The following is a 57,671-nucleotide window of genomic DNA, read 5'->3' as shown; positions in this document are numbered from 1 at the left end:
GCAACGACCGGGCCCCAGCAGCGTGTTGCGGAGCAGACGGCCCATATCCCGCAGCAGGCGCGACCGGCGGACCACGCTCCCGGCGGCAACGGCCCGGGGCGCACCAACGGCCCCGCCGTCTTCACCGGCGAGGACACCGGCGGGCCGGGCGACACCTCCCCGGAGGGGGAGCCGCACGAGGAACGCGACTACCGCACCGAGCAGTTCGCCTTCGTCGAGGAGCCCGACGGCGACTCCGAGGACGTCATCGACTGGCTGACGTTCACCGAGAACCGCACCGAGCGCCGCGAGGAGGCCAAGCGCCGTGCCCGCAGCCGGGTCATCGCCCTCGCCGTGGTCCTCGCCCTGGTGGCCGTGGGCGGCGTCGGCTACCTCTGGTTCGCGGGCAAACTGCCCGGCACCTCGGACGGCGGCGGGACCACCGGCACGACGACCGCGGGCGCCCAGAACCGCGATGTCATCGTCGTCCATCTGCACAACACCAAGGGCGGCGGCACCTCGACCGCGCTGCTCGTCGACAACACCACCACCAAGCGGGGCGCCACCGTCCTGGTGCCCAACTCCCTCGCCCTGAACTCCGACGACGGCACCGCGACCACCCTTGCCAAGTCGGTCTCCGACGACGGCTCCTCCGACACCGGTGAAGCCATCGACTCCGTTCTGGGCACCAAGATCGAGGGCACCTGGCGTCTCGACACCCCCTACCTCTCCAACCTCGTGGAGCTGGTCGGCAACATCGAGGTCACCACCGACACCGATGTACCCGACCCCGCGGCCAAGAAGAAGGACAGCGCCCCCCTCGTGCATCAGGGGAAGGACCAGACCCTCAGCGGCAAGATGGCCGTCGCGTACGCCACCTACCGCGCCGCCGAGGAGTCCCCGGACGCCCAGCTGGAGCGGTTCGGCCAGGTGCTCCAGGGCGTGCTGCGCAAGCTGTCCTCGGACCCGCAGGCCGCCACGGTCACCGTGCAGACGCTGGCCCAGATCCTCGACCCCCCGCTGACCGACAAGGACCTCGGAGTCTTCCTCGCCAAGCTCGCCGACCACGCCAAGGAGGGCGCCTACACCACCGAACTGCTGCCGGTCGAGACCGACGGCACCATCGGTGAGCAGGCCACCGACACCGTGGTGAAGAAGCTGCTCGGCGGCACGGTGAAGGCCCCGGAGGCCGGGGACGCCGTCCGGGTCGGCATCAAGAACGCCACCGGCTCCAAGGAGGCCGCGGAGAAGGCCCGCGTCGTCCTCGTCAACGGCGGCTACACCTACATCGACGCCGGCTCCACTGGTGCCCTGTTCACATCCGAGGTCATCTACGCCGAGGACAGCGACAAGGAGAACGCGATCGAGGTCGCCAAGACCCTGGACCTGCCCACCACGGCCGTGAAGAAGGGCAAGGCCCTGACCAACGCCACCGTCTCGGTCGTCCTCGGACAGGACTACAAGACATCGTCCTGACCGGTCGTGACCGGGGGCCCCGCCCGGGCCCCCGCGCGTGATCCGTTTATCCCGTGGGGTGCCGTCGGCGGTCCGTGAGACCCTTGAGGTGACACGACCGCCGACGGAAAGCCTTGTAGTGACCGCAACGGACCGCTCTCTCCAGCTCATCAACACCGCCGCTCAGGCGGCCGCCGACAAGCTCGCGCACGACATCATCGCGTATGACGTCAGCGATGTGCTGTCGATCACGGATGCCTTCCTGCTGGCCTCCGCGCCCAACGACCGCCAGGTCAAGTCGATCGTCGACGAGATCGAGGAGCGGCTGAACAAGGAACTCGACGCCAAGCCGGTCCGCCGCGAGGGCGACCGCGAGGCCCGCTGGGTGCTGCTGGACTACGTCGACATCGTGGTGCATGTCCAGCACAGCGAGGAGCGCGTCTTCTACGCCCTGGAGCGGCTGTGGAAGGACTGCCCCGAACTGGAGCTGCCCGCCGACGCCAAGGCCAGCCGGGGCAAGGCCGCGGAGCACGCCCGGATGCGGGCCGCCGAGGAGGCCGCCGAGCTGGACGCCGGCCCGGGCGGGGAACTGCGGTGACCTCCACGGCCACCGACACGGGGAGGAAGGGCCGGGGCCGCCGCCTCGTCCTGTGGCGGCACGGCCAGACGTCCTGGAACCTGGAGCGCCGCTTCCAGGGCTCCACGGACGTCGAACTCACCGAGACGGGCGTGGGCCAGGCCCGCCGCTCCGCCCGTCTGCTCGCCTCCCTCCGGCCGGACACCATCGTCGCCTCCGACCTCAGGCGCGCCGCCGCCACCGCCGCCGAGCTGGCCGCCCTCACCGGCCTCGTGGTCACCCACGACGAGGGTCTGCGCGAGACCTACGCGGGGGTCTGGCAGGGGCTCACCCATGAGGAGATCATCGCCAGGTACGGCGAGGAGTACGCCGCCTGGAAACGCGGCGAGCCGGTCCGCCGCGGCGGCGGCGAACTGGAGACCGAGGTCGCCGACCGCGCCGCCCCCGTGGTGCTGCGGCACGCCGAGAAGCTCCCCGTGGACGGCACCCTCGTGGTGGTCAGCCACGGCGGCACGATCCGTACCACCATCGGGCGGCTGATCGGCCTGGAGGCCCGTCACTGGGAGAGCCTCGGCGGACTCTCCAACTGCTCCTGGTCCGTGCTCGGTGAGGGCGTCCGCGGCTGGCGTCTCCTGGAGCACAACGCGGGCACACTGCCGGAGCCGGTCCTCGGCGACGACGACTGACGCCTCCTCACCCCGCACCGGGGCCCGGATTTCACTTTCCGGCAGGTCGCAGGCTAAAGTTCTTCTTGTTCGCCCCGCCGAGCGGGACGAAGCAGGACACGCGGTTCCACCGCGTGGCACAAGGGGCTATAGCTCAGTTGGTAGAGCGCCTGCATGGCATGCAGGAGGTCAGGAGTTCAATTCTCCTTAGCTCCACACATCGAAACACCGACACATCGGCACTTCCGAGTCGCCGAAGTCGCGAATCCCGTCTCTCCGAGGCGGGATTCATTCATATGCGGCGCACTCCGCATTTTCCCGGCCCTCTCTCTGCCGGTCACAGCCGTTTCTCCCGGGCCCCGGGTCGCCCCGCCATGACGGGCGAGGCATTTCCCGAACCGGCTTGAGTCGTTTGGGTCTCGGGGGCGTATATCCCTACGGAAGCGCCCCTCGTGTGCCGTACGCGCCGTACGTGACGGCCACGTCGAGCGCCGTGTCCGGACTGGTACCAAGGCGTCGCTGACCGTGTCGGTCCGGCCGTGGCAGAATCAAACGGCCGGAAGGGGGCGCGGTCCGACGGGAGGGAGTAGCGATGCCTGCGAGCATCCGCGGGAAGGTCCACGATCTTCTTTCGGCGGGGGTCCCACGCCGGACAGCCACCCTCCTGGACTGCCCTTCCTGCGGCTCCTCCCATGTCGCCCAGGTCCTCGGTGACAACGGAGGCGTCTCCTACGTGTGCACGGCCTGCGGCCACAGCTGGAGCTGATCGATGGGTGCCCACAGGCGGAAGTGCGACTGGTGCGGCAGTGGCACGCCGATCGTCCGGGACATGGAACCGGCCAATCCGGACTATCAGTACTGGTGCGAGGAATGCGCCCGAGCTCTGATCATAACGGGCGATCCGATCGAGACCTATCGGGAGCTGGAGGGCGAGCCGATCTACGGCCGGCTGCTCGACGAGCACTGCACCCTCAAACGCTTCTATTCGTTCGTCACGGCCTGACGGCCCGGACCGCGCCCGCCCGCGGGCCCCACGAAGTGCGCGCCGCAACAGGCGCCGGAGCCGAGACCGGAGCCGGTGGAGGCCGATGCCGGGACCGTGTCCGCGGGGAACGGAAACGATTTGGTGTTCCACCCGGTGGACCGTGTAATGTTGGCGTCGCCGCCGGGGAAACCGGGCGACACTAAAGACATGCGGCCCGGCCGCATGGCCGCGAGGGGCTATAGCTCAGTTGGTAGAGCGCCTGCATGGCATGCAGGAGGTCAGGAGTTCAATTCTCCTTAGCTCCACAGGATTTGAAGGCGGTCCATCCCAGAGGATGGACCGCCTTCGGCGTATGACGGGCGATGAGCGACCCGTGCGGGGAGAACGGCGCGGCCGCGGCGGGCCGCCCCGAGCGGGGCGACCCGCTCCGGACGGCCCGACGACCTGTGCGTCAGCGGCCGAGGGCCCGGCGCCCGCGCCCCTGGGACAGCACGGGCAGATTGTTGCGCCCCGACCCGCCGGACCGGGAGTCCTCCTCGATCCGCAGCGCCAGCGCCGGGCAGCGGCGTACGGCCCGCAGCGCCTTCGCCTCGGCGTACTGGGGCACCTTCGCCTGGGCGACCGTCGGGAAGCCGTCCGCGCCTAGCTCGAAGACCTCGGGGAGGATGTCCGCGCACAGGCCGTGGCCCCGGCACAGCGTCCAGTCGACGAAGATCTTCTGTCGGCTGGCACCGGCCTCGGGCTCGTTCCCGCCGCCCGGGATGCCCGTGGGCGCCCGTCCGCCCTCGAAGAGCGGCAGCACGCCCTCCACGGGCCTGCCGCAGCCGGTGCCCAGGACATGGGCGGCCAGATCGTCGGTGAAGGCCTTGACGGTGGATTCCAGGAACATCGCCGAGCCGTCCGGGTGCGAGCACGCACCGCGCCGCTTCACGCCCTTGGCGACCTGCTTGAGGGCCTCCAGGGCGGCGGGGCCACCGCCGTTGATGATGTCCTCCAGGCCCCGGGCCGCGGCCGGCAGACCGAGGTAGCAGGGGCCGCACTGGCCGGCGCTCTCCTCGGCCAGCCACTTGGCCACCTGCAAGGACTCGCCCAGCGGGCAGGTCTCCTGGCTGATGGGCAGGATCGCGCCGGCGCCGAGGGCGCCGCCGACGGCGTCCAGGGAGTTGCGCGAGACGACCGCCGTGTCGACCGTCGCCGCGTCGATCCACTTGCCGTGATAGCCGCCGGTCAGCACGCCCTGCGGAACCGGCGGGGCGCCGGCCAGCTGAAGCACGTAGCGCAGCGGCACCCCCGTGGGGACCTCGACCACCATGGGGCGGCTGACCGCGCCGGAGACGGTGAGCATGACCGTGCCGGGCTCGTCGTACAGACCGGTGTTGCGGTAGCGCTCGGGGCCGATCCGGGCCGCGATCGCCAGCTGGGCGAAGGTCTCCGCGTTCGACAGCAGGGTGGGGGCGCCCCCGACGCCGTTCTGCGAGGCACTGGTCTTGCGGCCCGGGGGGATGGGCGGACCGCCGTCGATGGACCGGACCAGTGACGCGGCGGCGCCGGTGACCATGCGGACCGGGTTGCGCTGCACCCGCGCGCGCAGCGGGGCGCCGCGCCGGTCGCTCAGGCCGCGCTCGGCCAGCGCCTGCTCCATCGACTGCTCGGTGGAGGCCCGGGTCACGCCGATCACCAGCGTCCGCGCGCCGAGGGCCTCGGCGACCAGCAGGGCTCCGTCCAGGATGAGGTGCGGGGCACGGTTGATCAGCACCGTGTCCTTGCGGCAGGCGGGCTCGTCCTCGCTTCCGTTGACGACGACCACCGGCCGCACGCCCCGGCGGATCGCCGCCTCGGCGACCGACCGCAACTTCTTGTGGAAGGGGAAGCCGGCACCTCCGCGCCCCTTCAGCGAGATCTGCTCGGACAGCTGGGCGAGCTGTTCCCCGCCCACCGCCTCGAGCGGGCCGTGCACCTTGAGGTGCATGGACAGATCGAGTCTCTCGACAAGGTCGAAGCCCGAGGTGAGCTGTGGAAGCCCGACCACCCGGACCTCCGGGACGTCGGGCAGGGCCTCGTTCACTTAAAGCCTCCGGAAGGGGCGTTCCAGGGTTCGCCGGCCCCCGGCGTGCCGTAGGCGCCGGGCATCGTCTCCGTCGCGGGACCGCCGTTGTACATGTTGTTCGAGGTGTACGCCCCGGGGGAGGCGCTCGTCTCACCCCTGTTGTACATCTCACTCGCGCCGTATCCGGTCTGTCCTGCATCGCCCTGGACCGGGATGGAGTGACTGGTGTCCTGGAGGGGGTCGTACGCCGAGGGGGGCGCCTCGCCCACGGGCGGCGGCGAGGGGATCGGCCAGCTGCCCGAGGTGCTGTTCGGACCGTCGACGGGTGGGCCCTGGGGGCGTGGGGAGGCCGGTGCCGTGGCCCGGTAGGCGGCCGCGAAGCCGGGGCCGGACTCCGCGGGTCCGGTGCCGGCCCGGGATGCCTCGTAGGGCGATGAGGGCGAGGCGGAGGATCCCGGGGGCCGGCGGTCGTCGTAGCCGCCACGGCTCCCCGGGCGCGCTCCGAGTCCGGCCATGGCCGCCGCGGCCTCCGCGTTACGGGCGCGGCTGGCGTCGAGCTCGTCACGTCCCGGCTGGTCGCCGGGGCCGATGATCGCGAAGACCCGGTCGGCCAGCCGGCGCTTGATGACGCGCGGTGCCACCCGCAGGATCAGTGCCGCCATGACGCCGAGCAGACACAGCTCGTACGACACCATGAAGAACTGCTTGGCGGGGCGGCCGGCGAACAGGCCGTGGACCAGTGCGGCGCACCAGGACGGGTAGGCCAGCATGTGCATCGCCCGCCAGCGCGCCGCGACGGGGGCGGGGGAGGCGAAGTTGCTGCGCAGCGCGCCGGTGACACCCACGAAGATCATGAGCAGGGCGGCCAGCGAGCCGAGGCCGATGAGCCCGGCCGAGCCGCTGAGGCCAAGACTGAAGGGGACGAGCGCGGCGATCAGCACGGTGTGCTCGAGGGCCAGTTTGACCGTGATGTGCACCAGCAGGAAGGCGATCGAGGCGACGGCTGTGGTCCGGTGCACGGCCTGGGCCACGATCCGCTGGCGGATGTTGAGGAGGACCCGGTCCTGGGCGACCAGTCCCCAGATCACCGAGCAGCTGAGGGAGACGAGCGAGAGCACACCCGCTCCGAAGTCGAGGAAGGCCTGGACTGCGTCCCCGCCGGCCAGTACGACGACGGGTATGAGCAGCAGTACCACAGCCGTCGCCACGCCGTAGGCCGAGCGGCCCGGCCTGGGGAGCGAGCTGTTACTACGGGGAGGGTTCATGGGGGGCAACTCCGAACAGTTCCGGGAAGGCGGTCCCGCTGCCGCACTCTAGGGGGCTCCCAACGGAGTGAGACGAGGTTTGAGTTATTGCGTTGTTATCAAAGGGCAACAGGACGGTCGTGTTGTCCGAGTAGCTGTCGTTACGCGAAGTAATTTTTAAACCTCGGTCAGCTTTTCAGGACCTTCACAACGCGGCCGTCAGTCTGAGTACGGCTCCGCCCGGCGTTGAGTTCACTTCGGTCCGCACTTGCGTGCGATGTACAAACTCGTCGCAGGCCGCTCGGGCGCTGCGGTACCCTGGCGCCATGCGTGCCGTACGCCTTCTGCTTAGCGAGCCGCGCTGATCAGCACCGACCACCGACCACCGGGAGGTCGGAATCGGCGCGGCGGCCCCTCCTGTGCGAGGGGTTTTTTCATTTCCGCCCGGCAGAGACGATCGATGGAGCTTTGAGGATCATGAGCGAGACGAACCCCGCTGCTACCGCCGCTGTGCCGGCGGAGGCGGCGCCGCACCGCTACACGGCCGCCATGGCGGCCGAGATCGAGGCACGCTGGCAGGACTTCTGGGACGTCGAGGGCACCTATGCGGCGCCGAACCCGAGCGGTGACCTGGACGGCGCGCCCGCGGTGGTCGCCCGGCCCAAGAAGTTCATCATGGACATGTTCCCGTACCCCTCGGGTGCGGGGCTGCACGTCGGTCACCCCCTGGGCTACATCGCCACCGATGTGTTCGCCCGGTTCCAGCGCATGACCGGCCACAACGTCCTGCACACCCTGGGCTTCGACGCCTTCGGCCTGCCCGCCGAGCAGTACGCCGTGCAGACCGGCACGCACCCGCGCGTGTCCACCGAGGCCAACATCGAGAACATGAAGTCCCAGCTGCGCCGGCTGGGCCTGGGGCACGACAAGCGCCGGTCGTTCGCCACGATCGACCCGGAGTACTACCGCTGGACCCAGTGGATCTTCCTGCAGATCTACAACTCCTGGTACGACGAGGAGGCGGGCAAGGCCCGTCCGGTCTCCGAGCTGATCGCCCAGTTCGAGACCGGCGAGCGTGCGGTCCCGGGCACCGGTCGCGCGTGGCACGAGCTGAGCGCCGTCGAGCGCGCCGACGTCCTGGGCGAGTACCGCCTGGCGTACGCCTCCGAGGCGCCCGTCAACTGGTGTCCCGGTCTGGGTACCGTTCTGGCGAACGAGGAGGTCACCGCCGAGGGCCGCTCCGAGCGCGGAAACTTCCCGGTCTTCAAGTCCAAGCTGCGCCAGTGGAACATGCGGATCACCGCGTACGCCGACCGGCTGCTGGACGACCTGGAGGAGCTGGACTGGCCCGAGGCCATCAAGCTCCAGCAGCGCAACTGGATCGGCCGCTCCGAGGGCGCCCGCGTCGACTTCCCGATCGACGGCGAAGCGATCACGGTCTTCACCACGCGTCAGGACACCCTGTTCGGCGCCACCTACATGGTGCTGGCGCCCGAGCACCCGCTGGTGGAGAAGTTCACCCCCGCGGCCTGGCCCGAGGGCACCCACGAGGTGTGGACCGGCGGTCACGCCACGCCCGCGGAGGCCGTCGCCGCCTACCGCGCCCAGGCCGCCTCGAAGTCCGACGTCGAACGGCAGGCCGAGGCCAAGGACAAGACCGGCGTCTTCACCGGCGCGTACGCCACCAACCCCGTCAACGGCGAGAAGGTCCCGGTCTTCATCGCCGACTACGTCCTGATGGGCTACGGCACCGGCGCGATCATGGCGGTCCCGGCGCACGACAGCCGTGACTTCGCCTTCGCGCGCGCCTTCGAGCTGCCGATGCGCTGTGTCGTCGAGCCCACCGACGGCCGCGACAGCGACCCGGCGACCTGGGACGACGCCTTCGCCTCCTCCGACGCGAAGATCATCAACTCCGCCGGCGACGATGTGTCGCTCGATGGCCTGAACGTGCCGGAGGCCAAGGCCCGCGCGGCCGAGTGGCTGGCGCGCAAGGGCTATGGCGAGGGCACGGTCAACTTCCGGCTGCGCGACTGGCTGTTCAGCCGTCAGCGCTACTGGGGCGAGCCGTTCCCGATCGTCTACGACGAGGACGGCGTCGCCCATGCGCTGCCCGAGTCGATGCTGCCGCTGGAGCTGCCGGAGGTGGAGGACTACACCCCCCGCACCTTCGACCCGGATGACGCGGACACCCGGCCCGAGACCCCGCTGTCGCGCAACGAGGACTGGGTCCATGTGACCCTGGACCTGGGTGACGGACCCAAGAAGTACCGCCGCGAGACCAACACCATGCCCAACTGGGCCGGTTCGTGCTGGTACGAGCTGCGCTATCTGGACCCGCACAACGACCGGGAGCTGGTCGCCCCGGACATCGAGCGCTACTGGATGGGCCCCCGCGAGGGCATGCCGCACGGTGGCGTCGACCTCTATGTCGGCGGCGCCGAGCACGCGGTGCTGCATCTGCTGTACGCCCGCTTCTGGTCGAAGGTCCTCTACGACCTGGGGTACGTCTCCTCGGCGGAGCCGTTCCACAAGCTGTTCAACCAGGGCATGATCCAGGCCTATGTCTACCGTGACCAGCGCGGTATCGCGGTGCCGGCCGCCGAGGTGGAGGAGCGCGACGGCGCCTACTACCACCAGGGCGAGAAGGTCTCCCGGGTGCTGGGCAAGATGGGCAAGTCCCTGAAGAACGCCGTCACTCCGGACGAGATCTGCGCCGAGTACGGAGCGGACACGCTGCGTCTGTACGAGATGGCGATGGGCCCGCTGGATGTGTCGCGGCCCTGGGACACCCGCGCGGTGGTCGGCCAGTTCCGGCTGCTGCAGCGGCTGTGGCGCAATGTGGTCGACGAGACGACCGGCGAGCTGACCGTCGTCGACGCCGAGCCCGACGAGGACACCCTGAGGGCCCTGCACAAGGCGATCGACGGGGTCCGCCAGGATCTGGAGGGGCTGCGGTTCAACACCGCCATCGCCAAGATCACTGAGCTGAACAACCACCTGACCAAGGTGTACGGCGGCAGCGGTGCCGCGGGCACCGCGCGACGGCCGGGAGCGGTGCCGCGCTCGATCGCGGAGGCACTGGTGCTGCTGGTCGCGCCGCTGGCCCCGCATGTCGCCGAGGAGCTCTGGCACCGGCTGGGCCACGGCGACTCGGTGGTCCACCGGGACTTCCCGGTCGCCGACCCGGCCTATGTCGTGGACGAGAGCGTGACCTGCGTGGTCCAGGTGAAGGGCAAGGTCAAGGCGCGCCTGGAGGTCTCCCCCTCGATCTCCGGGGAGGAGCTGGAGAAGGTGGCGCTGGCCGACGAGAAGGTGGTCGCGGCGCTGGGTGGCGCGGCGGTCCGCAAGGTGATCGTCCGCGCGCCCAAGCTGGTGAACATCGTCACGGGGTAGCGGTCCGGGCCGGCCGCGCGGTCGACCGACCGGCCGTGCGGCCTCGGCCGAACCCGTGCCCGGGGTGCTCGGGGTAGTCCCCTACGGGCAGGTTCGGGGTTCTTCCGGAACCCCGGACCTGCTCGTTGCGTTTACGGTGAAGAGGGCGCAGCAGCGTCGTCGCCGGTCGGAGGAGGAGCGTCGTGGAAGCCGTGTTGACCGTCGTCGCACTCCTGTTCGTACTCTGCCTCGTGCTCGGGGTGTATGCCGCGGTGAAGGCGGTCGGCGCGGCCAAACGGGGCGTGGACCGCACGATCGCCCAGGCCCGCCGCACGGTCGAGGACACCACCCTGCGGGCCAGAACCCTCGGCCAGATCGGTCCCGCGGGCGAGATCGCCGGTCTCCGTCTGAGCTTGCGCACCTCGATGCGCGCCACCCAGGAGGCATTGCACGCGGGCGTCACCGAGGACGAGTCGCTGAAGGAGTCGCTGGGTCTCTTCCAGCGTCTCAGCGTGCATGGACGCGAGTTGGACGATGAGCTCAAGCGCCTGGAGGCCGAGCCGGACCGGCAGATGCTCGTCTCCCGGCTGCCCGAACTGCGCGAGCGCACCGAGCGGATCACCACCTCCGCGGACTCGCTGCGCTGGGCGGTGCACGACCGGGCACGCCGGTTCGCGGACGACGACCTGGACACGCTGAGCGCACAGATCGACATGGAGGCGGGCGCCCTGCGCCACTGGACCACGGAGGAGCCGGCGCCCGGCACCCCGCCCCGGACGGAGAAGACCGCGCCCGAGCCCACGGCCGCCACCGTCCCCAACCAGCCGGAGCAGCCCGAGTCCCGCGCGGCCCGGGAGCCGTCCCGGCCCGCTCTCGGCCCGAGGGAACAGCGGGTCACATACCCCTGGCAGCGGAAACCCCGCCCGGAGAGCACCTCATGATCTCGCCGAGGTGAGCCGGTCGGAGGGGCCGGGCTGCCGACCGTGCGTTCCGGCGGGTAACCTCCAGCTCATGTCCCGCCATGTCGCGATCATCACCGATTCAACGGCCTACCTGCCGCCGCTGACGATGGAGCGCCACGGCATCATCGCGGTGCCGCTGACCGTGGTCCTGGGCGACCGGGCGCTCGAGGAGGGCACCGAGATCTCGGCCCGCTCCCTGGCGGAGGCGCTGCAGAAGCGACGGCCCGTCACCACGTCCCGGCCCAGCCCCGAACTCTTCGCCGAGACCTACCGCAAGGCCGCCGAGGCGGGGGCCACCGACATCGTCTCGCTGCATCTGTCCTCCGAGTTCTCGGGCACCTATGACGCCGCGGTGCTCGCCGGTCGGAAGGCTCCGGTACCGGTGCGTGTGGTCGACACCGGGATGGTCGCGATGGCGCTCGGTTTCTGCGCGTTGGCCGCGGCGGAGGCCGTGGAGGGCGGCGGTACGGCCGATGAGGCGGTGACCGCGGCCGAGAAACGGGCCGCGAGCACCTCCGCCTTCTTCTATGTCGACACCCTGGACTATCTGCGCCGGGGCGGCCGGATCGGGGCGGCCCAGGCGCTGCTGGGTTCGGCGCTCGCGGTGAAGCCGCTGCTCCAGCTGGACGACGGCCGTATCGAGATGCTGGAGAAGGTGCGGACCGCGTCCAAGGCGATCGCCCGCCTGGAGGAGATCGTGGCTGAGCGCGCGGGCGACGCGGAGGTCGACATCGCGGTCCATCACCTCGCCGCCCCCGAACGGGCGTCGGCGCTCGCGGACCGTCTGCGCGAGCGGGTGCCGGGGCTGGCCGAGCTGCATGTGAGCGAGGTCGGCGCGGTGATCGGGGCGCATACGGGGCCGGGGCTGCTGGCTGCCGTGGTGGCGCCGCGGTGATGCCGTGACGCGTGTGGGGGACGGAATTATCCACAACCAGGCCGTGATCCACCGGAATTGAACAAGATCATCGCGAGGGTGGCGGTCTGCCCGATCCTCGGCGCATGGCACTTCGAGCACCTTCACGCACGGCGTCCTCCACCAGCGGCCCGGGCCGCGCACCGGACTCCGACGGCCGCATGCGCCGACAGCTACGAACCGCACGGGCGCACCCCCGACGACACCAACGGCCCCCGGCCGCCGATGCCCTGCGTCGGCGGGCGGAGATCCTCTTCACGGAAGGCGCCAGGGAGCGACGGGAGTCGGGGAACAGCCCGCCTGAGGCGGACGATTGCGCTGGGGTGGCAGGGCCACCACGGGGGAGTGCGCCGGGGGCGAGCACGACGGCGGGCAGCGGCACAGGCCCGCTGCGCGCCCCTGACGACCTCGAGCCGTCCCCGGCGAAGCCTTCCGCCGCGACGGCGGTTCGGGCTGATCCCGTTGCGGTGACGGTTTCGGCGCACCCCTCCGGCACGGGGACCTGGGCGGGCGTTTCCGCTGCGGCTTTTCGGGCGGGCCCCTTCAAGTCGGCTGCTCCGGCGGACATGTCTGCTGCGGCGGCCCCGGCGCACGGCGTCATCGGTGCCGGTGCCGATGTTGGCCTCGGCCTCGGCGACATCGGCACCGAAGGCCCCGAGCACCGGGCGACGGGTGCCGCGGGTGCGACGGGCGGTGCATGGCGGGAGCGGTTCGGGCCGGCCGTGCGGGAGCGGATGCCGCTGTGGCTTCAGTCGCGCTGCGGGCTGGAGCGCAGAAGCGTGGTCGCACTGAGCGTGTTGCTGGTCGCGGCGGTGCTCTTCGCCGCGCAGCATTTCTGGACCGGCCGGACACAGCCGGTGCGGCCGCCCGAGGTGGTGCGGGCCGCCGTGCCCCATGGAGTACCGGGGGCGCGGCGGGCCGACCGCCCGGCCGAGCCGGACGCCCCGGCCCGGCCGCCATCGCCGGTCACGGCCGGAGCGGCGGCGGGCGCAGAGGTCGTCGTGGACGTCAGCGGCAAGGTGCGCAGCCCCGGACTGCAAAGGCTCCCGGCCGGGTCCCGGGTCGAGGACGCCCTGCGGGCGGCGGGCGGCGCCCGCCCCGGTACGGACACCGACGGCCTCAACCGCGCCCGCCTCCTGGTGGACGGCGAACAGATCGCGGTCGGCGTCCCCGCAGCCGCACCGGGCACGGACCCGGCGGGCCCCGCCACCGGCGGATCCGCGGGCGGCCCGGCCTCCGTCACCAGCCCTCTCTCCCTGAACACGGCGACCGTGGAGCAGTTCGACACACTGCCCGGAGTGGGCCCCGTCCTGGCCCAGCGCATCGTCGACTACCGCTCGCAACACGGCGGTTTCCGCTCGGTCGACGAACTCCGCGGCGTCAACGGCATCGGCGAGCGCCGCTTCGCCGACCTACGGAATCTCGTACGGCCATGACCCCACCGCACCACCGGGGCTCGGCCGGACCGAGGACACCCCCGCCGGGTTCCGCGCTTGCCCCAGGGCCCACGGAACCCCTCCGCACCAACCCCGCCGGCGCGCCCGCACGGGCCCACTCCGACCGTCCGGTCCCGCGCCCGACGACGAGCGGCGGACGTGCGGGACCTCATGGTCCGGGCCGTCCGGGCCGTCCGGGCCGTCCGGGCCGTCCGGCCGGGCACGCCGGGGCCGGGAGCCCACTGGGCGATCCGCACCCCCGACAGGAGGGGCCGGCGGACCTGCGGCTGGTGGCGCCCGCGCTCGCGGCCTGGGCGACGGCGGCGTGGGCGCTCGATGCCTCGGGCGCCCGGGTCACCTGGGTGGTGGTCGCCTCGCTGCTGGCGGCCCTCGGAGCGCCGCTGGTGCAAAGGGCCACGAGAGCGAGGACGGGGACGAGGCCCGGCGGCGCGCGCCGGCCCTGGGGCGCCTGGTCGGCGGTGCCGCTCGCCGCCGTGCTGCTCTGTGTCGCGGCGGCAGGGACGTCCGCCGGACTCCGGGCCGCGGATGTGCGACGGGGCCCGGTGCCCGAGCTGGCCCGTCAGTACGCCGAGGCGACCGCCGAGGTCCGGCTCACCTCGGATCCACGGCTCACCCGGCCCGGGGTCAGGGGTGATCATGCGACACCGAGGGCCGTGCTGCTGAACGGGGAGGTCACCCGGCTGACCCGGGCGGACGACACCGTGCTGGCGACCCGGACGCCGGTCCTCGTCATCGTCGATCTCGCCCGCCGGGGGGCGACCGGCGGTCCGGGGGACGCGGCGGAGCCGGCAGGCCGGTCGCCCTGGCTCGCCCTGTTGCCCTCCACACGGGTGCGGGTGACGGCGCGACTGGTTCCTCCCCTGACCGGAGGTGAGCGCATCGCCGCCGTGCTGAGGGTGCGGGGCGGAAGACCGCCCGAGGTGGTGGGCGAGCCGTCCGGGGCGCAGCGCTGGGCGGGGCGGCTGCGCGCCGGGCTGCGGGAGGCGACCGAAGGGCTCGCTCCGGACGCGCGGGCGCTGCTGCCCGGGCTGGTCGTCGGGGACACCTCCCGGGTCACCCCCGAGCTGGACGACGCCTTCAAGCGCACGGACCTCGCGCATCTGCTGGCCGTCAGCGGAGGCAACTTCACCATCCTGCTGGCCCTGTTCATCGGTCCGGCCGGGCTGGCACAGCGCGCCGAGCGCCGAGGACTCGCGCCCCGGCTCGGCCTTCCGCTGCGGGGGACGGCGCTGCTCGGCGGCGCGCTCACGCTCGGGTTCGTGGTGGTGTGCCGGCCGGACCCCAGTGTGCTGCGGGCCGCCGTCTGCGGAGCCGTGGCGCTGCTGGCGCTGGCCACCGGGCGTCGTAGATCGCTGATCCCCGCGCTGGCCACGGCGGTTCTGCTGCTGGTGCTCTACGACCCCTGGCTGGCCCGGAGTTATGGATTTCTGCTCTCCGTGCTGGCGACCGGCGCCCTGCTCACCCTCGCCCCACGCTGGAGCGCCGCGTTGCGCCGCCGTCGTGTGCCGCCCCGGCCTGCGGAGGCCCTGGCCGCGGCGGCGGCCGCCCAGGCGCTGTGTGCGCCGGTCGTCGCGGTGCTCTCGGCGCGGGTGAGCCTGGTCGCGGTGCCCTGCAATCTGCTCGCGGAGTTCGCGGTGGCGCCGGCCACCGTGCTGGGGTTCGCCGCGCTGACCGCCGCGCCGCTGGCGATGCCGCTCGCCGGGATGCTGGCGTGGTGGGCGGGATGGCCGGCCGGATGGATCGCGGGCATCGCACGCACGGGTGCGTCGCTGCCGGGCGGTGCGGTGGACTGGCCGGGCAGCTGGACGGGGGCGCTGCTGCTGGCGGCGGTCACAGCGGTCGTCGTGCTGCTCGGCCGGCGGCTGATCGGGCACCCCTGGCTGACCGGCCTCTGCGCGTTGCTGCTGGTGCTCGCGGTGGTGAGGCCGCCGCCCCTGACCCGGGTGATCACGGGATGGCCGCCGCCGGGCTGGCGGTATGCGATGTGTGATGTGGGGCAGGGGGACGCGACCGTGCTCGCGGCGGGCGAGGGCACGGCGGTCGTCGTGGACGCGGGCCCCGACCCGGTCCTGGTCGACCGGTGTCTGACCGGGCTCGGCATCACCCGTATTCCGCTCCTGGTGCTGACCCACTTCCACGCGGACCATGTGGCGGGGCTGTCGGGGGTGCTGCGGGGACGCTCGGTGGGAGCGATCGAGACGACCGGGTTCGAGGAGCCGCCGGACCAGGCCGCGTCCGTCCGTGCCCAGGCCGCCGCCCGGCACATTCCGATGACGCGCGCCGAGGCGGGGGAGCGCCGCCGCACCGGTGGTCTCGACTGGCGGGTGCTGTGGCCGCCCCCGGACCCGGCCCCGTCGCCGGACGGCCCCAATGACGCGAGCGTCGCCCTGTCCGTCCGCTCGGCGGGGCTGACCCTGTTGCTCCTCGGCGACCTCGAACCGCTCGCCCAGCAGGCGCTGTTGAGCTCACCGGAGGGTGCCGCGCTGGGGCCGGTGGACATCCTCAAGGTCGCCCACCACGGGTCGGCCTACCAGGACCCCGAGCTCATCCGGAGAGTGACCCCACGCCTCGCACTGATCAGCTGTGGAAAGGACAACCCCTATGGCCATCCGTCTCCCACCACGGTCACGGCGCTGCAGAAGGAGGGCGCCCTCGTCCTGCGCACGGACCGGGGCGGTGCGATCGCCGTCACCGGCGGGAACGGGAGGCTCGCGGTGGCGAGAGACTGAGCCCGGTCACGGACGCCTCCCCACCCGGCCGGAGCACTGGCGTCGTGGACCCGGAGCGCCACCGAGGTGGCCGTGGCCGTGGGCCGGCGTGAGGCAGGCCGTGTCCGGCACGCACAGGGGTGGGGCGCGCCCCCGGGTCACGGCAACGAGCGTGTGAGCCAGACCACTTCACCGTTGTCTTCCGTGGAGACGTGATCCCGCTCGAACCCGAGCTTCTCCAGGACACGGAGGGAGGGTGTGTTCCACGTGCCGACGGTCGACCAGAGCCGTTTCCGCCCGGTCGCGACAGCGGCATCGAGCACCGCGCCGGCCGCCTCGGTGGCATAGCCGTGCCCATGTACGCGCTGGAACAGCTCATACGCGATTTCAGGCTCCTCCAGGGTGGAGCGGCCGATGATCAGCCCGCAGTAGCCGATGAAGTCGCCTTCGGCACGGCGCTGGATGGGCAGCAGGGCGATCCCCGTGGTCTCCGTCGCGGTGAGCAGCTCCGCGATGGACGCCCGGATGTGCTCGACCGTGGGTTTCCCCTTGCCGCGTTCGGAGAGGAGGGCACAGAACTCGGCGGCGTCCGACTCGGCCCACGGCCGCAGTATCAGCCGCTCGGTCTCGAGGTGGAACGACATCGTCTCGTAGGTGGACATGCCCCTACTCTGCCCATCGATCATCACGAACCACAGGGCTGGAGCATCTCCCCGTTCCCACGGGACACTGCGGTCATGGACTCTGCTCTGATCGACGGCTACCTCCGCAGACTCGGGACGGAACGCCCCGGCCGGCCCACCGCCGAAGCGCTGCGCGAGCTGCATCTGCGTCATCTGCGGGCCGTCCCGTTCGAGAACCTGTCGCTCCACCTCGGCGAGGAGATCGTGCTGGCGGAGGAGCGACTGCTCGAGAAGATCGTGGACCGGCGCCGGGGCGGCTTCTGCTACGAACTCAACGGGGCGTTCGCGGTGTTGCTGAGGGCGCTCGGCTTCGAGGTCGCGCTGCTCGCCGCGCGGACGTACGGGAAGGAAGGCCTGCTCGGGGTGCCGTACGACCATCTGGCGCTGCGGGTGGGCACGGCGGACGGGGGCGACTGGCTGGCGGACGTCGGTTTCGGGGCGTACAGCCATGGCCCGCTGGCGTTCGGGGAGCGGGGCGAGCAGCGTGACCCCGGCGGTGTGTTCCGGGTGACCGAGGCCGGGGCGGATGCGGCGGACGTACGCGGCGGCGGGGGCCCGGCGGGCTCCGCGGACCTGGATGTGCTGTGCGACGGCACCCCGCAGTACCGGTTGGAGCTGCGTCCCAGGGCGCTCGGGGACTTCAGGATCGGGGCCTGGTGGCACGGCACGTCGCCGGACTCCCACTTCGGGCGGTCGCTGGTGTGCTCGCGGCTCACCGGGGAGGGAGGGCGGATCACGCTCGGCGGCCGTCGTCTGACGCTGACCGCTCCGGACGGGGAGAAGGAGGCGGTGGATCTGACGAGCGACGCGGAGGTGCTGGAGGTGTACCGGGAGCGGTTCGGGATCGCGCTGGACCGCGTTCCCGAGGTGCGGGAGCAACCCGTGGCGCGGGCGGAGGCGAACCTCTGACGGGGCGTGGGCCGGTGAGCCGGGGCTTCGGGGCGGCCCGGGGCGCCGGCCGTATCGGGGGTGGCGGAAGATGAGCCCGTGAGTGATGTGAGACATGTGCTGGTGCTGCCCGACCGCGATGCCGCGGAGGAAGCGGCGGAGGCACTCGGGGAACGGTTCGAGCTGGACGAGGAACCGAGGATCGTCCGGGACGCGCTGGCCGGTGAGGACGACGCCGAGGACGCGCAGTGGCTGGTGGTGCTGAGGGACGAGGACGAACTCCTCGATCCGGCGCGGCTGGACGCCTTCGCGGGGGAGTGGGACGGCTGGCGGGAGGAACCGTGATCCCGGCTGGGGCGCCGACCGGGCCCCGACGGCGACCGGTTCGCGGGCCGGAGCGGCCGTAACCCCTCCCCGGTGGTGACCGGGCTGCGGTCGCGACCGGGTCGCCGGGCGGGCCGCGCTGTCGGTGGGGCGTGGGATGCTGTCAGTGATGGCCAAGAAGACCGCGAACGACGACCTCCTCGCCCCCGTCACCCTTGCCGTGGGCCAGGAGGACCTGCTGCTCGACCGTGCCGTGCAGGAGGTGGTGGCCGCCGCCCGCGCCGCCGACGCCGACACGGACGTACGGGATCTGACCTCGGACCAGTTGCAGCCCGGCACGCTCGCCGAGCTGACCAGCCCCTCGCTGTTCGCCGAGCGCAAGGTCGTGGTGGTGCGCACGGCGCAGGATCTCTCCGCCGACACCGTCAAGGAACTGAAGGGGTACTTCGCCGCGCCCGCCGAGGAGATCACCCTGGTGCTGCTGCACGCGGGCGGCGCCAAGGGCAAGGGGCTGCTGGACGCCGCGCGCAAGGCGGGCGCGCGGGAGGTGGCGTGCCCCAAGATGACCAAGCCGGCGGACCGGCTGTCGTTCGTGCGCGGGGAGTTCCGCGCCCAGGGGCGCTCGGCGACCCCCGAGGCGTGCCAGACCCTGGTCGACGCGATAGGCAGCGACCTGCGGGAGCTGGCCTCCGCGGTCTCCCAGCTCGTGGCGGACATCGAGGGGACGATCGACGAGGCAGTGGTCGGGCGGTACTACACCGGCCGGGCCGAGGCGTCGAGCTTCACCGTCGCGGACCGGGCCGTCGAGGGCCGGGCGGCCGAGGCCCTGGAGGCGCTGCGCTGGTCGCTGGCGACCGGGGTGGCCCCGGTGCTGCTCACCAGCGCCCTCGCCCAGGGGGTGCGGGCCATCGGAAAGCTGCTGTCGGCACGCGGCGGGCGCCCCGCGGACCTCGCCCGGGAACTGGGCATGCCCCCCTGGAAGATCGACCGGGTCCGGCAGCAGATGCGGGGGTGGACCCCGGAGGCCGTCTCGGTCGCCCTGCGCGCTGTGGCCGAGGCCGACGCCGGCGTCAAGGGCGGCGGGGACGACCCCGAGTACGCCCTGGAGAAGGCGGTCGTCACCATCGCACGGGCGGCACGGATGCGGGGACGGGCGTAGCCCGGCGTAAAAGGCCCGGCACGTCGAAGGCCCCGCCCTTCGTCCTGGGGAGGACGGGGCGGGGCCTTCGGTGTCAAGCTGGTGGGCTCGCACCCGCGTGGCGAACGCAGGCCGCGTGCGAACCCGGGGTGCCGGACGGGGAGCGGATGAGAGAGGGCCCGCTCGATTCCCTCCGGCGTCGAATCAAGTGTCAGCCCTTGAGGGTCGTGACCTTCGAAGCAAGCGCCGACTTCTTGTTGGCGGCCTGGTTCTTGTGGATGACGCCCTTCGAGACGGCCTTGTCCAGCTGACGCGCGGCGACGCGCTGCAGCTCGGTGGCCTTCTCGACGTCACCCGCGGCGACGGCCTCGCGAGCCTTGCGGACCGCGGTCTTGAGCGAGGACTTGACGGCCTTGTTGCGCAGGCGCGCCTTCTCGTTCGTCTTGTTCCGCTTGATCTGGGACTTGATGTTCGCCACGAATGAGCCTTTACAGGTTCAGGCACGCGAGGACGACCGCCTCACGCGCCGGTGATTTTCTTGAGACGTGCCTCGAGCTGAGAGGGCAGGAGACACGGCCACCCAGGCTACCAGCCGGGTTCTGGGCCGCCCAAACCCGTCGCAGCCTCCCGCGCGTGGGACCATGGAGGCTACGTATCGATCCGACCCGAGACCGCAGACGCTGCGGACGCCTCAAGAATCAGGACCCTGCGTGCCCGCGATCCCTAGCCATGTGCCCGAGCCGAGCCGTACCGACCCGGCGCTGATCCGCAATTTCTGCATCATCGCGCACATCGACCACGGCAAGTCCACTCTCGCCGACCGGATGCTCCAGCTGACCGGCGTCGTCGAGCAGCGGCAGATGCGTGCTCAGTACCTCGACCGCATGGACATCGAGCGCGAGCGCGGCATCACCATCAAGTCCCAGGCGGTGCGTCTGCCGTGGGCCCCGACCCACGATCCGGGCAGCACGCACATCCTGAACATGATCGACACCCCGGGGCACGTCGACTTCACCTATGAGGTCTCGCGTTCGCTCGCCGCCTGCGAGGGGACCGTCCTGCTCGTCGACGCCGCCCAGGGCATCGAGGCGCAGACCCTCGCCAACCTCTATCTGGCGATGGAGAACGACCTCACGATCATTCCCGTGCTGAACAAGATCGACCTGCCCGCCGCGCAGCCCGAGAAGTTCGCCGAGGAGCTCGCCAACCTGGTCGGCTGCGACCCCGACGACGTCCTCAAGGTGTCCGCCAAGACCGGTCTGGGCGTGGAGGCGCTGCTCGACAAGGTCGTCGACCAGATCCCGGCACCGGTCGGCGTCGCGGACGCGCCCGCCCGCGCGATGATCTTCGACTCGGTGTACGACTCCTACCGGGGTGTGGTCACCTACGTCAGGGTCGTCGACGGACAGCTCAACAGGCGCGAGCGCATCCGGATGATGTCCACCAACGCTACCCATGAGCTGCTGGAGATCGGCGTCAGCTCGCCCGAGATGCTCCCGGCCGACGGGCTCGGCGTCGGCGAGGTGGGCTATCTCATCACCGGAGTGAAGGACGTCCGCCAGTCCAAGGTCGGTGACACGATCACCAGCCAGCACAAGGGCGCCGTGGAGGCCCTGGGCGGCTACAAGGACCCCAAGCCCATGGTCTTCTCGGGCCTGTATCCGCTGGACGGCTCCGACTACCCCGATCTGCGCGAGGCCCTCGACAAGCTCCAGCTCAACGACGCCGCGCTCGTCTACGAACCGGAGACCTCCGCCGCCCTCGGCTTCGGCTTCCGCGTGGGCTTCCTCGGCCTGCTCCACCTCGATGTGGTCCGCGAGCGGCTGGAGCGCGAGTTCGGGCTCGACCTGATCGCCACCGCCCCGAACGTGGTCTACCAGGTGACCATGGAGGACGGCACCGAGTACACGGTCACCAACCCGAGCGAGTTCCCCGAGGGCAAGCTCGCCGAGGTGCACGAGCCGGTCGTCCGGGCCACCATCCTCGCGCCCACCGAGTTCATCGGCGCGATCATGGAGCTCTGCCAGACCCGTCGCGGCACCCTTCTGGGCATGGACTATCTGTCCGAGGACCGGGTCGAGATCCGCTACACCCTCCCCCTCGCGGAGATCGTCTTCGACTTCTTCGACCAGCTGAAGTCCAAGACCCGCGGCTACGCCTCGCTCGACTACGAGCCCATCGGCGAGCAGTCCTCCGAGCTGGTCAAGGTGGACATCCTGCTGCACGGCGACAAGGTCGACGCCTTCTCGGCGATCACCCACAAGGACCAGGCCTACGCGTACGGCGTACGGCTGGTCGCCAAGCTGAAGGAACTCATCCCGCGGCAGAACTTCGAGGTGCCGGTGCAGGCCGCCATCGGCTCCCGGGTGATCGCCCGCGAGACCATCCGCGCCATCCGCAAGGACGTCCTCGCCAAGTGCTACGGCGGTGACATCTCCCGTAAGCGGAAGCTGCTGGAGAAGCAGAAGGAGGGCAAGAAGCGGATGAAGATGGTGGGCTCCGTGGAGGTCCCCCAGGAGGCCTTCATCGCGGTGCTCTCCAGCGACGACGGAGCGTCGGCCAAGAGCAAGAAGTAACCACCGGCCGTACCGCCGGGTCCGGCCCGGCCGGATCGGGCGGGGCGAATCGGGTGGAACAGGGGCCCGTCGTGCGAAAGCGCGGCGGGCCCCTGTGCATACGACCGGTCGCCCTCGGTAGGAAGTGAGGGGCCGTCGCCCCTTACGCACCGGCCGGTCGGGCTCTACGCTGATCTCTGCCCGATGGTTACTCACGAGTTAAGCAAGGGTGGGCGAGAGGCGCCGCGTGAGTGACCCCAGCCGCACAGCCACCCGCCCGTCAACGAGTCAGCCGCACCGCCGCGGGGCCCGGAGGATGCCGTGAGCGACACCCAGACGTTGATCGACAACCGTCCGCCGTCCGTGGCGGCCCTCTTTCTGGAGCGTGTGGCGGCCACGCCGGACGCGGAGGCCTACCGCTACCCCGTGCCCGGAAACGGCGAGGGTCCGGACGGCTGGAAGTCACTGAGCTGGGCCGAGGCCGCCGCACGGGTCCAGGCCGTCGCGGCCGGGCTGATCGAACTGGGTGTGCAGCCGGAGCAGCGGGTGGCGCTCGCCTCCTCGACCCGGGTCGAGTGGATCCTCGCCGATCTGGGCATCATGTGCGCCGGCGCGGCCACCACCACGGTCTATCCGCAGACGAACAGCGACGAATCGGCCTTCATCCTCTCCGACTCCGAGAGCAAGGTGCTCATCGCGGAGAACGCGGAGCAACTGGCCAAGGCGCGGAGCAGGAGCGCCGAGCTGCCCGGGCTGACCCACTTCGTGGTGATCGACCCCGAGGGCGTGGAGACCGGCGACCGGGTGCTCACACTGGCCGAACTCGAGACCCGGGGCGCCGCCCGCCTGAAGGAGCACCCCGAGCTGATCAAGGAGCGGGTCGGTGCGATCACCAAGGACCAGCTCGCCACCCTGATCTACACCTCGGGGACCACCGGCCGGCCCAAGGGGGTGCGCCTTCCGCACGACAACTGGTCGTACATGGCGAAGGCCATCGCGGCGACCGGACTGGTCAGCGGCGAGGACCTGCAGTACCTGTGGCTGCCGCTCGCGCATGTCTTCGGCAAGGTGCTGATCTCCGGCCAGATCGAGGTCGGGCACGTCAGCGCCGTCGACGGCCGGGTCGACAAGATCATCGAGAATCTTCCGGTGGTGCAGCCGACCTATATGGCGGCCGTGCCGCGCATCTTCGAGAAGGTCTACAACGGGGTCGCCGCCCGGGCCCGGGCCGGCGGTGCGGCCAAGTACAAGATCTTCCAGTGGGCGGCCGGGATCGCACGCGAGTACGCCAAGGCCTCGCAGGACAACTTCCGCCGCACCGGCAGCCGCTCCGTGCCCCTCGGTCTCGCCGCCCGGCACAAGGCCGCGGACGCGCTCGTCTTCGCCAAGATCCGCGAGGCGTTCGGCGGCAGGCTGCGCGCCTGCATCTCCGGCTCCGCCGCCCTCGCGCCCGAGATCGGGTACTTCTTCGCGGGCGCCGGCATCCACATCCTGGAGGGCTACGGCCTCACGGAGTCCTCCGCGGCCTCCTTCGTGAACCCGGGCGAGGCGTACCGCACCGGCACGGTCGGCAAGCCGCTGCCCGGCACCGAGGTGCGGATCGCGGACGACGGCGAGATCCTGCTGCGCGGCCCCGGCATCATGGAGGGCTACCACGGGCTGCCGGAGAAGACCGCCGAGGTGCTGGAGCCGGACGGCTGGTTCCACACCGGGGACATCGGCGAGCTGTCGCCCGACGGCTATCTGAGCATCACCGACCGCAAGAAGGACCTCATCAAGACCTCCGGCGGCAAGTACATCGCGCCCGCCGAGGCCGAGGGGCAGTTCAAGGCCCTGTGCCCGTATGTCTCCAACATCCTGGTGCACGGCGCCGACCGGAACTTCTGCAGCGCGCTGATCGCCCTGGACGAGCCTTCCCTCCTGGAGTGGGCGAAGGAGAACGGTCTGGGCGGCAAGCCCTATGCGGAGGTGGTCGCCGACCCGGCCACGGTCGAGATGATCGACGGCTATGTCAGACAGCTCAACGAGGGCCTCCAGCGCTGGCAGGCCGTCAGGAGGTTCCGTCTGCTGCCGAGGGACCTGGACATCGAGCACGGCGAGCTCACGCCGAGCCTGAAGCTGAAGCGTCCGGTGGTGGAGCGGGAGTACAAGCATCTGATCGACGAGATGTACCAGGGGGCGCGCGAGGCGTAGGCGCTGCCGCGAGAGCAGCCGCGAGAACAAAGGCCGGATGCCCGAATCTGCTCGTCTTCGATCACATCCTTAGCCTGGTTCTCACCCGTCTGTAGCACTCTTCTCACCCATGACGGCCCACTTCGGTAACTCCGTGCTGATGGGCGGCGCCGGTCTGTCACCCTGGTTCGCATCGCCGGGGTCTATCAGTCCGAAACCGCTCGGGGAGCTGCCCATGGGGGTCATTCCGACGCAACGGGAGACCGTCTTCCGCGCCCCTGACGCGCCCGCGTACGAGGGCGCGGAGCCGCGCGCGGCGGTGCGTACGACGCTGCCCGGGGGTCCGCTCGCGGCCGGCGCCGCCCGGCGGCTCGTCCGGGAGGCCCTGGACGCCTGGTCCCGGGCGGCGGAGCCCGACACGGTCACCGAGCGGCTGGCCGACGACGCCCTGGTGGTCGTCAGCGAGCTGGTCACCAATGCCGTCGTGCACGCCGGCACGGATGTCGAGGTGGCCTGCCGCCTCCAGGACGCCGAGGGCGGGCCGGCCGGACTGGTCGTCGAGGTGACCGACCATCACCCCTCCCGCGCGGTACGGGGCGACAGCGCCGAACGGCCCTACGACATACCCGAGTACGGGCGTGGCCTCCGGCTGGTCGCCACGCTCGCCACGGCCTGGGGGATCACCTACCGCAGCGGCGCCAAGACCGTCTGGGCGCTGCTTCCCCTCGACGGCGGGCTCGACGACACCCGGGACGGCGGGCGCGACGGGGACACGCTCGACGACCGCGCGGGCGAGGGCGCCCAGGACCGCGGCCCGGGCGGGGCCGGGCTGCTCGGGCCCGAGTGCTCCGGCTTCACCGAGGGCGCACGCGCCGCGTACGACCGGGAGTGGCGGGGCCGGGGCGCTCTCTCCTTCCTCGCCGAGGCCTCCGACCTGCTCGCCGGGCAGCTCGACGAGGATCTGGTCGCCGCGCTCACCGGACAGCTCCTGGTGCCCCGGCTCGCCGACTGGTGCGCGGTATGGCTGGAGGACGAGGCGACCGGCTGGCAGGGGCCCGAGACGCCGGTGGCCGGCGGGCCCCGGCTCGCCCGGGTCTGGCACGGCAGCGAGAGCCGCACCGAGGAGCTGCGCCGGGCGCTGGAGAAGGACCCGCCCCGGCTGCCCGAGTCGGTCCGCTCCCGGCCGGTGTCCCTGCCCTGGCCCGGTGAGGCGCTGGGCCCGCGGGGCACGACCGGGGCGGCCCTCGCCTACCGGCTGATCGCCGGCGGCCGGCCGCTGGGCACGCTCGTCATCGGGCGGGCCGGGCTGCCGTGCTTCCCCGACGAGGTCACCGGGCTCGTCGAGGACCTCAGCCGCCGGGTGGCGCTGGCCATCGGTGCGGCCCGGCAGTACGCACGCCAGGCCACCATCAGCCGGGTGCTCCAGCGCGGGCTGCTGCCCGGTGCGGTCGCCGAGATCCCCGGGGTGCGCAGCGCGCTCGTGTACGAACCGCGTGACAAGGGCGGCCCCAGCGGCGACTTCTACGACATCTTCCCGGCCGGCCGGGGACGGTGGTGCTTCGCGCTCGGCGACGTCCAGGGCAAGGGCCCCGAGGCGGCGGTGGTGATCGGGCTGGCCCGGCCCTGGCTGCGGCTGCTGGCCCGCGAGGGCTATGCGGTCCCGGACGTCCTGGACCGGCTCAACCAGCTGCTGCTGGACGACGCCACCGAGTCCGCGGACGCCGCGGCGCGGGCGCTGGTCGCCGCGGGCGCCCCCGTGCCGCTCGCCCACGACGGCCCGCACGCCCGGTTCCTCTCGCTGCTCTACGGCGAGCTGGTCCCCTTCGACGGCGGGGTGCGCTGCACGCTGGCCGCCGCGGGGCATCCGCTGCCGCTGCTGCTGGGCCCGGCCGGCGACGTACGGACCATGGCGCGGTCGCAGACCCTGCTCGGGGTCGTCGAGGACGTGACCTATGCCTGCGAGACCTTCGAGCTGCACCCCGGGGACACCCTGCTGTGCGTCACCGACGGGGTGACCGAGCGGCGCAGCGGATCACTCCAGTTCGACGACGGGGACGGGCTGGCGACGGCGCTCGCCGGCTGTGCCGGGCTGAGCGCGGAGCTGACCGCGGAGCGGATCCGAACACTCGTGCATGCGTTCGGGGAGAAGCCTCCGGAGGACGATCTGGCGCTGCTGGTGCTGCGGGCCGAGTGAGCACTCCCGGCGGTACCGGACAATGGAGGGCATGCCTTCCGCACTTCCCGACGGCGAGCCCGTCCCCGACGACGGGGCGCTGCCCGCGCACGCCCTGGCCGGGGCCGCCGAGCGCCCCCTCGGGTTCTATCTCCATGTGCCGTACTGCGCCACGCGCTGCGGCTACTGCGACTTCAACACCTATACGGCGACGGAGCTGCGCGGCACGGGCGGGGTGCTGGCCTCCCGCGACAACTACGCCGAGACGCTGATCGACGAGGTCCGCCTGGCCCGCAAGGTGCTCGGCGACGACCCGCGCGAGGCCCGTACGGTCTTCGTCGGGGGCGGCACCCCCACGCTGCTGGCCGCGGACGATCTGGTGCGGATGCTGCGGTCGATCCGCGAGGAGTTCGGTCTCGCGGACGACGCGGAGGTGACGACGGAGGCGAATCCGGAGTCGGTGGACGAGCGGTATCTGGCCACGCTCCGGGAGGGCGGCTTCAACCGGATCTCCTTCGGTATGCAGAGCGCCCGCCCGCATGTGCTGAAGATCCTCGACCGCACCCACACCCCGGGCCGCCCCGAGGCCTGTGTGGCCGAGGCCCGGGCGGCGGGCTTCGAGCAGGTGAACCTGGACCTGATCTACGGCACCCCGGGGGAGTCGGACGACGACTGGCGGGCGTCCCTGGAGGCGGCGCTGGGCGCAGGACCCGACCATGTCTCGGCGTATGCGCTGATCGTCGAGGAGGGCACCGGTCTGGCGCGCCGGATCCGCCGCGGCGAGATACCGATGACGGACGACGACGTCCACGCGGACCGCTATCTGATCGCCGACGAGATCCTCGGGGCGGCGGGCTACCACTGGTACGAGGTGTCCAACTGGGCCCTCTCCGAGGCGGCCCGCTGTCTGCACAACGAGCTGTACTGGCGCGGCGCCGACTGGTGGGGCGCGGGCCCAGGAGCCCACAGCCATCTGGGCGGGGTGCGCTGGTGGAACGTGAAGCACCCGGGGGCGTACGCGGCGGCGCTGGCCGCGGGGCGGTCCCCCGGGGCCGGGCGGGAGGTCCTGACGGACGAGGACCGCCGGGTGGAGCGCATCCTGCTGGAGCTGCGGCTGCGGGAGGGGGTGCCGCTGACGCTGCTCCGGGAGCCGGGCCTCGCGGCGGCGCACCGGGCGCTGGCGGACGGCCTTCTGGAGGAGAGGCCGTACGAGCAGGGGCGGGCCGTGCTCACCCTGCGCGGCCGGCTGCTGGCGGACGCCGTGGTGCGGGACGTGGTGGACTGACGGAGCGACCCCGCACCCGTCGGCCCCGACGGGTGCGGAAGACCGGTCGAGAACCGGAGCGACTCAGGGCACGGTCACATGGTCGATGAGGCGTTCCACGCACCCCAGCAGCTCCGGCTCCAGATCCTTGTAGGACCGCACCCGGGACAGGATCCGCTGCCATGCCTCGCCGGTGTTCTCCGGCCAGCCCAGGGCGCGGCAGACGCCCGTCTTCCAGTCCTGGCCGTGCGGCACCTGCGGCCAGGCGGCGATCCCCAGGGACGACGGCTTCACCGCCTGCCAGACGTCGATGTACGGATGGCCCACCACCAGGGAGTGTTCGCCGGTCACCGACTGCGCGATCCGCCACTCCTTGGTGCCGGGGACCAGATGGTCCACCAGGACGCCGAGGCGTGCGTCCGGGCCGGGGGAGAAGGCCGAGACGATCGACGGCAGATCGTCGACGCCCTCCAGATACTCCACCACCACGCCCTCGATGCGCAGATCGTCGCCCCACACCCGCTCGACCAGTTCCGCGTCGTGGCGGCCCTCCACATAGATCCGTCCGGCCCGGGCCACCCGGGCCCGGGCGCCGGGGACCGCCACCGAACCGGAGGCCGTACGGGCCGGACGCACCGGCGCGCTCGACGGCCGTACCAGCGTCACCACCCGCCCCTCCAGCAGAAACCCGCGCGGCTGGAGGGGGAACACCCGGTGCTTGCCGAAGCGGTCCTCCAGGGTCACCGTGCCCGCCTCGCAGCGGATCACCGCCCCGCAGTAGCCGGTGCCCGGTTCCTCGACCACCAGACCGGGGTCCGCCGGGACCTCGGGCACGGGCTGCTGCTTCTTCCACGGCGGGGTCAGATCCGAAGAGTACGAGCGCATTCGGATGACGATAGGAGAAGGGCTCCGGCCGGGGCTACGACACGCCGAAACGCGCCGCCAGAGTGTCCCGCTGCGCCCGCACGAACGCCGCGTCCACCACCGCACCGTGCCCCGGCACATACCGGGCGTCCTCCCCGCCCAGCTCCAGCAGCCGGTCCAGGGCGGCGGGCCACTGTGCGGGGACGGCGTCCGGGCCGGCCTGGGGTTCGCCGGACTCCTCCACCAGATCCCCGCAGAACACCACCGCCGGCTCACCGGGAACGAGAACCACCAGGTCATGGGCGGTGTGGGCCGGGCCCACGGTCGCCAGCACCACCCGCACCCCGCCGAGGTCCAGGGTCCGCTCGCCCGACACCTGGTGGTGCACGGGGAGCAGCGTGGCCCCGGCCTCCGCCGCCTCGTGCGGGTCAAGACCGTGCCGCACCGCGTCCGCGACCAGCTCCTCGCGCCGGTGCACCAGCACCGCGTCCACACCGGCCGCTCCGAAGGTCTCCGCGCCGGTGAACGCCGTCGCCCCGAGGACATGGTCGAAGTGGGGGTGGGTGAGGGCGAGATGCGTCACATCCGTCACACCGGGCCCCGCGCTCCCGGGCGCGAGCAGCCGGCGCGCCTCGGCGCGCAACCGGGCGCCCTCGCCCCGGCTCGACCCCGCGTCCACCATGAGCGCCCCGCGCTCGCCCACGATCAGCCCCGCCGTGCAGTCCCAGACCGGCAGCCGGCTGCGCCCCGCACCCGGCCCCAGCCGCTCCCAGCCGGACTCTTCCCAGAACACCGTCATACCGCGACGCTATCCACAACGCCCCGCCGGGAGGACGCGCTGCCGGGGACACCCCGGGACAGGTCGGTACACCTCGGTACGGCGGCGGTGCCCGCCCTTGCCGGGGGCGTACCCGACAGCCGTACACTGACCCCGGGATGCTGGCACTCGTACAGACAGAGTGCCAGGGGGAGCGCCAAAGGGACGAATTGCTGGAGGTGCGCGCGATGCTCAGTGAACGCAGGCTCGAAGTGCTGCGCGCCATCGTCCAGGACTATGTCGGCACCGAGGAGCCGGTGGGCTCCAAGGCGCTCACCGAGCGGCACCAGCTCGGTGTCTCCCCGGCCACCGTCCGCAACGACATGGCCGCGCTGGAGGAGGAGGGCTATATCGCCCAGCCGCACACCAGCGCCGGACGCATCCCCACGGACAAGGGCTACCGCCTCTTCGTCGACAAGCTGGCCGCCGTCAAGCCGATGAGCCCGCCCGAGCGCCGCGCGATCCAGAACTTCCTGGGGGGCGCCGTCGACCTCGACGACGTCGTCACGCGGACGGTACGGCTGCTCGCGCAGCTCACCCGGCAGGTCGCCGTGGTGCAGTACCCCTCGCTGACGCGCTCGACGGTGCGGCATGTGGAGCTGCTGCCGATGGCGCCCGCGCGGGTGATGCTCGTGGTGATCACGGACACCGGCCGGGTCGAGCAGCGCATGATCGACTGTCCCGCGCCGTTCGGGGAGACCTCCCTCGCGGACCTGCGGGCGCGGCTCAACAGCCGGGTCACCGGACGCCGCTTCTCGGACGTGCCGCAGCTTGTGCAGGATCTGCCCGAGGCCTTCGAGGAGGCGGAGGACCGCGGCATGGTGTCGACGGTGCTCGCCACCCTCCTGGAGACGCTCGTGGAGGAGACCGAGGAGCGGCTGGTGATCGGCGGAACCGCCAATCTCACCCGCTTCGGGCATGACTTCCCTCTCGCCATCCGTCCCGTCCTGGAAGCGCTGGAGGAACAGGTCGTCCTCCTCAAGCTGCTGGGCGAGGCCAAGGATCCGGCCATGCGGGTGCGTATCGGCCATGAGAACGCGCACGAGGGACTCAACTCCACGTCCGTGGTCTCCGTCGGCTACGGTTCGGGCGGCGAGGCAGTAGCCAAACTCGGCGTGGTCGGACCGACCCGCATGGATTACCCGGGAACGATGGGAGCGGTACGAGCGGTGGCACGGTACGTCGGACAGATCCTGGCGGAGTCGTAGGTGGCCACGGACTACTACGCCGTACTCGGCGTACGCCGCGACGCGTCGCAGGACGAGATCAAGAAGGCGTTCCGTCGGCTCGCCCGCGAGCTGCACCCGGACGTCAATCCCGATCCCAAGACGCAGGAGCGGTTCAAGGAGATCAACGCCGCCTACGAGGTGCTCTCGGACCCGCAGAAGAAGCAGGTCTACGACCTCGGCGGCGACCCCCTGTCCCAGGCGGGCGGCGGTGGCGGCGCGGGCGGCTTCGGCGCGGGCGGCTTCGGGAACTTCTCCGACATCATGGACGCGTTCTTCGGCACGGCGTCGCAGCGCGGACCGCGCTCGCGCACCCGCCGGGGCCAGGACGCCATGATCCGGCTGGAGATCGAGCTCGACGAGGCGGCCTTCGGCACCACGAAGGACATCCAGGTCGACACGGCCGTCATCTGCAACACCTGCAACGGTGAGGGTGCCGCGCCCGGCACCACCGCGCAGACCTGCGACATGTGCCGTGGACGCGGTGAGGTCTCGCAGGTCACCCGGTCCTTCCTGGGCCAGGTCATGACCTCCCGGCCGTGCCCGCAGTGCCAGGGCTTCGGCACGATCGTCCCCAACCCGTGCCCGGAGTGCGCGGGCGACGGGCGGGTGCGCTCCCGCAGGACGCTCACCGTGAAGATCCCGGCGGGTGTCGACAACGGCACGCGCATCCAGCTCGCGGGCGAGGGCGAGGTCGGCCCCGGCGGGGGCCCGGCCGGTGACCTGTATGTCGAGATCCACGAGCTGCCGCACCACGTCTTCCAGCGCCGCGGCGACGATCTGCACTGCACGGTCACCATCCCGATGACCGCGGCGGCCCTCGGCACCAAGGTCCCGCTGGAGACGCTGGACGGTCTGGAGGAGGTCGACATCCGCCCCGGCACCCAGTCCGGGCAGTCGATCCCGCTGCACGGCCGCGGCATCACCCATCTGCGGGGCGGCGGCCGGGGCGATCTGATCGTCCATGTCGAGGTGCAGACCCCGACGAAGATGGACCCCGAGCAGGAGCGGCTGCTGCGCGAACTGGCCAAGCTGCGCGGCGAGGAGCGGCCCCAGGGCCAGTTCCAGCCGGGCCAGCAGGGCCTGTTCTCCCGGCTGAAGGACGCCTTCAACGGCCGCTGACCCGGCCCGGGACCACCCGGTGGGCCGCGCCGGCCGGCCTCGGCCGGCCGGACCCGGGGTCGCCGGTCACCCGGCCCCGGGCCCGCTCCGACCGTGGCCTTGCCCACCGGCATATGTCACCGGAAGGCCGGATTCGGACTTGTCCGGGGGACGTGGCAACATGCCGTCATGTCCTCCGCGCTGACCGATCTCCTTCGCCGTCCGATCGTGCAGGCCCCCATGGCGGGCGGGATCTCCGTACCCCAGCTCGCCGCCGCCGTGTCCGAGGCCGGCGGCCTGGGGTTCCTCGCGGCCGGGTACAAGACCGCCGACGGCATGTACCAGGAGATCAAGCAGCTCCGTGGGCTCACCGGCGGACCCTTCGGGGTGAATGTCTTCATGCCGCAGCCGGAACACCCGGGCACGGGCCCCGGCACTCCCGGAGGGACCGGCTCCGCCCCGCCTTCCGCCACCGTCGAGGTCTACGCCAACCAGCTCGCCGGGGAGGCGGCCTGGTACCAGACGGAGCTGGGCGACCCCGACAGCGGCCGTGACGACGGCTACGACGCCAAGCTCGCCGTCCTGCTCGACGACCCGGTACCGGTGGTCTCCTTCCACTTCGGAGTCCCCAGCCACAAGGCCCTGGACGCCCTGCGGCGCGCCGGCACCTTCACCCTGGTCACCGCGACCACCGCGGAGGAGGCCCTCGCCGTCCAGGAGGCGGGCGCCGACGCGGTGATCGCACAGGGCGTCGAGGCGGGCGGCCACCAGGGCACCCACCGGGACGTCCGGGAGAACGACGGGGCGGGCATCGGGCTGCTCTCGCTCGTGGCCCAGCTGCGCGAGAGCGTGAGCATCCCGATCGTGGCCGCCGGGGGCGTCATGCGCGGCAGCCAGATCGCCGCGGTACTGGCCGCGGGCGCGAGCGCGGCACAGCTCGGCACCGCGTTCCTCGCGACCCCCGAGTCCGGCGCCCATGCCCTGCACAAGCGGGCGTTGACCGATCCGCTGTTCGTCCGCACGGAGCTGACCCGGGCGTTCACCGGGCGCCCGGCCCGCGCCCTGGTCAACCGGTTCATGCGGGAGCACGGCCCCTACGCGCCCGCCGCGTACCCCGAGATCAACCACCTCACCCAGCCGCTGCGCAAGGCCGCCGCCAAGGCCGGTGACGCGCAGGGCATGGCGCTGTGGGCCGGGCAGGGCCACCGCCTGGCCCGCGAACTGCCCGCGGGGCAGCTGGTGGAGGTGCTGGCGGCGGAACTGGACGCGGCCACGGCCGCGCTGACGACGGGGAGTGTGCAGCGATGACTGCTCCGGTGTTCGTGGTGGACCGACTCGACGCGGTCGGGCCGGAGTTCGTGCTCGACGGCGCCGAAGGGCGGCACGCGGTCTCGGTGAAGCGGCTGCGGGCCGGCGAGAACGTGGTCCTCACCGACGGATGCGGGCGCTGGACCGAGGGCGTGGTGAAGGCCGCCGAGGGCAAAGACCGCCTGGTGATCACGGACCTGGAGCCCGCGCACGAGGAGCCGTCCGAGTCCCCGCGCATCACCGTGGTCCAGGCCCTGCCCAAGGGCGACCGGGGCGAGTTGGCCGTGGAGACCATGACCGAGGTGGGCGTGGACGCGATCGTCCCGTGGGCGGCGTCCCGGTGCATCACCCAGTGGAAGGGCGAGCGGGGGCTGAAGGCGCTCGGCAAGTGGCGGGCCACCGCCCGTGAGGCGGGCAAACAGTCCCGCCGGGTGCGCTTCGCCGAGGTCGCGGACGCGGCGACGACCAAGCAGGTCGCGGCGCTGCTGGCCGAGGCGGACTTCGCCGCGGTGCTGCACGAGAGCGGCGACGAGCCCCTGGCGACCGTGGACCTCCCCACGACGGGCGAGATCGTGCTGGTCGTGGGGCCCGAGGGCGGCGTCTCCCCCGAGGAACTGGCCCTGTTCGAGCAGTCCGGCGCCCGCCCGTTCCGGCTGGGCCGCACGGTCCTGCGCACCTCCACCGCCGGCACCGCGGCAGCGGCACTCCTGCTCGGCCGCACGGGCCGCTGGTCCTAGCGCCTGCACAGCCCTTCCCCTGCACGCCGGTGGTGCGCGGGGGCGGTTCGAGTGCCGTGGGAGGCCGGGTGCAGGCGTCAGTGAGGAGTTGACGGCACGTCAAGGGGGTGCCCGGAGGGGGCGTGCGCGGTCACTCCCGTATGGCCGTATGCGCTCTACCGCCGCGGGCGGGTCGGTGGGAGGCTGCCCCGCATGGGGGTTCTGCGGCGTATCCGGCGGCGGCCTGCGGGACGGCGGGCCGTGGTGGTCACCGGGCTCATGGCGGTCACCGTGGGTGGTGTCTCGGCGTGCCAGCCCGGCGACATGGGGTCCACGGCGGTCGCCTACACGACCAGCCGGACCGCGACCAGGGAACTGGAGCGACAGCATGTGAAGGTGAGCTGGCTCAGCTGCACGGGCGGCTACCGCACCAGGACCACCCCCGCCGTCCGCACGCCCTCCCCGTCCGAGACCGCCGTCGTCACCGTCGACTGCCGGGGGAAGGCGGACGACGGCCGGGACATCACCGTCAAGGGCACCGTCACCCGGGCCGTCGACGGCGCCTGTGTGCGCGGGGACCTCAGGGCCACCGTGGGCGGCAAGGAGTGGTTCCACGTCCACGGCCTCGGCGACTGCAACGCCACCGTCACGCCCGCACCCCCCGTCACATGGCGGCCCACCGTCACCGGACACCCCTGGGGGCCCGGCCCCACCGTCACCGTGACCAGGACGATCTGGTGCCAGAGCGACCCCGTCTGCCGGCCGGTCCGCGGCAAGTGACCTGGGCAGGAGACCGGCGCATGTGGCAAAAACCCTGTCGGTCCGCGGGATCGCTGCTTAGGGTGACCTGGTGACTCAGTCAGCATCGCCCGCGTATCTCCGGTTCCCGCATCTGCACGGCGAGTTGGTCGCCTTCACCGCCGAGGACGACGTCTGGGTCGCCCCCCTCGACGGCGGCCGCGCCTGGCGGGTCAGCGCCGACAACGTCCCGGTCGACCACCCGCGCGTCTCCCCGGACGGCACGTCCGTCGCCTGGACCTCCACCCGCGACGGCGCCCCCGAGGTGCACCTCGCCCCGATCGACGGCGGCCCCGCCGAACGCCTGACGTACTGGGGGAGTTCCAAGACCCAGGTCCGCGGCTGGACCCCCGGCGGAGAGGTGCTCGCCCTCAGCACCGTCGGCCAGGCCTCGCTGCGCCGCACCTGGGCGCGCGCCGTGCCGCTCGACGGCGGACCGGCCACGACCCTGCCCTACGGCCCCGTCGGCGATGTCGCCCACGGCCCGCGCACCGTGCTGCTGTCCGCGACCATGGGCCGCGAGGCCGCCCGCTGGAAGCGGTACCGTGGCGGCACGGCCGGCAAGCTGTGGATCGACGGCGGGCCCGAAGGCGAGGACGGCGCCGGGGAGTTCGTACGGCTGCACGCCGACCTCGACGGGAACCTCGAGTACCCGATGTGGGTCGGCGCGGGGTCCTCCCCGAGGATCGCCTTCCTCTCCGACCACGAGGGCGTCGGGGCACTGTACTCCTCGCTGCCCGACGGCTCGGACCTGCGGCGGCACACCCCCGACGGGGCGGGCTTCTACGCCCGGCACGCGGCCACCGACGGCACCCGTGTCGTGTACTCCAGCGCCGGTGAACTCTGGATCCTGGACGACCTTGACGGGGCCGAGCCCCGGCGCCTCGACATCCGGCTCGGCGGACAGCGCGTCGACCTCCAGCCGTACCCGCTGAGCGCGAGCCACTGGTTCGGGGCCGCCTCGCCCGACCACACCGGCCGCGGCAGCGCGGTCTCGGTGCGGGGCTCCGTGCACTGGGTCACCCACCGTTCGGGACCCGCCCGCGCGCTGGCCGCCGAGCCCGGCGTACGGGCCCGGCTGCCGCGCACCTTCCGCGCCGACGGCGAGGAATGGGTGGTGTGGGTGACGGACGCGGAGGGCGACGACGCGCTGGAGTTCGCGCCCGCCACCGGTCTGCTGCCCGGCGCCACCCCGCGGCGGCTCGCGGCGGGCCGGCTCGGGCGGGTGCTCGGGCTCGCGGTGGCGCCCGACGGCAGCCGGATCGCGGTCGCCGCGCACGACGGACGGATCCTGCTCGTGGAGCGGGACAGCGGCGAGGTGCGCGAGGTGGACCGCAGCGAGGACGGGGAGGCCACCGGACTGGTCTTCTCCCCGGACTCGGCGTGGCTGGCCTGGTCGCACCCCGGTCCGGCGTCGCTGCGCCAGCTCAAGCTCGCCAACACGGCCGATCTGTCGGTCACCGAGGCGACACCGCTGCGCTTCCGGGACCACTCGCCCGCGTTCACCCTGGACGGCAGGCATCTGGCCTTCCTCTCGGCGCGCTCCTTCGACCCGGTCTACGACGAGCACGTCTTCGACCTGGCCTTCGTGGGCGGCTCCCGGCCGCATCTGATCACCCTCGCCGCCACCACCCCCTCCCCGTTCGGGCCGCAGCGGCACGGCCGCTCCTTCGACACCCCCGACAAGGACGGGACGCCCGACAGCGAGGGCTCCCCCACCACCAGGATCGACCTGGAGGGGCTCGCCGACCGGATCGTGCCCTTCCCGGTCGAGGCCGCGCGCTACGGCGGGCTGCGGGCCGCCAAGGACGGGGTGCTGTGGCTGCGGCACCCGGTGCGCGGAGTGCTGGGCTCCTCGCGGGCCACGCCCGACGACCCCGAGCCCAAGAGCGAGCTGGAGCGCTACGACCTGGTTCAGCAGCGCATCGAGCATCTCGCCGCGGACGCCGACCACTTCGCGGTCAGCGGCGACGGCAAGCGGGTGCTGCTGTGGACCGACGGCAAGCTCAAGGTGGTGCCGAGCGACCGGCGCGCTCCGAACGACGACGACAGCGACGCCAACATCACCGTCGATCTGGCGCGGGTACGGACGACCGTCGACCCCGCGGCCGAGTGGCGGCAGATGTACGACGAGGCCGGCCGCGTCATGCGCGACAACTTCTGGCGGCCCGACCTCGGCGGGATCGACTGGGACGGGGTGCTGGAGCGGTACCGGCCGGTGCTCGCGCGGATCGCCACCCATGACGACCTGGTGGATCTGCTGTGGGAGGTGCAGGGCGAGCTGGGCACCTCGCACGCCTATGTCACACCGAGCGGCCACGGGGCCGGCGCGGACCGGCGGCAGGGGCTGCTCGGGGCGGACCTCTCCCGGCACGAGGACGGCCGTTGGCGCGTCGACCGGGTGCTGCCCTCGGAGACCTCCGACCCCGACGCCCGGGCGCCGCTGGCCGCGCCCGGGGTCGCCGTACGGGCCGGGGACGCGATCGTCGCCGTCGGCGGGCGGCCGGTGGACCCGGTGACCGGGCCCGGGCCGCTGCTGGTCGGCACGGCCGGCCGGCCGGTGGAGCTGACGGTCTCGCCGGAGGGCGGGGGCGACGTACGGCATGTGGTCGTGGTCCCGATCGCGGACGAGGAGCCGCTCAGGTACCACGCGTGGGTCGCGGACCGGCGGGCGTATGTGCACGAGCGGTCCGGCGGGCGGCTCGGGTATCTGCATGTGCCGGACATGCAGGCCCCCGGCTGGGCCCAGATCCACCGCGATCTGCGGATCGAGGTCGCCCGGGAGGGGCTGGTGGTGGACGTCCGGGAGAACCGGGGCGGACACACCTCCCAGCTGGTCGTGGAGAAGCTGGCGCGACGGATCGTGGGCTGGGACCTGCCGCGCGGGATGCGTCCGTACAGCTACCCCGGGGACGCGCCGCGCGGGCCCGTGGTCGCCGTCGCCAACGAGTTCTCGGGATCGGACGGGGACATCGTGAACGCGGCGATCAAGGCGCTCGGCATCGGACCCGTGGTCGGGACGCGCACCTGGGGCGGGGTCATCGGCATCGACAGCAAGTACCGGCTGGTGGACGGGACCCTGGTGACCCAGCCCAAGTACGCCTTCTGGCTGGAGGGTTACGGCTGGGGCGTGGAGAACCACGGCGTGGATCCGGACATCGAGGCGGTCCAGCGTCCGCAGGACCACGCGGCCGGGCGCGATGTGCAACTGGACGAGGCGGTACGGGTGGCGCTGGCCGCGCTGGAGGAACGGCCCGCGAAGACACCTCCGGAGCTGCCGGCACTGTGATCCCTCCCGGGACGGCGGTGGGTCCGGCGCCCTCAGGCCCCGCACCCACCGCCGCCGCCGGAGGGGCCGGATGCTCCCGGGGGGTGTCGGCGGTGGTCGGGCGGATACCATGCCGTCGTCGTGATCAGTCTGTCTGAGGAGGCACGCACATGGCGGGAGAGCCGCAGGACGACTGCCTGTTCTGCAAGATCGTGGCCGGGCAGATCCCGGCGACGATCGTCCGGGAGACCGACAGCACCGTCGCCTTCCAGGACATCAACCCCCAGGCGCCGACCCATGTGCTGGTCATCCCCCGCGTCCACTACCGGGACGCGGCCACCCTCGCCGCCGCCGCGCCGGACGTCGCCGCCGCCGTGCTCCGCGAGACCGGCGAGGTCGCCGCGCAGCAGCAGCTCGACAGCTACCGGGTCGTCTTCAACACCGGCGGTGGCGCCGGCCAGACCGTCTTCCATGCGCACGCCCATGTCCTCGGCGGCCGTGGCATGCAGTGGCCCCCCGGGTGACGTGCCGTGTCCGTACGTGAAGTGGTGATCCTGGGCACCGCCAGCCAGGTACCCACCCGGCACCGCAACCACAACGGCTATCTGCTGCGCTGGGACGGGCAGGGGATCCTCTTCGACCCGGGGGAGGGCACCCAGCGGCAGATGCTCCGGGCCAAGGTCGCCGCCCACGACCTGAACCGGATCTGTGTCACCCACTTCCACGGGGACCACTCGCTCGGGCTGGCCGGGGTCATCCAGCGCATCAACCTGGACCGGGTGCCGCACGAGATCACCGCGCACTACCCGAAGTCGGGGCAGCGGTTCTTCGAACGGCTCCGCTATGCGACGGCCTACCGCGAGACCGTCGCGCTGACCGAGGCGCCGGTCTCGGCCGACGGGCCCCTCGCGGTCACCCCCGCCTACACCCTGGAGGCCCGGAGGCTCTCCCACCCCGTGGAGTCCTTCGGCTACCGGCTGGTCGAGCCCGACGGGCGCCGTATGCTGCCCGAGCGGCTGGCCGCGCTCGGCATCAAGGGGCCCGACGTCGGACGGATCCAGCGCGAGGGCTCCCTCGGGGGCGTGCCGCTCGACGAGGTCAGCGAGGTGCGGCGCGGGCAGCGTTTCGCCTTCGTCATGGACACCCGGCTGTGCGAGGGGGTGCACGCCCTCGCGGACGGCTGCGACATGCTGGTGATCGAGTCCACCTTCCTCGACGAGGACGCACGACTCGCCACCGAGTACGGGCACTTGACCGCCGGCCAGGCCGGACGGGTCGCCGCCGAGGCCGGGGTGCGCCATCTCGTGCTGACCCATTTCAGCCAGCGCTACGAACCCGGGGACACCGCCGGTCCTGAGCCCGGGGGAGAGTTCGAGCGGCAGGCCCGGGCGGCCGGGTTCGAGGGGGAGCTCACCGTGGCTCACGACCTGATGCGGGTGCCCGTGCCCAAGCGGCGCTGACGGCGGCGCCACCGAGGGAAACGGCGGGGCGCTTTCGTACGCTGTGTCGATGCCCCTCCCCAAAGCCGAACTGCACCTGCACATCGAAGGCACCCTCGAACCCGAGACGGCCTTCGCGCTGGCCGCCCGCAACGGCGTGCGCCTGCCCTACGCCGACGCCGAGCAACTGCGCTCGGCCTACGCCTTCGAGGACCTCCAGTCCTTTCTGAACCTGTACTACGAGCTGACGGCGGTGCTCCGCACCGAGCAGGACTTCGAGGACCTCGCGAACGCCTATCTGGCGCGGGCCGCCGCCCAGGGTGTGCGGCACGCCGAGATCTTCTTCGACCCGCAGGCGCACCTTTCCCGGGGCGTGGACATGGGCACGGTGGTCGAGGGGCTGTGGCGGGCGCTCGGCCGCAGCGAGCGGAACCATGGTGTCTCCACCCAGCTGATCATGTGTTTTCTCCGGGACGAGCCCGTCGAGCGGGCCCTGGAGACGCTGGACGCCGCGAAGCCCCACCTCGACCGGATCGTCGGCGTCGGCCTCGACTCCGCCGAGGCCGGGAACCCGCCGGCCGCGTTCCGCGAGGTCTACGAGGCCGCCGCCGCGCTCGGTCTGCGCCGGGTCGCGCACGCCGGTGAGGAGGGGCCGCCGCAGTACATCACCGAGGCCCTCGATGTGCTCGGCGTGGAGCGCATCGACCACGGGCTGCGCTGTCTGGAGGACCCGGCGCTGGTGGAGCGGCTGGTGCGGGAGCGGGTGCCGCTGACGGTGTGCCCGCTGTCCAATGTCCGGCTGCGTGCCGTGGACACCCTGGCGGACCATCCGCTGCCCGCGATGCTGGAGGCCGGTCTGCTGTGCACCGTCAACTCCGACGACCCCGCGTACTTCGGCGGATACGCCGGGGACAACTACCACGCCGTGCGCGACGCCCTCGGCCTGACCGAGGAACAGATGCGCGAGCTGGCCCGCAACTCCTTCCTCGCCTCCTTCCTGGAGCACGACGAGGAGCGACGGGCCCGCTGTCTCGCCGAAGTCGAGGCGTACCGGTTCTCGTAGGACTCGGGACGCCCTAGAGGCTCCCGGCCCCCGGTGCCGCGGCAGCGTGCCGGGGGCCCGCCGTGTCGTACTCCTCCCGCACCGGCGCCGCCGGGCTGCCGAGCGGGATCTCCACGACCGGCTGCCCCGGTGCGCCGGCCGGGGCGCCCCCGGAGGCGGCGACCAGGGTCGTCGGGGTGGCCGCCCCGGGCTCTTCGAGCAGGCGGTGACGGCGCCGCAGGACCCCGGGCAGGAGCGGGCGTCCGGAGGTGTGCAGGGCGACCGCGGTCAGCGGGACCGCGATCACCAGCAGACCGGCGGCCAGGATCGCGCCCATGGCCGGAAAGCCCGCCTGCGCGGAGAGCACACTGCCGGTCAGCGGGCCCGCCGAGGTGCCCAGCGAGGAGGCCGAGCCGACCAGCACCGCCCAGCGACCGCGCTGGTCCAGGGAGGCCGCCAGCCCGATCAGATACGACAGCACCAGCGGATAGACGGCGTTCCAGGCGATCTCCCCGGCCGCGAAACCGGCCAGATCGGTGGCGCGGGCGCTGAGCGCGATGCAGCAGGCGATGAGCACGGTGCCCCCGCCGATGGGGAGCGCACGACCCAGGCGCGGACCGAGCACTCCCGCGCCGATCACCCCGAGGAGCCCGGCGCCGAGCGCGAGGGCGAAGACCGCGCCGACGGTCACCTCCGTCAGATGCGCCTGGTCGATGCCGATGCGACCGCTGACGCCCCACAGGGAGTTCTGGGCGAGGGACCAGCACAGGATGCAGCCGGCCAGGACGAGCCCGGAGCGCAGCTGGGGCGAACGCCCGCTCCCGCCGGACCCGCCGGGGGCCGTCGCCGCCGGGACGGGGATGTGGAGACGGCCGGTGGCGGGCCACACCAGCAGCGCGGTGAGCGCGATCGCGGCCAACAGGACCCCATGGCCGGGGCCGAGGTGGGGCACCGTCAGATAGAGCACTCCGGCCAGTGCGGAGACGGCGAGCAGACCCCGGGTGGAGGCGCGGTGCGGGTCGCGCTGCGCGGCGATTCCGGTCGCGGCGACCGTGGTGGCCGTACCGGAGCCGAACCCGCCGGCCACGGCCCCCGCGACGACCAGGGGCACGTTGTGGCTGAGCGCGGCCGTGCCGTAGCCGGCGACGGCCAGCAGGAGCCCGGCGCGGGCGAGCCGGCGGGGGCCGATCCGATGGACCCGGGCGGCGAGCAGAAAGCCGGCGCTCGCCGAACTCAGCAGCAGGGCGCTGCCGATGGACCCGGCCTGGGTGGCGGAGAGCGGCAGGCCCGAGTCGAGCCTGCCGACGGTGGTGGGGAGCAGATACGCGGCGAGATACCCGGCCGTGAAAAGGGCGACGAGGGGCCGGGCGGGGGCGGTGCGGGAGGACACGGGCGTTCCAAGGCGTGCGAAAGGACGGCTCGTCCGAGCGATGAGGTGGGGGGTGCCGTCCGTCGAACGACAGGAACGCGCGGGCAATTTGTATCAAGCACGCGGTTCCAAGAAGAAGCGCGGGCCAGGTGATCTGAGTCACATAAAGGTTTGGGGGTGTGAAGCCCGGGTAGACGAGCGACTTTTTCCGGCCAACCATCGTCAACGCCCGCTGTTCGCAGGGCCATTGACGGGCTTTTGGTCGCCCCTCTAGCCTCCATCTCCATATATGGATGCTGTCCATATGGGGAGACGGGATGGAGTACGGATCCCCGGCGTCATCGGATTCGACCGCGCAGGACTCGACCTCGTAGGAGCCGCCAGTGACCACCGGGACCCCGCATGACCTGACCATCGCCGAGGTGCGCCTGACACCGATCCTGGTGTCCGACCCGCCGCTGCTGAACACCCAGGGCGTCCACCAGCCGTACACCCCCCGGCTGATCGTGGAGGTGGTGACGGCCGACGGCATCACCGGGGTGGGCGAGACCTACGGCGACACCCAGTACCTGGAGCTGGCCCGGCCGTTCGCCGAACGGCTGCCCGGACGCCGGGTGACGGACCTGGGCGGACTGTTCGCCCTGGCCGACGAGGTCGCCGTCGACCGCTCCCGGGCCGGTGGCCGGCTCGACGTCGGCGGGCTGCGCGGCGTCCAGACGGCCGACAAGCTGCGGCTGTCCGTCGTCTCCGGCTTCGAGGTCGCCTGCCTCGACGCCACCGGGAAGGCGCTCGGGCTGCCCGTGCACGCGCTGCTCGGCGGCAAGGTGCGGGACGCCGTCGAGTACAGCGCGTACCTCTTCTACCGCTGGGCGGACCACCCCGAGGGCGTGGCCTCGGAGAAGGACGATTGGGGCGCCGCCCTCGATCCGGCCGGAGTGGTCGCGCAGGCCCGCGCGTTCAAGGAGCGGTACGGCTTCAGGTCCTTCAAGCTCAAGGGCGGGGTCTTCCCCCCGGAGGAGGAGATCGCCGCGGTCCATGCCCTCGCCGAGGCCTTCCCCGGGCATCCGCTGCGGCTGGATCCCAACGGTGCCTGGTCGGTGGAGACCTCGCTGAAGGTGGCCGGGGAACTGGGCGATGTCCTCGAATATCTGGAGGACCCCGCGCTGGGCACCCCCGCGATGGCCCGGATCGCCGAGGAGAGCGGGGTGCCGCTCGCCACCAATATGTGCGTGACCACCTTCGCCGAGATCCAGGAGGCGTTCACCCGGGGCGCCGTCCAGGTGCTGCTCTCCGACCACCACTACTGGGGCGGGCTGCGCAACACCCGGGAACTCGCCGCCGTCTGCCGCGCCTTCGGGGTCGGGGTGTCCATGCACTCCAACACTCACCTCGGCATCTCCCTCGCCGCGATGACCCATGTGGCCTCGACGGTGCCGGGCCTGCACCACGCCTGCGACACCCACTACCCGTGGCAGTCGGAGGACGTCATCACCGAGCGCCTGGTCTTCCGGGACGGCACGGTCGCCGTGCCGGACGGTCCGGGGCTCGGAGTCACCCTGGACCGGGACCGGCTGGGGGCCCTCCACGAGCGCTGGCTCGCCGACGACGGGGGCCTGCGCGACCGTGACGACGCCGCCGCGATGCGGGTGGCGGACCCCGGGTGGACCACCCCGACGGTTCCCCGCTGGTAGCGGACCGCTCCCCGCCGGGAGCGGAGGGCGGCTCCGGGGCGACCGGCGCCGCCCACCCGCGTGGTTGGTGCACACTGGCTCAATCCGCACCACGCCAGGGAGCAACCGTGACCGCGACCCCGGGAGAGGGACACCACCACGTTCCCCACATCGACCCGCCCCCGCACTCCTACCTCCGCTCGAGCGGCAGGGATCCCCTCGCCGCCCTGCGCGGCCCCTCGGACCCGCCCTGGGACGTCTATCTCACGGGCACGGTCTTCCTCGACATCGTGTTCACCGGACTGGACTCCGCCCCGGTGCGGGGCACCGAGTCCTGGGCGCGCGGGATGGGATCGAGCCCCGGCGGTGTCGCCAACATGGCCACCGCGCTGGCCCGTCTCGGTCTGAGGACCTCGCTGGCGGCCGCCTTCGGCGACGACCACTACGGCGAGTACTGCTGGGACGAGATGGAGCAGGGCGAGGGCATCGACCTCTCGGCCTCACGGCGGGTCCCCGGATGGCATTCCCCGGTCACCGTGTCCATGGCCTACGAGGGGGAGCGGACCATGGTCTCCCACGGTCATGAGCCGCCGCCGGAGGAGCCCGCCCCCGCCTGCCCGCCCCGGGCCCGCGCCGCCGTCACCTCGCTGAGCCCGGGCGGGCACGCCCCCTGGATCGCCGAGGCCGCGGGGCGGGGCACCCGGATCTTCGCCGACGTCGGCTGGGACGACACCGGCGCCTGGGACCTGGCCGGGCTCACCGACCTCGCCCACTGCGAGGCGTTCCTGCCGAACGCGGAGGAGGCCATGCGGTACACGGGCACCGGCTGCCCACGCGCCGCGGCCCACGCCCTGACCGAGCATGTGCCGCTGGCCGTGGTCACCCTCGGCGCCGAGGGGGCGTACGCGGTGGACCGGCGCACCGGGGAGACCGCGGCCGTGCCCGCGATCGCCGTGGAGGCCCTGGACCCCACCGGCGCGGGCGATGTCTTCGTGGCGGGCTTCGTGGCCGGCACCCTGGCCGAGTGGCCGCTCGCCGACCGCCTCGCCTTCGCGGGACTGACGGCCGCGCTGTCGGTGCAGGAGTTCGGTGGCTCGCTGTCGGCGCCCGGCTGGTCCGAGATCGCGGCGTGGTGGCGCAAGGTCCAGTCCTACGAGGACCAGGACCCCGCGGCGCTCAGCCGTTACGCCTTTCTGGCGGGGCTGGTCCCGGAGCGCTGCGTCGAGCCCTGGCCGCGCCGCAGGGCCGTGCCGACCATCGGATTCCCCCGGGCGATGTGAACCACCGGGGGCCGCTCAGAAGCCCAGGCGCCGCAGCTGCTTGGGGTCCCGCTGCCAGTCCTTGGCCACCTTCACATGGAGATCGAGGAAGACCGGGGTCCCGAGCAGCGCCTCGATGTGCTTGCGGGACTTGATGCCGACGTCCTTCAGCCGCTTGCCCTTGGGGCCGATGATGATGCCCTTCTGGCTGGGCCGCTCGATATAGACGTTCGCATGGATGTCCAGCAGCGGCTTGTCCGCCGGACGGTCCTCGCGCGGCAGCATCTCCTCCACGACCACCGCGATGGAGTGCGGCAGCTCGTCCCGCACGCCCTCCAGCGCCGCTTCGCGGATCAGCTCCGCCACCATGACCTGCTCGGGTTCGTCCGTCAGATCGCCCTCGGGGTAGAGCGCGGGGCCCTCGGGCAGCAGCGGCACCAGCAGGTCCGCCAGCAGCTCCACCTGCTTGTCCCCGACCGCCGAGACCGGCACGATCTCCGCCCACTCGAAGCCCAGCTCCTTGCCCAGCTGATCGATCGCGATCAGCTGCTCCGCCAGGGACTTGGGGTCCACCAGGTCCGTCTTGGTGACGACGGCGACCTTCGGGGTCTTCTTGATCCCCGCGAGCTCCTTGGCGATGAAGCGGTCTCCGGGGCCGATCTTCTGGTCGGCGGGCAGACAGAAGCCGATCACATCCACCTCGGCCCAGGTGGTGCGCACCACGTCGTTCAGCCGCTCGCCCAGCAGGGTGCGCGGCTTGTGCAGCCCCGGGGTGTCCACCAGGATCAGCTGCGCGTCGGGCCGGTGCACGATGCCCCGCACCGTGTGCCGGGTGGTCTGCGGCCGGTTGGAGGTGATCGCCACCTTCTGCCCGACCAGAGCGTTCGTGAGGGTGGACTTGCCCGCGTTGGGGCGGCCGACGAAACAGGCGAAGCCCGCCCGGTGGGCGGCCTCGGTCGGCTCGGATGACTGGCTGCGAACGCTCATGGCGCCCATTCTCCCTGATCCACAGAGCCCCACGGCACGGCCGGCCACGCCCTGCCCCGCCCCAGGGCGTGTTTCGAGAGGACGGGCGGGCGACACCGGCCCGGTCCGCCCCCGGGCCGGGCGGGTGTCTCAGCCCGCCGTCAGGGTCGTGCGCACAGCCCCGTCGGGCCCCGCCACCAGCACCGGGGTGTCCGGACCGCCGAGGTCCCGGACCGCCGCCAGGTCCTCCGCGGACGCGGACTCCGCCTCCGTCACCACGGCCGCGGCCTCCAGGGACTTGGCGCCCGAGGCCACCGCCATCGCCACCGCCGTGCGCAGCGCGCTGAGCCTCAGGGAGTCCAGGGACACGGTCCCGGCCACATAGGTACGGCCCGTCTCGTCCCGCACCGCGGCGCCCTCGGCCACGCCGTTGCGGGCCCGCGTGGAGCGGGCCAGGGTGACGATCTTGCGGTCCTCGGGGCCGAGCCCGTTGCTGTCGGTCATGCCCCGAGCATACGGAGCACCCCCACCGCGCGGGTCAGTCGGTGTGGGGCTTCTCCTCCGGAGTCCCGGCCGGGCCCACCGGCTCCACCAGGACCGTCACGATCTTGTTCCGGCGGCCGGCGGAAGCCTCCGCGGTGAGGCGCAGCTCACGCCCGTCGGGGAGCTCCACGACCGAGGAGGCACCGGCGATGGGGACCCGCCCCAGCGCCTTGGCGAGCAGTCCGCCGACCGTCTCCACGTCCTCGTCGTCGTAGGCGTCGAGCCCGTACAGGTCGCCCAGGTCGCCGATGTCCAGGCGGGCGGTGACCCGGTAGCGGTCCCCGCCCAGTTCCTCCACCGGAGGCAGCTCGCGGTCGTACTCGTCGGTGATCTCCCCGACGATCTCCTCCAGGATGTCCTCGATGGTGACGATCCCGGCCGTGCCGCCGTACTCGTCGATGACGACGGCGACGTGGTTGCGCTCCTTCTGCATCTCGCGCAGCAGATCGCCCGCGTTCTTGGTGTCGGGGACGAAGGTGGCCGGCCGCATCGAACCGGAGACCAGCTCCGACTCGGCGTCCCGGCTGATGTGCGTCTTGCGGGCCAGGTCCTTCAGATACACGATCCCGACGATGTCGTCCTCGCTCTCCCCGGTGACCGGGATCCGCGAGAAACCGGACCTGAGCGCCAGGGTCAGCGCCTGGCGGACGGTCTTGTAGCGCTCGATGACCACCAGGTCGGTCCGCGGGACCATGACCTCCCGCACCAGGGTGTCGCCCAGCTCGAAGACCGAGTGCACCATGCGGCGCTCCTCGGCCTCGATCAGGGACTCCTTCTCGGCGAGGTCGACCAGCGCCCGCAGCTCCGCCTCCGAGGCGAAGGGACCCCGGCGGAAGCCCCGGCCGGGGGTGAGGGCGTTGCCGAGCAGGATGAGCAGGGACGGGATCGGGCCCATCACCCGCGCCAGGGGCACCAGGATGTACGCGGCCACCGTCGCGGTGTTCAGCGGATGCTGACGGCCGATGGTGCGCGGGGAGACCCCGACGGCGACATAGGACACCAGGACCATCACCGCGATCGCGATCAGCAGCGCCTCGGCGGTCCCGGAGAACGCCCGCAGACAGGCGTAGGTGACCAGCGCGGCGGCGGCCATCTCGCAGGCGACGCGGACGAGCAGCGCCACATTGAGATAGCGCGTCGGGTCCGCGGCGACCTGGGCCAGCTTGGCGCTGCCGCGCCGGCCGACGCGCACCGCCTCCTCGGCGCGGAAGCTGGAGACCCGCGCCAGGCCCGCCTCCGCGCAGGCGGCGAGCCAGGCGACGATCACCAGGGCGATCGCTCCGATGACCAGTTGGGGACTCATGACACGGTGGGTGCCGGAGAGGGCCCGGTCAGGCCCTGCTCCGCGCGCCAGCCGTCCACGATGGCGGCCTGGAGACCGAACATCTCGGCCTTCTCGTCGGCTTCCTCATGGTCGTAGCCCAGCAGGTGCAGCACCCCATGGACGGTCAGGAGCTGGAGCTCCTCGTCCATGGAGTGCTGGGTCGGCGCCTCGGCGCCCTGCTTGGCCGCGACCTCCGGGCACAGCACGATGTCGCCGAGCAGGCCCTGCGGCGGCTCCTCGTCGTCCTTCGACGGCGGCCGCAGCTCGTCCATGGGGAAGGACATGACATCGGTCGGCCCCGGCAGGTCCATCCACTGCACATGGAGCTGCTCCATGGCGTCGGCGTCCACGACGATCACCGAGAGCTCGGAGAGCGGGTGGATGCGCATCCGTGCGAGTGCGTACCGGGCGATGTCGAGGATCGCCCGCTCGTCGACCTCGGTGCCGGACTCGTTGTTGACGTCGATCGACATGGTGGTGCTGGTCTACTTCCCCTTGTGCCCGGACCTGCCCCGGCTCTGCCCCTTGTGGGTGCCGTTCTGGGTGCCGTGCGTGCTGTCGTACTTCTCGTACGCGTCGACGATACGGCCGACGAGCTTGTGCCGTACGACATCGTGCGACGACAGCCGGGAGAAGTGGACGTCGTCGAGCCCCTCCAGGATCTCCTGGACCTGACGCAGACCGCTCTTGGTCCCGTCCGGGAGGTCGACCTGGGTCACATCGCCCGTGATCACGATCTTCGAGTCGAAGCCGAGACGGGTGAGGAACATCTTCATCTGCTCGGGACTCGTGTTCTGAGCCTCGTCCAGGATGATGAAAGCATCGTTCAAGGTCCTGCCACGCATATACGCCAGCGGTGCCACCTCGATCGTTCCCGCGGCCATCAGCCGGGGGATCGAGTCCGGGTCGAGCATGTCGTGCAGCGCGTCGTAGAGCGGGCGCAGATAGGGGTCGATCTTCTCGTACAGGGTGCCGGGCAGGAAGCCCAGGCGCTCGCCCGCCTCGACCGCAGGGCGGGTCAGGATGATGCGGTTGACCTGCTTGGACTGCAGGGCCTGCACCGCCTTGGCCATGGCGAGGTAGGTCTTGCCGGTGCCCGCGGGACCGATGCCGAACACGATGGTGTGCTTGTCGATCGCGTCCACATAGCGCTTCTGGTTGAGCGTCTTGGGGCGGATCGTGCGGCCTCGCGAGGACAGGATGTTCTGTGTGAGCACCTCGGCGGGAGTCTCCTCGGGGCCCTCCCCGTTCTCGCTCGCCCGGAGCATGGCGATCGAGCGTTCCACTGCGTCCTCCGTCATCGGCTGTCCGGTGCGGAGCACCAGCATCATCTCGTCGAACAGGCGCTGGATCAGGGCGACTTCCCCGGCGTCACCGACCGCGCTGATCTCATTGCCCCGGACATGGATGTCGGCCGCCGGGAAGGCCTTCTCGATCACGCGGAGCAGGGAGTCCCCGGACCCCAGCACGGTCACCATGGGGTGCTGGGCGGGGACGGTGAAGCGCGCTCTTGCCTGTCCCTCCGCGGGGCTGTGCGCTGTGGGTGTCTGAGTCATGGGCCGGCTCTGAAGGCCTGCGATTCCTCCTCCGTACGGCCGCACCGGTGAGGGCGGCCTCGCGAGTTCAAGAGTACGACGGGAGGGTGACAGAGCCGTAGGACTTTTCGGCGTGCACATGTACGAGAGCGCACGACTCTCTGCCGGGGCCGCGGGCCGTCGCCCCCTTCGCCCTCCCCCGCGGCCGTGACCGCCGAACGGGGGACCCCGGGCGGAGCGGGCGCGCACGGGCGGGGGACGCCCGGCCCGGGTCCCGGGCGCCGGTCCCGGGCGGGCCGTCTCACCGCTGTGCCCGCAGCTGGTCCCGCAGCCAGGCGTAGGAGGCCTTGGGGGTCCGCTCCAGGGTGCCGGGGTCGACCTGGACCAGTCCGAAGCGCCGGGCGTACCCCTCGGCCCACTCGAAGTTGTCCAGCAGCGACCACACGAAATAGCCGTGCACCTCGACGCCCGCCGCCACGGCCCGGTGCAGCGCGCGCAGGTGGCCGTCCAGGAAGGCGATGCGCTCCTGGTCGTCGACGCCCTCGTAGGAGCAGCCGTTCTCGGTGATCACGACGGGTGGGAGCCGGTCGCCGTAGCGCTCCCGCAGGCCGGTCAGCAGCTCGGTCAGCGCCTCGGGGACCACCGGCCAGCCGTGGTCCGTGACCGGGACGTTCTCGATCTCCCGGACGGAGAAGGGAAGGCCGGCGGGGAGCGTGAGACCGCCGGACCGGGTCTCCGTGCCCAGCGGCGCCCCCACCCTGGCCGGTGCGTAGTAGTTGACCCCGTACCAGTCCAGGGGCTCCGCGATCACCGTGAGGTCGGCCGTGACATCGCCGGGCATCAGCTCGCCGATGCCCTCCGGGTACCGGCCGAGCAGCAGCGGATCCGCGAACAGCCGGTTGAGCAGCACGTCGTAGAACGCGGCGGCCGCCACGTCCGCCGGCTCCCCGGAGGCGGGCCGTACCGGGGCGTGCGAGTTGGCGATCCCGATCCGGGTCGCCCCGGCCGCGCGCAAGGCCCGTACGGCCAGGCCATGGGCCAGCAACTGGTGGTGCGCCACCGGCAGCGCGTCGAACATCAGCCGTCTGCCGGGTGCGTGGACGCCCAGCGCATGGCCGAGCAGGGTGTGCTCGGCGGGCTCGTTGAGGGTGATCCAGCGGGGGACCCGGTCCCCGAGGCGCTCGGCGACGACCGAGACGTACTCGGCGAACCGGGACGCCGTGTCCCGGTCCAGCCAGTCCAGGGCGGCCGGCAGGTCCCAGTGGAACAGGGTCGGGACCGGCTGCACTCCCGCGGCGCACACCTCGTCGACCAGGCGGTCGTAGAAGTCGAGGCCGCCGGGGGAGTTCACCCGGGGCCAGGACACCGAGAAGCGGTACGCGTCCACGCCGAGGCCGGCCAGCAGCGCCACGTCCTCGCGGTAGCGGTGGTAGTGGTCGCAGGCCACCGCCGCCGTCGAGCCGTCCTTCACCCGCCCCGGCTCGGCGGTGAACACGTCCCACACGGAGGGCTCGCGCTCCTCGGCCGCCCCCTCGATCTGGTGGGCGGAGGTCGACACGCCCCACAGAAAACCGTCCGGGAACCGGGGTATCGGGTTCGTCGCCATGCGCCGGATCATCCTTACCCTGGGTAAGGGAAGTCAACGGTCAGGTACGAACTGCCGGGCGCCGGCAGAAGGCGCGGCGGAACGGATCAGCACTCTCCTTCAGGACGGCGGCTCAGGCGCCCTCCTTCAGGACGCGCGAGATCAGGGTGCGCTGCTCCTCGGTCAGCCGGGGATCCGCGCAGTGCACGGTCCTGCCGTCCACCGTGATCTCGTAGTGGAAGCCGTCCGGCACCCCGTTCCCCGGCGCTGCCCGGCCGGCCGCCAGCACCCGCTCGGCCAGGGAGTGCCACTCCGGGGCGTCGGCGCGCCCCGAGGTCTCCACCTCGCCCCGGCGCTCGATGCCCGCGAAACCGCCCGTGCGCCTCACCCGAATACGCATGACACCTGTCTAGTACGAAAAGGGCTCCCGGAGCGAGAGGGCCCGGCGGTTCGGAAAGGAAGGGCGGTCTACGCGGTCGGCACCCCGACCGCCTCCCAGGCCTTGAGGACGGCCTCCTGCTCCTCGCCCTGCCGGTAGCGGGCCCGGGCCGCCGCCACCGTGAGCTTCGCGAAGTCCGCGAAGCTCGCCTCGGAGCGCAGCTCCCCGCCGGTCAGCACGTCGTACCAGATCTGCCCGGCCCGCTCCCAGGCCGAGCCGCCGAGCGCGGTGGCGACCAGGTAGAACGCCCGGTTGGGGATCCCGGAGTTGATGTGCACCCCGCCGTTGTCCCGGCCGGTGCGCACATAGCCGTCCATCGTCCCCGGCTGGGGGTCCTTGCCGAGCGCGGGGTCGTCATAGGCGCTGCCCGGTTCCTTCATGGAGCGCAGCCCCTTGCCGTTGACGCCCGGGGCGAGCAGCCCGGAGCCGATCAGCCAGTCGGCGTCGCCGGCGGTCTGGCCGAGCGCGTACTGCTTGATCAGCGAGCCGAAGACGTCCGAGATCGACTCGTTGAGGGCGCCGGACTGGCCGAAGTAGGCCAGATTCGCGGTGTACTGGGTGACGCCGTGGGTGAGTTCATGGCCGATGACGTCGACCGGGATGGTGAAGTCCAGGAAGATCTCGCCGTCCCCGTCGCCGAACACCATCTGCTCGCCGTTCCAGAAGGCGTTGTCGTAGTGGTCGTCGTAGTGCACGCTCGCGTCCAGCGGCAGCCCTTCGCCGTCGATGGAGTCGCGGCCGTACGCCGTGAGATACAGCTCGAAGGTGGCACCGAGGCCCGCATAGGCACGGTTGACCGAGGCGTCCTGGCCGGGGTCGTCGCCCTCCCCGCGGACCTTGCTGCCGGGCAGGTTCTGCCGGTGCCCGGCGTCGTAGACGGTGCGCCGGGGCCGCCCGGTGCCCGCCTCGGCGGCGACCGCCCCGGGCGCCCCGATCACCGTGGTCAGCCGGCGGCGGGTGCGCTGCAGGGCGTCGTGCTCCAGGGTGCGGCGCGCGGGATCGGCGAGGGCGGAGTCCCCGTGCTGCGCGAGCCTGTCGAGGACATGCGGCGGAACGATGGTGCAGTGGACGGGCCCCTGGCCCCCGGTGTCGGTCATACACAAACCATTGCACTGAGTCACCGATCTGTCACTACCCGCAATCATGATTGGTGAGGGGAATGTGAGGCGGTCGTGGCGCCGGGCTGTGAGGTGATGCACTTTTTGTCCGGAACGTCCCTCCGGTCCCGCATACTGATACAGGCCCTCGCGGCCGACGCGGCTCGGCTAGCATGCGGAGCATCATGCGTTTCGGGCTGCTCCTCCTTAGCTGCCGCGGCGAGGGCCTGTAGAGGCCGACTCCCTCCCCGCGGAGCTTCTGGCGTTGCGTCGTCGGCCGTCCTTCCGGACATCCTGAGGAGCCCACGCACATGGCGAACCGCCAGCAGCCCACGTCCATGCCGATCCACAAGTACCGCCCGTACGAGCAGGTGGAGATCCCCGACCGCACCTGGCCGAACCGGCGGATCACCCAGGCTCCCCGCTGGCTCTCCACGGACCTGCGCGACGGGAACCAGGCCCTGATCGACCCGATGTCACCGGCGCGCAAGCGCGCGATGTTCGATCTGCTGGTGAAGATGGGCTACAAGGAGATCGAGGTCGGCTTCCCGGCCTCCGGCCAGACCGACTTCGACTTCGTGCGCTCGATCATCGAGGAGGAGGGCGCGATCCCCGAGGATGTGACGATCTCCGTACTGACCCAGGCCCGTGAGGACCTGATCGAGCGGACCGTCGAGTCCCTGAAGGGCGCCCGGCGCGCGACCGTCCACCTCTACAACGCGACCGCCCCGGTCTTCCGCCGGGTCGTCTTCCGCGGCTCCAAGGACGACATCAAGCAGATCGCCGTGGACGGCACCCGGCTGGTCATGGAGTACGCGGAGAAACTGCTGGGCCCGGAGACCGAGTTCGGCTACCAGTACAGCCCCGAGATCTTCACCGACACCGAGCTGGACTTCGCCCTGGAGGTCTGCGAGGCGGTCATGGACGTCTGGCAGCCCGGTCCGGGCCGCGAGATCATCCTCAACCTGCCCGCCACCGTCGAGCGCTCGGCCCCCTCCACCTACGCCGACCGCTTCGAGTGGATGCACCGCAACCTCTCCCGCCGTGAGTACGTCTGCCTGTCCGCCCACCCGCACAACGACCGCGGTACGGCGGTCGCGGCGGCCGAGCTGTCCGTGACGGCCGGCGCCGACCGTATCGAGGGCTGTCTGTTCGGCCAGGGCGAGCGCACCGGCAACGTCGACCTGGTCACCCTGGGCATGAACCTCTTCTCCCAGGGCGTCGACCCGCAGATCGACTTCTCCCGCATCGACGAGATCCGCCGCACCTGGGAGTACTGCAACCAGATGGAGGTCCACCCCCGCCACCCGTACATCGGTGACCTCGTCTACACCTCCTTCTCCGGCTCCCACCAGGACGCCATCAAGAAGGGCTTCGACGCCATGGAGGCGGACGCGGCCGCCCGGGGCAAGACCGTCGACGACATCGAGTGGGCGGTGCCGTACCTGCCCATCGACCCCAAGGACGTCGGCCGCTCCTACGAGGCGGTCATCCGTGTCAACTCGCAGTCCGGCAAGGGCGGTGTCGCCTACGTCCTGAAGAACGACCACAAGCTGGACCTGCCGCGCCGGATGCAGATCGAGTTCTCCAGGATCATCCAGACGAAGACCGACGCCGAGGGCGGCGAGGTCACCCCCGGCGAGATCTGGGCGGTCTTCCAGGACGAGTACCTGCCCAACCCGGAGAACCCCTGGGGCCGCGTCCAGGTCAGGAACGGCCAGTCGACGACCGGTACGGACGGCGTGGACGACCTCACCGTCGAGGCCACGGTCGACGGCGAGGACACGGTGCTGACCGGCTCCGGCAACGGACCGATCTCCGCCTTCTTCGACGCCCTGCAGTCCATCGGCATCGATGTACGCCTGCTGGACTACCAGGAGCACACCATGAGCGAGGGCGCCTCCGCCCAGGCCGCCTCGTACATCGAATGCGCGATCGACGGAAAGGTCCTGTGGGGGATCGGTATCGACGCGAACACGACACGTGCCTCGCTGAAGGCAGTCGTCTCCGCCGTCAACCGCGCCGCCCGCTGAGCCTCTGACCGGCGACTTCACGGCCCCGTCCGCCCCACAGGGCGGACGGGGCCGCTCGGCGACCGGTCCGTTTCGGCCGGAGGTCACGGAGCGGTCTCGTCCGAGGTACTGACTTCACCTCACCAATGTGGCTAACATCACGCCAGCGCGGCGATGACGCCCCCGGGTGATCTCCCGCGTATTTCGGGCAGCGGGGGATCTAGGAGGTGCGACGTGCTGCCAGGACGGGGACACAACGGCCGTGGAGTCCGTAGACGCCGTGCCGCGCACGTCCTGGGCATCCGTACCGCGTGGACCGCCGTCGGCGACGGCGAGTTCTTCTGCCCCGGCTGCGGGGGCGACCGCAACTACCAGCGCCTCACCGGACGGCGCCGCTTCACCCTGGTCGGCGTCCCGGTCCTGCCGCGCGGCGAGACCGGTCCGGTGGTGGAGTGTGCGGCCTGCGGCCACCACTACGGCACCGAGGTGCTCGACCACCCCACCACGACCCGCTTCTCGGCGATGCTCCGCGACGCGGTCCACACGGTGGCCCTCGCCGTCCTCGCGGCGGGAGCCGCCTGCTCCCGTACGGCGCTGGAGACGGCGGCCGCCGCGGTCCGCTCCGCCGGCTTCGACGACTGCACGGGGGACCGGCTCAACGCCCTGGTCGAGGCACTGGCCGCCGACACCGGCCGGGTCTGCGGCGAGCCCGCGGGCGCGAGCCTGGCCATAGAGCTCCATGAGGCCCTGGACCCCCTCGCCCCCCACCTCGCTCCCCCGGGCCGCGAGTCGATCCTTCTCCAGGGCGCCCGCATCGCCCTGGCGGACGGCCCCTACACCCCCGCGGAACGCGACGTCCTGGCCACGGTGGGCACGGCCCTGACGATCCCCGCCGACGATGTGACCCGTCTGCTGGTGGCGGCGCGCACCCCGTCCTGAGCCGGCCGGTCCGGGGCCTTCCCCCGGGCTTCACCGGCGCCGGGACGGCGCGTCACCCGTGGCGGCCCTTGTCACCCGTGCCGGTGAGGTTCACCCGTGCCGGTGAGGTACCGGCGTCACAGGGGTCCCGGGCGGCCGCAGCGGGGAGCCTACGACCGTCCACGGTCACCGTCCCCCCGGGACGACAGCCCCCGAGGGGACGGGATGACCCCCCTGAGCCGCGCCCTCCTCGCCGCCGCGTTCCTCGTCCCGCCCGGCACCGCCGCACCCGCCGTGGCGGCGCCCGGCTGTGTCTCCTCGGTGCCCTACACCGCCGGGCGGGACGGCTACGACACCTACCGGATCCCGGCGGCCGTCCGGACCCGGGCGGGAACGGTGCTGGCCTTCGCCGAGGGCCGGCGGCACGGGCCGGGCGACAGCGGCGACGTGGACGTGGTGCTCAGACGCTCCCCGGACGACGGCTGCACCTGGGGCCCGCTCGAGGTGGCCGCGGCCGGCCGGGGCGACACCCGGGGCAATCCGGCGCCCGTGGTGGACCCGAGGACCGGCCGGATCGTCCTGGTCACCTCCTTCAACGGCGGCACGGTGGACGAGGCGCAGATCATGCGCGGCGAGGTGGCCCCCGCACGGAGCCGCCGGGTCTTCGTCCAGACGAGCGCCGACGACGGGCGGCACTTCACGCCCCCGCGGGAGATCACGGCCGAGGTGAAGCGGCCCGGCTGGCGCTGGTACGCGACCGGTCCCGGCCATGCCCTCGCCCTCACCCGGGGGCCGCACTCCGGCCGTCTGCTCGTCCCCGCGAACCACTCCACGGCACCGCCCGACGGCTCCCAGGACACCGGGCAGGAGGCGAAGTACCACGGAGCGCACGCGCTCTACAGCGACGACGGAGGGCGCCGCTGGCACATCGGCTTCGTCGACGACTCCCGCCACGGCTCCGTTCACCCCAACGAGAGCAGCGCCGCCCAACTCCCGGACGGCCGGGTCTACATCAGCTCCCGCGACCAGTACGGCACCGGCCCGGGCCACCGCCTGGACGGCCACTCCCGCGACGGGGGCGAGAGCCTCGACCGCCCGCTGACCGTGCAGCACTCCCTGGACGATGTGCCGGTCGTCCAGGGCAGCGTCCTCCAACTCCAGGGCCCGGGCGCACCGTTGCTCTTCTCCGGCCCCTCCGTCCGCACCGCGCGCCGGGCGATGGCGATCTGGCGCAGTACCGACGGCGGCGCCGGCTTCACCAAGGCACTGACCCTGTCCACGCGCCCGGCCGCCTACAGCGATCTGGTAGGGCTCGGCGGCGGACGGACGGGAATCCTCTACGAGACCGGGGCGTCGGGGCCGTACGACACCATCGAATTCCGCCGGATCCCCGCCGCCGACCTGACCCCACCGCGCCTACGACCGATACTGGCCCGATGAGCGAGGGAGACACGGGACAGGGCGCCGCCCCGACGGCCTCGGGCTGGGACCCGGGTGCCCCCGGGGTGTTGCGGCTGCCGTCCGGGCGGCTGGTGCGGGGCCGCGGACTGCGGCACCCGCTGCCGGACGGGCCACTGCCGCACTACGCCCTGTACCTCCTCGGAAGGAGGCCCCCGCAGGTGCCCTGGGAGGCGGAGTGGCTGCGCTGGCCGGACTTCCGGCTGCCCGCCGACCGCGCCGAAGCCCGACGGCTGTTCACCGAGGCCTGGGACCGCGCCGCGACCGGACGCGTCGAACTCGCCTGCGGCGGCGGCCGAGGCCGCACCGGCACCGCACTGGCCTGCCTCGCCGTGCTGGACGGCGTACCGCCGCGGGACGCCGTGGAGTACGTCCGCGCCCACTACGACCGGCACGCCGTGGAGACACCCTGGCAGCGGCGCTATGTACGGCACTTCACCGCGTGAACGACGGTGCTGCGAGCCTCAGGGCCCCCGCGCCGTGAGCCTCACAGCCCGAGCGTCATGACGAGCCGGTCCTCCCCGGCGCCGAAGTAGTCCTTGCGCACGCCGTCGTCGGACGAGAAGCCCAGCGACCGGTACAGGGTGATCGCGGCCCAGTTGGCGGGCTCCACCGTCAGCCGGACCTCGCGGACGCCCTCGGCGCGCTGCCGGCGCAGCACCTCCAGCATCAGCCGGCGGCCCAGCCCGCGCCCCCGCTGGTCCTGGGTCACGCCCAGGCTCACCACCCAACTCCGGTACCCGTCACGGGTGGTGACATAGAGGGCATAGCCGTGCAGACGCTTTCCGTCGTCCAGGACGAGTAGGTTCTCCCCGTGCAGGTCGAACAGTTGCCGCAGCACGAAGAGGGGGTACGGATCGTCCGGGAACGCCTCCCGGTCGACCCGGACGAGTTCGGGCAGGTCCTGCTCCGTGACCCCGCGCATCGTCAGGTGACGGTCGACGGGGCCCCGGTCGTGGAAGAGCGCCGGGCCGGTGGGCCCGCCGCGTGAAGGGTCTGGAAATACGGTCATGCCGCCCCCTGCGGAAAAGGTCAAGAACACGCCCCACCCGTGAGGGTGATACGAGAGGGGCGTATGCCGTCTGCCGTTCGGGTGCGTTCGACAGAGTTCCCACCATCTTGTGGGGCAGAGATACGGCTGTTCAAGGCGGGTGCACGGTCAAGAATTCAGTCACTCCGATCAGCCCCAGGAGCGTCCTGCGCAAGGCAATTACCTTGTGACGGCTGGGCTCCGTCCAGGTCCGGTATTGGTACCGTGGTGAGATGACCCCCAGATCGCCGTCGGACACCCAGTTGAATGCGGACGTGACCTGGTCCGCATTCGACCCGATCGCCTACGTAGATCATAATTAC

At 72.1% G+C, this 57,671-nt stretch carries 49 protein-coding genes and 2 tRNA genes (2 of these 51 running past the window's edge); 35 read left to right on the top strand and 16 right to left on the bottom strand.

The window, feature by feature from the left end; all coding sequences use genetic code 11:
• From CP978_RS12080 to CP978_RS12055, 7 genes are all read left to right on the top strand, one after another.
• Positions 1-1,455, top strand: partial view of an LCP family protein gene (locus CP978_RS12080; RefSeq protein WP_043440160.1) — the 3' portion only. Its footprint begins 348 nt before the window's first position; only the last 1,455 of its 1,803 coding nucleotides appear in the window; the start codon falls outside the window, past its left edge; its stop codon occupies positions 1,453-1,455.
• A 118-nt stretch (positions 1,456-1,573) separates the two neighbouring features.
• The gene (gene rsfS, locus CP978_RS12075; RefSeq protein WP_043440159.1) at positions 1,574-2,032 is read left to right on the top strand and encodes a ribosome silencing factor; all 459 of its coding nucleotides are present in this window, start codon (positions 1,574-1,576) and stop codon (positions 2,030-2,032) included.
• The gene (locus tag CP978_RS12070; protein ID WP_043440158.1) at positions 2,029-2,697 is read left to right on the top strand and encodes a histidine phosphatase family protein; all 669 of its coding nucleotides are present in this window, start codon (positions 2,029-2,031) and stop codon (positions 2,695-2,697) included. Before rsfS ends, CP978_RS12070 begins: the two co-directional genes overlap by 4 nt.
• Positions 2,698-2,819: 122 nt before the next feature.
• Positions 2,820-2,892, top strand: a tRNA-Ala gene (locus CP978_RS12065).
• 376 nt (positions 2,893-3,268) lie between these two features.
• Positions 3,269-3,442: a hypothetical protein gene (locus CP978_RS34835; RefSeq protein WP_167748007.1), complete on the top strand. Its 174-nt coding sequence runs from the start codon at positions 3,269-3,271 to the stop codon at positions 3,440-3,442.
• 3 nt (positions 3,443-3,445) lie between these two features.
• Positions 3,446-3,679 (top strand): hypothetical protein, encoded by a 234-nt coding sequence (locus tag CP978_RS12060; RefSeq protein ID WP_043440157.1) that lies wholly within the window; start codon positions 3,446-3,448, stop codon positions 3,677-3,679.
• Positions 3,680-3,893: 214 nt separating this feature from the next.
• A tRNA-Ala gene (locus CP978_RS12055) sits at positions 3,894-3,966 on the top strand.
• 146 nt (positions 3,967-4,112) lie between these two features.
• Here the strand turns inward: CP978_RS12055 and CP978_RS12050 are convergent.
• Together CP978_RS12050 and CP978_RS12045 are read right to left on the bottom strand one after the other, a co-directional pair.
• Positions 4,113-5,726 (bottom strand): NADH-quinone oxidoreductase subunit NuoF family protein, encoded by a 1,614-nt coding sequence (locus tag CP978_RS12050; RefSeq protein ID WP_043440155.1) that lies wholly within the window; start codon positions 5,724-5,726, stop codon positions 4,113-4,115.
• Complete coding sequence (locus CP978_RS12045) at positions 5,723-6,973, bottom strand: ferric reductase-like transmembrane domain-containing protein (RefSeq protein WP_174498623.1); 1,251 nt, start codon at positions 6,971-6,973, stop codon at positions 5,723-5,725. Before CP978_RS12045 ends, CP978_RS12050 begins: the two co-directional genes overlap by 4 nt.
• Positions 6,974-7,429: 456 nt before the next feature.
• On the opposite strand from CP978_RS12045, the gene leuS reads away from it, so the two are divergent.
• From leuS to CP978_RS12020, 5 genes are all read left to right on the top strand, one after another.
• A complete protein-coding gene (gene leuS / locus CP978_RS12040) occupies positions 7,430-10,348 on the top strand; it encodes a leucine--tRNA ligase (RefSeq protein ID WP_043440151.1) in 2,919 nt (972 codons plus the stop codon).
• Positions 10,349-10,530: 182 nt separating this feature from the next.
• Entirely contained in the window at positions 10,531-11,268 is a 738-nt protein-coding gene (locus CP978_RS12035; RefSeq protein ID WP_043440150.1) for a hypothetical protein, read from the top strand.
• A 70-nt stretch (positions 11,269-11,338) separates the two neighbouring features.
• Positions 11,339-12,184, top strand: a complete 846-nt coding sequence (locus tag CP978_RS12030) for a DegV family protein (protein WP_043440149.1) — start codon at positions 11,339-11,341, stop codon at positions 12,182-12,184.
• Between the two features lie 584 nt (positions 12,185-12,768).
• On the top strand, positions 12,769-13,638 hold the full coding sequence (locus tag CP978_RS12025) for a ComEA family DNA-binding protein (protein WP_107070385.1): 870 nt from the start codon (positions 12,769-12,771) through the stop codon (positions 13,636-13,638).
• Positions 13,635-16,388 carry a ComEC/Rec2 family competence protein gene (locus tag CP978_RS12020; protein WP_079162102.1) on the top strand — a complete coding sequence of 918 codons (2,754 nt, stop codon included), beginning with the start codon at positions 13,635-13,637 and terminating at the stop codon, positions 16,386-16,388. The genes CP978_RS12025 and CP978_RS12020 overlap by 4 nt, the downstream gene beginning before the upstream one ends.
• A 137-nt stretch (positions 16,389-16,525) precedes the next feature.
• On the opposite strand, the gene CP978_RS12015 is transcribed toward CP978_RS12020, so the two are convergent.
• Positions 16,526-17,029, bottom strand: coding sequence for a GNAT family N-acetyltransferase (locus CP978_RS12015; protein WP_043440146.1), 504 nt, complete (start codon positions 17,027-17,029; stop codon positions 16,526-16,528).
• 75 nt (positions 17,030-17,104) lie between these two features.
• Between CP978_RS12015 and CP978_RS12010 the strand changes: the two genes are divergently transcribed.
• The 3 genes from CP978_RS12010 (at position 17,105) to holA (ending at position 19,421) form a co-directional block, all read left to right on the top strand.
• Positions 17,105-17,959, top strand: coding sequence for an arylamine N-acetyltransferase family protein (locus tag CP978_RS12010; protein ID WP_043440145.1), 855 nt, complete (start codon positions 17,105-17,107; stop codon positions 17,957-17,959).
• A gap of 78 nt (positions 17,960-18,037) precedes the next feature.
• Positions 18,038-18,283, top strand: a complete 246-nt coding sequence (locus CP978_RS12005) for a hypothetical protein (protein WP_043440143.1) — start codon at positions 18,038-18,040, stop codon at positions 18,281-18,283.
• A gap of 148 nt (positions 18,284-18,431) precedes the next feature.
• A complete protein-coding gene (gene holA / locus CP978_RS12000; RefSeq protein ID WP_107070384.1) occupies positions 18,432-19,421 on the top strand; it encodes a DNA polymerase III subunit delta in 990 nt (329 codons plus the stop codon).
• A 190-nt stretch (positions 19,422-19,611) separates the two neighbouring features.
• Here holA and rpsT read toward each other — a convergent pair whose 3' ends face one another.
• A complete protein-coding gene (rpsT, locus tag CP978_RS11995; protein ID WP_043440139.1) occupies positions 19,612-19,878 on the bottom strand; it encodes a 30S ribosomal protein S20 in 267 nt (88 codons plus the stop codon).
• 232 nt (positions 19,879-20,110) lie between these two features.
• Here rpsT and lepA point away from each other — a divergent pair, with 232 nt between their 5' ends.
• The 4 genes from lepA to hemW all read left to right on the top strand — a co-directional run bounded on the left by lepA (position 20,111) and on the right by hemW (position 27,585).
• A complete protein-coding gene (gene lepA, locus CP978_RS11985) occupies positions 20,111-21,976 on the top strand; it encodes a translation elongation factor 4 (protein ID WP_043440137.1) in 1,866 nt (621 codons plus the stop codon).
• A gap of 300 nt (positions 21,977-22,276) precedes the next feature.
• Positions 22,277-24,148 (top strand): AMP-dependent synthetase/ligase, encoded by a 1,872-nt coding sequence (locus CP978_RS11980; protein WP_043440136.1) that lies wholly within the window; start codon positions 22,277-22,279, stop codon positions 24,146-24,148.
• Between the two features lie 214 nt (positions 24,149-24,362).
• Positions 24,363-26,321 (top strand): SpoIIE family protein phosphatase, encoded by a 1,959-nt coding sequence (locus CP978_RS11975; RefSeq protein WP_043440135.1) that lies wholly within the window; start codon positions 24,363-24,365, stop codon positions 26,319-26,321.
• Positions 26,322-26,352: 31 nt separating this feature from the next.
• A complete protein-coding gene (hemW, locus tag CP978_RS11970; protein WP_043448441.1) occupies positions 26,353-27,585 on the top strand; it encodes a radical SAM family heme chaperone HemW in 1,233 nt (410 codons plus the stop codon).
• A gap of 63 nt (positions 27,586-27,648) precedes the next feature.
• Here hemW and CP978_RS11965 read toward each other — a convergent pair whose 3' ends face one another.
• Entirely contained in the window at positions 27,649-28,449 is an 801-nt protein-coding gene (locus tag CP978_RS11965; RefSeq protein ID WP_043440134.1) for a DUF3097 domain-containing protein, read from the bottom strand.
• 34 nt (positions 28,450-28,483) lie between these two features.
• On the bottom strand, positions 28,484-29,227 hold the full coding sequence (locus CP978_RS11960; protein ID WP_043440132.1) for an MBL fold metallo-hydrolase: 744 nt from the start codon (positions 29,225-29,227) through the stop codon (positions 28,484-28,486).
• A 206-nt stretch (positions 29,228-29,433) separates the two neighbouring features.
• On the opposite strand from CP978_RS11960, the gene hrcA reads away from it, so the two are divergent.
• The 9 genes from hrcA to CP978_RS11915 all read left to right on the top strand — a co-directional run bounded on the left by hrcA (position 29,434) and on the right by CP978_RS11915 (position 40,164).
• A complete protein-coding gene (gene hrcA / locus CP978_RS11955) occupies positions 29,434-30,453 on the top strand; it encodes a heat-inducible transcriptional repressor HrcA (RefSeq protein ID WP_043448440.1) in 1,020 nt (339 codons plus the stop codon).
• Positions 30,454-31,593: a molecular chaperone DnaJ gene (gene dnaJ / locus CP978_RS11950; RefSeq protein ID WP_043440131.1), complete on the top strand. Its 1,140-nt coding sequence runs from the start codon at positions 30,454-30,456 to the stop codon at positions 31,591-31,593.
• A gap of 168 nt (positions 31,594-31,761) precedes the next feature.
• Positions 31,762-32,880, top strand: a complete 1,119-nt coding sequence (locus CP978_RS11945; protein WP_043440130.1) for a nitronate monooxygenase — start codon at positions 31,762-31,764, stop codon at positions 32,878-32,880.
• Positions 32,877-33,617 carry a 16S rRNA (uracil(1498)-N(3))-methyltransferase gene (locus CP978_RS11940; RefSeq protein ID WP_043440129.1) on the top strand — a complete coding sequence of 247 codons (741 nt, stop codon included), beginning with the start codon at positions 32,877-32,879 and terminating at the stop codon, positions 33,615-33,617. The genes CP978_RS11945 and CP978_RS11940 overlap by 4 nt, the downstream gene beginning before the upstream one ends.
• A 192-nt stretch (positions 33,618-33,809) precedes the next feature.
• Positions 33,810-34,376 carry a hypothetical protein gene (locus CP978_RS11935; RefSeq protein ID WP_052454089.1) on the top strand — a complete coding sequence of 189 codons (567 nt, stop codon included), beginning with the start codon at positions 33,810-33,812 and terminating at the stop codon, positions 34,374-34,376.
• Between the two features lie 70 nt (positions 34,377-34,446).
• Positions 34,447-37,683, top strand: a complete 3,237-nt coding sequence (locus tag CP978_RS11930) for a S41 family peptidase (RefSeq protein ID WP_043440128.1) — start codon at positions 34,447-34,449, stop codon at positions 37,681-37,683.
• A gap of 149 nt (positions 37,684-37,832) precedes the next feature.
• Positions 37,833-38,186 carry a histidine triad nucleotide-binding protein gene (locus CP978_RS11925; RefSeq protein WP_043440127.1) on the top strand — a complete coding sequence of 118 codons (354 nt, stop codon included), beginning with the start codon at positions 37,833-37,835 and terminating at the stop codon, positions 38,184-38,186.
• A 6-nt stretch (positions 38,187-38,192) separates the two neighbouring features.
• A complete protein-coding gene (locus CP978_RS11920) occupies positions 38,193-39,122 on the top strand; it encodes a ribonuclease Z (RefSeq protein WP_043440125.1) in 930 nt (309 codons plus the stop codon).
• A gap of 49 nt (positions 39,123-39,171) precedes the next feature.
• On the top strand, positions 39,172-40,164 hold the full coding sequence (locus CP978_RS11915) for an adenosine deaminase (protein WP_043440123.1): 993 nt from the start codon (positions 39,172-39,174) through the stop codon (positions 40,162-40,164).
• Between the two features lie 13 nt (positions 40,165-40,177).
• Here CP978_RS11915 and CP978_RS11910 read toward each other — a convergent pair whose 3' ends face one another.
• The gene (locus CP978_RS11910; RefSeq protein WP_043440122.1) at positions 40,178-41,533 is read right to left on the bottom strand and encodes an MFS transporter; all 1,356 of its coding nucleotides are present in this window, start codon (positions 41,531-41,533) and stop codon (positions 40,178-40,180) included.
• Between the two features lie 362 nt (positions 41,534-41,895).
• Here CP978_RS11910 and CP978_RS11905 point away from each other — a divergent pair, with 362 nt between their 5' ends.
• Entirely contained in the window at positions 41,896-43,203 is a 1,308-nt protein-coding gene (locus CP978_RS11905) for a glucarate dehydratase family protein (RefSeq protein ID WP_043440121.1), read from the top strand.
• 149 nt (positions 43,204-43,352) lie between these two features.
• Positions 43,353-44,462, top strand: coding sequence for a carbohydrate kinase family protein (locus tag CP978_RS11900; protein ID WP_043448437.1), 1,110 nt, complete (start codon positions 43,353-43,355; stop codon positions 44,460-44,462).
• A 15-nt stretch (positions 44,463-44,477) separates the two neighbouring features.
• Here the strand turns inward: CP978_RS11900 and era are convergent, their stop codons facing one another.
• From era to CP978_RS11860, 8 genes are all read right to left on the bottom strand, one after another.
• Entirely contained in the window at positions 44,478-45,437 is a 960-nt protein-coding gene (era, locus tag CP978_RS11895) for a GTPase Era (protein WP_079162101.1), read from the bottom strand.
• A 120-nt stretch (positions 45,438-45,557) separates the two neighbouring features.
• A complete protein-coding gene (locus CP978_RS11890; RefSeq protein WP_043440118.1) occupies positions 45,558-45,911 on the bottom strand; it encodes a cytidine/deoxycytidylate deaminase family protein in 354 nt (117 codons plus the stop codon).
• Between the two features lie 34 nt (positions 45,912-45,945).
• Complete coding sequence (locus tag CP978_RS11885) at positions 45,946-47,253, bottom strand: hemolysin family protein (RefSeq protein WP_043440117.1); 1,308 nt, start codon at positions 47,251-47,253, stop codon at positions 45,946-45,948.
• Entirely contained in the window at positions 47,250-47,747 is a 498-nt protein-coding gene (ybeY, locus tag CP978_RS11880) for an rRNA maturation RNase YbeY (protein ID WP_043440116.1), read from the bottom strand. The genes CP978_RS11885 and ybeY overlap by 4 nt, the downstream gene beginning before the upstream one ends.
• Before the next feature lie 12 nt (positions 47,748-47,759).
• Entirely contained in the window at positions 47,760-48,830 is a 1,071-nt protein-coding gene (locus CP978_RS11875; protein WP_043440114.1) for a PhoH family protein, read from the bottom strand.
• A gap of 280 nt (positions 48,831-49,110) precedes the next feature.
• A complete protein-coding gene (locus CP978_RS11870; protein ID WP_079162100.1) occupies positions 49,111-50,427 on the bottom strand; it encodes a GH1 family beta-glucosidase in 1,317 nt (438 codons plus the stop codon).
• A gap of 100 nt (positions 50,428-50,527) precedes the next feature.
• Complete coding sequence (locus CP978_RS11865) at positions 50,528-50,794, bottom strand: protealysin inhibitor emfourin (RefSeq protein WP_043440112.1); 267 nt, start codon at positions 50,792-50,794, stop codon at positions 50,528-50,530.
• Between the two features lie 68 nt (positions 50,795-50,862).
• A complete protein-coding gene (locus CP978_RS11860) occupies positions 50,863-51,930 on the bottom strand; it encodes a M4 family metallopeptidase (protein WP_043440110.1) in 1,068 nt (355 codons plus the stop codon).
• Between the two features lie 311 nt (positions 51,931-52,241).
• On the opposite strand from CP978_RS11860, the gene leuA reads away from it, so the two are divergent.
• From leuA to CP978_RS11835, 4 genes are all read left to right on the top strand, one after another.
• The gene (gene leuA / locus CP978_RS11850; RefSeq protein ID WP_043440108.1) at positions 52,242-53,963 is read left to right on the top strand and encodes a 2-isopropylmalate synthase; all 1,722 of its coding nucleotides are present in this window, start codon (positions 52,242-52,244) and stop codon (positions 53,961-53,963) included.
• 213 nt (positions 53,964-54,176) lie between these two features.
• Positions 54,177-54,881 carry a TerB family tellurite resistance protein gene (locus tag CP978_RS11845; RefSeq protein ID WP_043440107.1) on the top strand — a complete coding sequence of 235 codons (705 nt, stop codon included), beginning with the start codon at positions 54,177-54,179 and terminating at the stop codon, positions 54,879-54,881.
• A 204-nt stretch (positions 54,882-55,085) separates the two neighbouring features.
• Entirely contained in the window at positions 55,086-56,300 is a 1,215-nt protein-coding gene (locus CP978_RS11840) for a sialidase family protein (RefSeq protein WP_043440106.1), read from the top strand.
• Positions 56,297-56,764, top strand: coding sequence for a phosphatase domain-containing protein (locus tag CP978_RS11835; protein ID WP_052454088.1), 468 nt, complete (start codon positions 56,297-56,299; stop codon positions 56,762-56,764). The genes CP978_RS11840 and CP978_RS11835 overlap by 4 nt, the downstream gene beginning before the upstream one ends.
• Before the next feature lie 41 nt (positions 56,765-56,805).
• Here CP978_RS11835 and CP978_RS11830 read toward each other — a convergent pair whose 3' ends face one another.
• Positions 56,806-57,330: a GNAT family N-acetyltransferase gene (locus CP978_RS11830; RefSeq protein WP_227745356.1), complete on the bottom strand. Its 525-nt coding sequence runs from the start codon at positions 57,328-57,330 to the stop codon at positions 56,806-56,808.
• Between the two features lie 281 nt (positions 57,331-57,611).
• Here CP978_RS11830 and CP978_RS11825 point away from each other — a divergent pair, with 281 nt between their 5' ends.
• A protein-coding gene (locus CP978_RS11825) for an SCO2525 family SAM-dependent methyltransferase (protein WP_043440104.1) crosses the window boundary here: on the top strand, positions 57,612-57,671 show its start. Its footprint extends 711 nt past the window's final position; only the first 60 of its 771 coding nucleotides appear in the window; its start codon is at positions 57,612-57,614; its stop codon lies beyond the right edge, outside the window.

It is taken from the genome of Streptomyces nodosus (assembly GCF_008704995.1).
Lineage (GTDB): Bacteria > Actinomycetota > Actinomycetes > Streptomycetales > Streptomycetaceae > Streptomyces > Streptomyces nodosus.
This window is presented reverse-complemented; position numbering and strand designations above follow the sequence as displayed.

Bases quoted from the DNA above. Each gene is read 5' to 3' on its own strand.
- CP978_RS34835 (WP_167748007.1), top strand. From the start codon at position 3,269: ATGCCTGCGAGCATCCGCGGGAAGGTCCACGATCTTCTTTCGGCGGGG.
- CP978_RS12060 (WP_043440157.1), top strand. From the start codon at position 3,446: ATGGGTGCCCACAGGCGGAAGTGCGACTGGTGCGGCAGTGGCACGCCG.
- CP978_RS12045 (WP_174498623.1), bottom strand. From the start codon at position 6,973: ATGAACCCTCCCCGTAGTAACAGCTCGCTCCCCAGGCCGGGCCGCTCG.
- leuS (WP_043440151.1), top strand. From the start codon at position 7,430: ATGAGCGAGACGAACCCCGCTGCTACCGCCGCTGTGCCGGCGGAGGCG.
- CP978_RS12030 (WP_043440149.1), top strand. From the start codon at position 11,339: ATGTCCCGCCATGTCGCGATCATCACCGATTCAACGGCCTACCTGCCG.
- CP978_RS12025 (WP_107070385.1), top strand. From the start codon at position 12,769: ATGTCTGCTGCGGCGGCCCCGGCGCACGGCGTCATCGGTGCCGGTGCC.
- CP978_RS12020 (WP_079162102.1), top strand. From the start codon at position 13,635: ATGACCCCACCGCACCACCGGGGCTCGGCCGGACCGAGGACACCCCCG.
- CP978_RS12015 (WP_043440146.1), bottom strand. From the start codon at position 17,029: ATGTCCACCTACGAGACGATGTCGTTCCACCTCGAGACCGAGCGGCTG.
- CP978_RS12010 (WP_043440145.1), top strand. From the start codon at position 17,105: ATGGACTCTGCTCTGATCGACGGCTACCTCCGCAGACTCGGGACGGAA.
- holA (WP_107070384.1), top strand. From the start codon at position 18,432: ATGGCCAAGAAGACCGCGAACGACGACCTCCTCGCCCCCGTCACCCTT.
- CP978_RS11975 (WP_043440135.1), top strand. From the start codon at position 24,363: ATGGGGGTCATTCCGACGCAACGGGAGACCGTCTTCCGCGCCCCTGAC.
- hemW (WP_043448441.1), top strand. From the start codon at position 26,353: ATGCCTTCCGCACTTCCCGACGGCGAGCCCGTCCCCGACGACGGGGCG.
- CP978_RS11965 (WP_043440134.1), bottom strand. From the start codon at position 28,449: ATGCGCTCGTACTCTTCGGATCTGACCCCGCCGTGGAAGAAGCAGCAG.
- CP978_RS11960 (WP_043440132.1), bottom strand. From the start codon at position 29,227: ATGACGGTGTTCTGGGAAGAGTCCGGCTGGGAGCGGCTGGGGCCGGGT.
- hrcA (WP_043448440.1), top strand. From the start codon at position 29,434: ATGCTCAGTGAACGCAGGCTCGAAGTGCTGCGCGCCATCGTCCAGGAC.
- CP978_RS11945 (WP_043440130.1), top strand. From the start codon at position 31,762: ATGTCCTCCGCGCTGACCGATCTCCTTCGCCGTCCGATCGTGCAGGCC.
- CP978_RS11940 (WP_043440129.1), top strand. From the start codon at position 32,877: ATGACTGCTCCGGTGTTCGTGGTGGACCGACTCGACGCGGTCGGGCCG.
- CP978_RS11935 (WP_052454089.1), top strand. From the start codon at position 33,810: ATGGGGGTTCTGCGGCGTATCCGGCGGCGGCCTGCGGGACGGCGGGCC.
- CP978_RS11925 (WP_043440127.1), top strand. From the start codon at position 37,833: ATGGCGGGAGAGCCGCAGGACGACTGCCTGTTCTGCAAGATCGTGGCC.
- CP978_RS11915 (WP_043440123.1), top strand. From the start codon at position 39,172: ATGCCCCTCCCCAAAGCCGAACTGCACCTGCACATCGAAGGCACCCTC.
- era (WP_079162101.1), bottom strand. From the start codon at position 45,437: ATGGGCGCCATGAGCGTTCGCAGCCAGTCATCCGAGCCGACCGAGGCC.
- CP978_RS11890 (WP_043440118.1), bottom strand. From the start codon at position 45,911: ATGACCGACAGCAACGGGCTCGGCCCCGAGGACCGCAAGATCGTCACC.
- CP978_RS11885 (WP_043440117.1), bottom strand. From the start codon at position 47,253: ATGAGTCCCCAACTGGTCATCGGAGCGATCGCCCTGGTGATCGTCGCC.
- ybeY (WP_043440116.1), bottom strand. From the start codon at position 47,747: ATGTCGATCGACGTCAACAACGAGTCCGGCACCGAGGTCGACGAGCGG.
- CP978_RS11875 (WP_043440114.1), bottom strand. From the start codon at position 48,830: ATGACTCAGACACCCACAGCGCACAGCCCCGCGGAGGGACAGGCAAGA.
- CP978_RS11870 (WP_079162100.1), bottom strand. From the start codon at position 50,427: ATGATCCGGCGCATGGCGACGAACCCGATACCCCGGTTCCCGGACGGT.
- CP978_RS11865 (WP_043440112.1), bottom strand. From the start codon at position 50,794: ATGCGTATTCGGGTGAGGCGCACGGGCGGTTTCGCGGGCATCGAGCGC.
- CP978_RS11860 (WP_043440110.1), bottom strand. From the start codon at position 51,930: ATGACCGACACCGGGGGCCAGGGGCCCGTCCACTGCACCATCGTTCCG.
- leuA (WP_043440108.1), top strand. From the start codon at position 52,242: ATGGCGAACCGCCAGCAGCCCACGTCCATGCCGATCCACAAGTACCGC.
- CP978_RS11840 (WP_043440106.1), top strand. From the start codon at position 55,086: ATGACCCCCCTGAGCCGCGCCCTCCTCGCCGCCGCGTTCCTCGTCCCG.
- CP978_RS11835 (WP_052454088.1), top strand. From the start codon at position 56,297: ATGAGCGAGGGAGACACGGGACAGGGCGCCGCCCCGACGGCCTCGGGC.
- CP978_RS11830 (WP_227745356.1), bottom strand. From the start codon at position 57,330: ATGACCGTATTTCCAGACCCTTCACGCGGCGGGCCCACCGGCCCGGCG.